Genomic DNA, 56699 nt, shown 5'->3' with positions numbered 1-56699 from the left:
TTCCCGGTCGAGACCGTGTCGGGCGATTTCGCCGTCCCGGGCGCCGCCGAGAAGCTGATCGCAGGCCGCCCCGACGTGATCTTCCATCTCGCCGCGATCGTCTCCGGCGAGGCCGAGCTCGATTTCGACAAGGGCTATCGCATCAATCTCGACGGCACGCGGATGCTGCTCGATGCGATCCGCCTAGCGGGCGGCGGCTACAAGCCGCGCGTGGTGTTCACGTCTTCGATCGCGGTGTTCGGCGCGCCGTTTCCCGATGCGATCGGCGACGAGTTCTTCCATACCCCGCTGCTCAGCTACGGCACCCAGAAGGCGATCGGAGAGTTGCTGCTCGCCGACTATTCCCGCCGCGGCTTCCTCGACGGCATCGGCATCCGCCTGCCGACCATCTGCATCCGGCCCGGCCTGCCCAACAAGGCGGCATCGGGCTTCTTCTCCAACATCCTGCGCGAGCCGCTGGCCGGCAAGGAAGCGGTCCTTCCCGTATCCGAGGACGTCCGCCACTGGCACGCCACGCCGCGCTCGGCCGTCGGCTTCCTGCTCCACGCCGGCACCATGGATCTCGCCACCGTCGGCCCGCGCCGCAACCTGACCATGCCCGGCCTGTCGGCGACGGTCGGCGAGCAGATCGCCGCCTTGAAGCGGGTTGCGGGCGAGAAAGTCGCCGCGCGCATCAGGCGAGAGCCCGATCCCTTCATCGTCGGCATCGTCGGCGGCTGGCCGCGCAATTTCGACGCCAGGCGGTCGCGCGAGCTCGGCTTCACCACCGCCGAGAAGACGTTCGACGATATCATCCGCATTCACATCGAAGACGAGCTCGGCGGCAATTTCGTCGCCTGATCTCCGACTGAGCGGGTCCTGATGATGGCGAGCGTTGCTTGCATCGGTGAATGCATGGTCGAGCTCCGGCAGGCCCAAGGCGGCGCGTCTGCCGGGCAGGGCGGCGGTCTCTACTCACGCGGCTTCGGCGGCGACACCCTCAACACGGCCGTGTATCTGGCCCGGCTGGACGTCAAGGTCGACTATCTCACCGCGCTTGGCGACGATGCCCTGAGCGATGAGATGGTCGCGGCCTGGAATGCGGAAGGCGTCGGCACGCGGCGTGTCGTGCGGCTCGCGGGCAAGCTGCCCGGCCTCTATATGATCCAGACGGATGGCAGGGGCGAGCGCCAGTTCTTCCACTGGCGCGACAGCGCGGCGGCGCGGCAGCTGATGAGCCTGCCGGAGACCGACGAGCTGCTCAACTCGCTGATGAGCTACGACATCGTCTATCTCTCCGCCATCACGCTCTCGATCTACGACGCGGCCGGGCGCGATCGCCTGTTCGGCGCGATCAAGCGCGCGCGCCTGCTCGGCACCCGCTTCGTGTTCGACACCAATTTCCGCGCGCGCGGCTGGCCGGACCGCGATATCGCGCGGGAGGTGTTTGCGACCGCCTTCGCGGCCGCCGACATCGTGCTGACCTCGACCGAGGACCTGCTCGCGCTGCACCCCGGAGAAAGTCAGGACCAGCTGATGGCGCGCATCCCGACCCCGGAGCTGGTGTTCCGTCTGCCCGAGCCGGTGAGCCTGTTGCGCTACCCCGGCGGCGCCAGCGAGGTCCGCGCCGAGCCGATGACCAAGCCCGTGGTCGATACCACCGCCGCCGGCGACAGCTTCGCCGCCGCCTATATCGCGGCCCGGCTCGCCGGCGCCGAGCCGGTCGAGGCGGCCGAGGCCGGACATCGCCTCGCCAGCCTCGTGATCTGCTATCCCGGCGCCATCATTCCGGGCTATGCCATGCCGCCGAAGAAGCGGCACCGGCCGGCGGCCTCCCGCCAGGCCAGCAAGTAAACAGCGACCAAATGAGTCGAGAGCTATGACCACGGCTGCCCAACAGAACCATCTCGTCGCGCTGTTCAAGGCTGCGACAGTCATTCCCGTCCTCACCATCGAGCGCATCCAGGACGCCGTGCCGCTGGCGCGCGCGCTGGTTGCCGGCGGTGTCCGCACGCTGGAGGTGACCTTGCGCACGCCCGTTGCGATCGAGGCGGCGCGCGCGGTGATGAACGAGGTCCCTGAGGCGGTCGTCGGCATCGGCACCATTCTCAATCCGGCCGACTTCAGCCGGGTCGAGAAGCTCGGCGTCGCATTCGGCATCAGCCCGGGCCTGACCCCCGATCTGCTCAAGGCCGCGACCGACAGCTCCTTGCCGTTCGCGCCGGGCATTGCAACGGCGTCCGAGCTGATGATGGCGCTGTCCTACGGTTTCGACGTCGCGAAGTTCTTCCCGGCGGAGCAGGCCGGCGGCATCAAGGGCCTGCGCTCCCTCGGTGGGCCGTTCCCGAACGTGCGGTTTTGCCCGACCGGCGGGGTGGGCGAGGCCAATGCCGCGACCTGGCTGGCCGAATCCAATGTCGTTGCGGTCGGCGGGTCCTGGCTGTGCCCGACAGGGGAGATCCGGGCCGGGAACTGGGCCGGCATAACTGCCATCTGCGAGCGGACCCTCAAGGCGCTGAAAGCCGCGTGAAGTCTTGTCATCCCTGGGCTAAGACTTAGCTCAGGACAAGACCTGCAGGGAGAGACGACCATGACCGCCAGCATCGTCGGATGGGCGCATACGCCGTTCGGCAAGTTCGACACTGAAACCGTCGAAAGCCTCGTCACCCGCGTCGCCAATGAGGCGCTCGCCGATGCCGGCATTTCGGCCTCCGACGTCGACGAGATCGTGCTCGGCCACTTCAACGCCGGCTTCTCGCCCCAGGATTTCACCGCCTCGCTGGTGCTGCAGGCCGACCCCAAGCTGCGCTTCAAGCCGGCGACCCGCGTCGAGAACGCCTGCGCCACGGGATCTGCCGCCGTGCACCAGGGCCTGCGCGCGATTGCCGCAGGGGCTGCCAAGATCGTGTTGGTCGTCGGCGTCGAGCAGATGACGCGCACGCCGGGCCCGGAGATCGGCAAGAACCTGCTCAAGGCGTCCTACCTGCCCGAAGACGGCGACACGGTCGGCGGCTTCGCCGGCGTGTTCGGCAAGATCGCCAGCTCCTATTTCCAGAAATATGGCGACCAGTCCGATGCGCTGGCGCTGATCGCGGCCAAGAACCACAAGAACGGCGTCGCCAATCCCTTCGCCCAGATGCGCAAGGACTTTGGCTTCGACTTCTGCCGCGCCGAGAGCGAGAAGAACCCTTACGTCGCCGGCCCCCTGAAGCGCACCGACTGCTCGCTGGTCTCCGACGGAGCCGCCGCCCTGGTGCTGGCCGATGCCGAGACAGCCAAGGGCATGACCAAGTCGATCGGCTTCCGCGCCACCGCGCATGCCCAGGACTTCCTGCCGATGTCCAAGCGCGACATCCTGCAGTTCGAGGGCTGCACGGTCGCCTGGCAGCGCGCGCTGGAGAAGGCCGGTGTCACGCTGTCCGATCTCTCTTTCGTCGAGACCCATGACTGCTTCACGGTTGCCGAGCTGATCGAGTACGAAGCCATGGGCCTGACGCCGAAGGGGCAGGGTGCCCGTGCCATCAAGGAAGGCTGGACGCTGAAGGACGGCAAGCTGCCGGTCAATCCGTCCGGCGGCCTGAAGGCCAAGGGCCATCCGATCGGCGCCACCGGCGTCTCCATGCATGTGATGACCGCGATGCAGCTCGCAGGCCAGGCGCCCGAGGGCATGCAGCTCAAGAACGCCAAGCTCGGCGGCATCTTCAACATGGGCGGGGCGGCCGTCGCCAACTACGTTTCGGTGCTCGAGCCGCTCAAGTAGGCTCTCGTAGGGTGGGCAAGGGCGCGAAAGCGCCATGCCCACCTTTTTCCTTGCGCTAGATCATGGTGGGCACGCTGCGCTTTGCCCACCCTACGGCTCCTGATTGAAAGACGAGACGCGCATCATGAGCAATGCCTACGAAGACTCTCTCTCCCTCGAAGCACTCAACGATCGTATCGCGATCCTCGAGGACAATATCCGCCAGCTCATCGAGCAGGCCGCTGCCGCTTCCGGCGAGCAGAACGAGTCGCGCATCGCCGACCGCATCAACCAGCAGAACGACGAGCTCGAGCGGCTCCTGAAGATCCGGGAATCCCGTCAGAAGAAATAGCGGCCGATGTCGCTCCGCGGCGCATGCCGCCATACGCCGGCCGCCCTTGCGCGCGCGACGCCACTGCCGTTAGCTGGACCGAAATCGCCGGGCATTTGAGCCCCGCGCAATCGGGAGCGAACGATGGGGCCGCTGAAGGGCGTCAAGGTCATCGACATGACCACCGTGCTGATGGGGCCTTATGCGACCCAGATGCTCGGTGATTACGGTGCCGACGTCATCAAGGTGGAGTCGCTGGATGGCGACGTCACCCGCCTGATCGGCCCGATGCGTCACGCCGGCATGGGTCCGGTGTTCCTCAACACCAACCGCAGCAAGCGCTCGATCTGCCTCGATCTGAAGAAGCCTGCGGGGCGCGAAGCCGTGCTGCGGCTTCTGAAGGACGCCGACGTCTTGGTCTACAACGTCCGCCCGCAGGCCATGGCGCGGCTGCAGCTCGGCTACGACGTCGTCTCCGCCATCAACCCGCGCCTCGTCTATGCCGGCGTGTTCGGCTTCGGCCAGGACGGCCCTTATGCTGCAAAACCCGCTTACGACGACCTGATCCAGGGCGCCACCGCGTTGCCGGCGCTGATGGCGCAGACCGGGGACGGCGTGCCGCGCTATGTGCCGAACGCGCTTGTGGACCGCATCGTTGGCATCACCGCGGTCGGCGCGATCTGCGCCAGCCTCGTGCACCGCGACCGCACCGGCCGCGGCCAGCGCGTCGACATTCCGATGTTCGAGACCATGGCCGGCTTCGTCATGGGCGATCACATGGGCGGGCTGACCTATGAGCCGCCGCTCGACAAGGGCGGCTATGCCCGCCATCTCTCGCGCGACCGCAGGCCGTACAAGACCTCTGACGGCTATCTCAGCGTCATCGTCTACAACGACAAGCAATGGGAGAATTTCTTCAAGGCCACAGGACGCGACGACCTGCGCGCCGATCCCAAATTTGCAACCTTTGCCGGCCGCGCCGCCAATATCGACATCGTCTATGCCGAGCTCGCCCGCATCTTCGAGACGCGTGCCACGGCGGAGTGGATCGATCTGCTGACGAAGGCCGACGTGCCCGTCATGCCGATGCACGATCTCGCCTCTATCCTGCACGACGAGCATCTGGAGGCCACCGGCTTCTTCCCGGTGGTCACTCATCCGACCGAAGGCCCGATCCGCAGCATGAAGGTGACGGCGACCTGGTCGGAGACAGAGGCAGAGCCGGTACGCCTGGCGCCGCGGCTCAACGAGCACGGCGCCGAGATCTTGCGCGAGATCGGATACTCGGCCGACGAGATCGCCGCCATGGTGCGCGACGGCGTTACGCGCGGAGCGCCGGAGTAGGGGGAAGGTATGGCGCGCAATCTCTCATCCGTCATTCCGGGGCGCGACGAAGTCGCGAGCTCTGGTGCGCAGTTGCGCACCTGAGAATCCATAACCACGATCGGGAGTATGGATTCTCAGGTGCGCAACTGCGCACCAGAGCTCGCGCCAAGGGGCGCGCCCCGGAATGACAGAGGAGAAAGCCCGCCATGAGCTTCATCACCGGCGTCGGCCTCACATCTTTCGGTAAGCACGAGGGCTCCTCCTCGCTGGACCTGATGAGCAAGGCCGCCCAACTTGCGCTCGACGATGCCGGCCTCAAGCGTACCGACATCGACGGCATCCTCTGCGGCTATTCCACCGTCTCTCCGCACATCATGCTCGCCACCGTCTTCGCCGAGCATTTTGGCATCCGCCCGTCCTACGCCCACGCCGTGCAGGTCGGTGGCGCCACCGGCCTCGCCATGACCATGCTCGCCCATCATCTCGTGGAAGCAGGCGTCGCAAAACACGTGCTCGTCGTCGCCGGCGAGAACCGGCTCACCGGGCAGAGCCGCGATGCCTCGATCCAGGCGCTGGCGCAGGTTGGTCATCCCGACTACGAGGTGCCGCTGGGACCGACCATCCCGGCCTATTACGGCCTGGTCGCCACGCGCTACATGCACGAATACGGCGTGACCGAAGAAGACCTCGCGGAGTTCGCGGTGCTGATGCGCGGGCACGCCTGCAGCCATCCCGGCGCGCAATTCCACGATCCCATCACGGTCGCCGACGTCATGGCCTCGAAACCGGTGGCGCTGCCGCTCAAGCTGCTCGATTGCTGCCCGGTCTCCGACGGCGGCGCGGCCTTCGTCGTCAGCCGCGAGCGGACGGGGGAAGCGGGCGTGCACATCCGCGGCTGCGCCCAGGCGCACACGCATCAGCATGTCACGGCAGCGCCCGTCCTCAGCGAGCTCGGCGCCGAGATCTCCATCGCCCGCGCGAAGCAGGCCACGGGTCTGGCGATTTCCGACGTGCGCTATGCCGCGATCTACGACAGCTTTACGATCACGCTCGCGATGCTGCTGGAAGACCTCGGGCTCGCCGGCCGCGGCGAGGCGGCCGCGCGCGTGCGCGCCGGCCATTTCGGCCGCGACGGCGCGATGCCGCTGAACACCCATGGCGGCCTGCTCAGTTACGGCCATTGTGGCGTCGGCGGCGCCATGGCGCACCTGGTCGAGGCGCATTTGCAGATGACGGGGCGGGCGGCGACCCGCCAGGTGCGCGATGCCTCGATCGCGCTGCTGCATGGCGACGGCGGCGTGCTGTCGTCTCACGTGAGCATGTTCCTGGAGCGGGTGCGATGAGCGAGCGTCTGGCGGACTGGACCACGGGCGAAGAGGCCATCACCTACCAGACCTGTAGCTCATGCGGGCATGTACAGTATTTCCACCGCGCCTTCTGCGCGGCTTGTGGCGAATCGGACCCGCGCGAGGCGCGCGCCAGCGGCAAGGGCAGGGTGTACGCGACCTCGCTGGTCTGCCGCGCGGCAACGCCGGAAATGCGCGCGCACGTGCCTTACAATATCCTGTTGGTCGATTGCGCCGAGGGTTTTCGCATGATGGCCCATGGCGAGAACGACCTCGCCATCGGCGATTCGGTCGTTGCGTGCTTCAAGCCCTTTGCCGGCAGGCTGGTGCCGTTCTTCGCCAAACAAAAATAGTGGGATTCGTCATTCGAGGGCGGTCATACGACCGAGCCTGGAACGGGTATTCTGGGCTTGGCTTGCTAGGGCCGCGCGTTGCGCGGTCCCGGGAGAGCCACCCCGGAATGACGAAAACTCTTAAAACGCGAACTAACGCCCGTAGAACAAGATGCTGGCGATGACGAGCATCGCCGTCACCGCCAGCATATGCGCGAGCGCTCCCGAGGCCGCCCCCTTGGTGGCTTCCTTCATGCCGTTTTCTCCCTAGACTTGGGCGTGACTCATCGTTGCGCGGTTAGCGCACACGACGGCCAATTGTTTTTACTCGGAACACCCCTTGCGAGTATCCGCCGCGATTTGTCCCCACGCGGCGAATATCGACTGTGTCAGGGTCGATCAGCAATGCGGCGGCAATTTGACTCGATGATGTTGCTCCTGCGTCCACCCGCGAATAGAGTCTGCGGAAACCTGCGCCGGTGGCGACAAGAAGCATCAAAAGATCAGGGAAAACTTCAGGAAAATCATGGCCCGCATTCAGTACAGCGACCCGTCCAAGGCATCCGACCGCACCCGCGAAATCCTCGACAAGAACCGTCATGCCAACATCTTCCGGATGATGGCGCATTCGCCGAGCTACTTTGAGCAATATTGCCGCCTCGGCGGCGCCATCCGCCACAAGGGCGAGCTCGATCCGATCGTGCGCGAGCTTGCGATCACCCGCACCGGCATCCTGTGCGAGGCACCCTATGAGATCGTCGCGCACAAGCGCATCGGCAAGAATGTCGGCGTCACCGACGAGCAGAACGAGGCGCTCGAGAACTGGCAGGCAGCATCCTGCTTCAACGAGGTGCAGCGCGCCGCGCTCGCCTTCACCGACGAGATCGTGAATCTGAAGAAACCGACGGATGCGACCTTCAGGGCGATCGCATCGAAGCTGACGCCAGCCGCGCTGGTCGAGCTCCAGCTCTCGGTCGGCTTCTACATCATGACGTCAAAGTTCCTGGAGACCTTCGAGATCGATCTTCAGCCCGTCACCGAAGTGGTGGGCTGAATCGACGCAAGCGGCGGGGAATGCCGATGACGATCGATGAATATGCGGCCTGGGCCGCAACCATTGCCAAAGTCGAAGAGCATCCGTCCAACGAGCGGCTGTCCTACCTCGGCCTCGGCCTTGCCGGTGAGGCGGGCGAAGTCGCCGAGCACATCAAGAAGCTCTTGCGTGACGATTGGCTCGACAAGGCGGGTCTCGTCGAAGAGCTCGGCGATGTCGTCTACTATTGGGCCTGCCTGTGCGCCGCCACCGGCCAGCAGCCATCGGCGCTGCTCGATGCCAGTGCCGCCAAGATCAAGCGACGTATCAGCGAAGCCGCGAGCCGGTAAGCGTGAGCTGGGAACTCCGGCGTCATGGCCGGGCTTGTCCCGGCCATCCACGTCTTGCCAAGCGGTACGAAGAACGTGGATGCCCGGGACAAGCCCGGGCATGACGACTTCTTGGGGAGCAACGTCGGCGTTCATTACGTCGAGGTCAGAATATCCACCTTGGCGTTGGCGACGATCAGGCGGTCGGCCAGGAGCTGGGCCAGGTTGCGCATGATACATTCGCTGGCGCGGGGGTGCTGCTTGCGGAAGCGCTCGAAATCCTTCAGCGGCACCTCGCATGCCGTCGCGGCCATGTCGGCGAACACGTCGGCGGAGCGGGTCTGCTCCAGCAGCGCCATCTCGCCGAACGCCATGCCGGCGGTGAGCGTCGCCAGCCTGACGCCGTCGGGCAGCGTGACATGCACGGCGCCGCTGCGCAGGAAGTAAAGGGCGTCGGCGGGTTCGCCGGCCGTGAGAATCTTCGCGCCGGATTGATAGGTCCTGATGGTGCAGAGCGAGGCGAGATCGGTCAGCTCTTCCTCGCTCAGCCCGCTCAACAGGGGCTGCTCGGCAAGCTCGGTGGTCTCGTGAAAATCGATCGAGCCGCCGTAGCGATAGACGATCTGGTCTTCGGCCCATTCGATCGCCGTGTCGAGCAAATAGAAGTCGCGGACGTTCTTCAGTTCGGCGGTCCATTCCCGCAAGCTGTTCCATTCCTTGGAGGCGCGCCGGACGCCTGACAGCACGACGGTCACGTTCAGTGCGGCAAGCTCCTCGAACGCTTCGGCCACCAGCCGTGCGCCGGCGCGTGTAGTTGAGGTCACGCGGTGAAGATCGAAGATCACGAATTGCGGCCGCGGTCGTCCGGCAAGCCGGCGCGAGACGTAATCGACCGCCGACAGCGACAGCGTGCCGACCAGCTCGATGATCCGGACCTCCTGCTCGTGGGCCGCCAGGATCTCGCGCTCCTGCGGGCGGCGCACGCGGCGAGAGGGGCTCCTGCCGATATCGTAGTCCGCGATGACGGCGTTGCGCGCGTCGTCGCTGCGGTTGAGCATGTGCAGGTCGTAATGCGAGGACAGCGCCTCGCAGACCTTGATGCCGCGCACGCTGTTGCCGTGCTTGTCGAGCTTTGGTGAATAGCTGCCGAGGCCGAGGCGGGCAGGGAGCGCAGCCAGGATGCCGCCGCCGACGCCGCTCTTGGCGGGGATGCCGATGCGGTAGATCCATTCGCCGGCATAGTCGTACATGCCCGAGGACGTCATCACGGAAAGGGTACGCGAGATCGCGTAAGCGCTCAGCACCTGCTCGCCGGTGACGGGATTGATGCCGCGATTGGCGAGCGTCGCCGCCATCACCGCGATGTCGCGCGCGGTCACCAGCACGGCGCATTGGCGGAAATAGACGTCGAGCACGCCCGCGACATTGTCCGAGATCACCGCGTTGGTCTTGAGCAGATAGCCGATGGCGCGGTTACGGTCGCCGGTCTGGCTTTCGGAAGCATAGACCGCTTCGTCGACAGAGAGATCGCGTCCCGCAAAACGGCTGAGCGCAAGGCGGATCTGCTCGAAAGCGTCGGTACCCTTGCTGTCGTAGATCAGCCCGGTGCAGGCGATCGCGCCGGCATTGACCATCGGATTGAACGGATGGTTCTCGGAATTCAGCCGGATCGAGTTGAAGGGATCGCCGGAGGGCTCGACGCCGATCGCGCCTTCGACCTTGCCGGCGCCGAGCAGGTCCAGCGCCAGCGCGAACACGAAGGGCTTCGACATCGACTGGATGGTGAAGGGCACCCGGCTGTCGCCGACTTCATAGACATGGCCGTCCAGCGTCGCCAGGCTGATGCCGAAATAGGCAGGATCGGCCTTGCTCAGTTGGGGGATGTAGTCGGCCACATGGCCTGACGTTTCAGCCGAAAATTCATTGAGGCATGTGTTCAGAAACCGCAGCAAAGGCGGTTTCGAGCGGGTCCAGGCGGAGGCTAGAGGCGATGTCATCGCCCCTCTTGTGCAACGCAATCAAGGTGCGCGCAACCCGTCCGGCACCATGGCCTGCCGGCGAACTAGCAGCAGGGCGACCAAAACCGTGGGCACGAGGATGGCAAGGCCGAGCAGCGTCACTTGCATCTGCGACAACGGCATGATGCCGCCGCCGGGGGTGGCGACCACGAAGCCGCCGATCACCAGCAGCACGCGGATCGGCCATTCCAGCATCCCGGCGCGGCGCAAGTCGCCGACGAAGGACTGGTAGCCTTGGATGCCGCCGCAGATGAAGAGGATGCCGAAACAGGCAAGTCCCGTGAGTCCAAGCGCCTCCAGATAAGGATTGCTGCCCTGGAGCAGCAGCGCCGGGTTGAGCACGAAGAAGAACGGGATGAAGTAGATGATGCTGCCCACCCACATGCTCTCCCAGCCCGTCTTCATCGCCGGCGCACCGGCGATGCCGGCCGCGGCGAAAGAGGCGATCGCCACCGGCGGGGTGATCGAGGACAGCATGCCCCAGTAGAAGATGAACATGTGCACCGCCATCTTGTTCAGCCCGAGCTTCTCCAGTGCGGGCGCGACCAGGATGGCGAGGAAGATGTAGCAGGAGGTCGTGGTCAGCCCGAGCCCGAGGATCAGGCTGGTGATTGCGCACATGATCAGCAGCAGGAAGGCATCGCCGCCCGCGATGCTGAGCAAATCGTTGGCAAGGCTCGAGATCACACCGGTCAGCGAGAAGGCGCCGATCAACAGGCCGCAGCCGGCGAGGATCGCGATCAGCTCGACGAACGTCTTGCCGTTGAGCTCGAGGAATTGCAACCAGCGCGCGCCGCCCCAATTCTTGCCGGGGAAGAATTCGTTCAGCGCCGCCAGCAGGCACATGCCCCACAGCGCAGCGTTGAGCACGCCATACCAGAACATTGCGGCCGTCGCCGCGATCGAGCCGGCGAGGACGAGCGTGTTTCCGAGCTTCCAGCGCGCCGGACCCGACCATTGGTGCAGGATCACCAGCAGCACGGAGGCATAGAACGGCGCATGGCTCTCGCGCTTGAAGTAGAGCAGCATCACCACGAGCACGACGATCACGAAGAGATAGTACCAGCCCTCCTTGAACGCATCCCAGAACCGCGGCAGCTCGGCGCGCGGCAGGCCCTTCAGCTTGTGGCGGGCGGCATAGGCGTCGACCTGCGCGAACAGGCCGACATAATAGAGGATCGAGGGAATGGTCGCGGCGAGCGCGACGTCGGCATAGCCTGTGTTCATGAACTGCGCCATGACGAAAGCCGTGGCGCCCAGCACCGGTGGCGCCAGCACCGCGCCGGTCGAGGCACAGGCCTCGATCGCGCCGGAATAGGACGGCGTGAAGCCGGTCTTCTTCATCGCGGGGATCGTCATCGTGCCGGCGGTCAGCACGTTGGAGACGATGCTGCCGCCGACGGTGCCGAGCAGGCCGGATGCGAACACACAGACCTTTGCCGCGCCGCCGCGGAAGGTGCCGCACATCGCGAACGCGATATTGATGAAGAATTTTCCGGCGCCCGTCATCATCAGCGCGGTGCCGAACACCAAAAAGCCGATCACGGTGTCGGCGAAGGCCTGAATGGGAATGCCGAGCAGGCTCTCGCCGGAGAGCATGTGATAGGAGGTCGTCTGCTGCAGCGTCGATTGCGTGCCGCGGAACGGCCCGAGCCAGCTCGAATCCGCAAACAGCGGATAGAGCGTGAAGGGCAGCACGCTGAGCAGCAGGCTCCAGCCGCCGGTGCGCCGCAGCGCCTCCATCAGCACGAACCACATCACGAGCCCGGCCGCGATGACGTTGGTGGGCGCGCCGTCGAACTCCCAGCCGAGCTGCGCCGCCTTGCGGATATTGAGCATCAGCCAGATCGCCGAGCCGAAGGTCGCCGCGAACAGCGCAAGGTCATGCCAGGGGATGCGGTCGAGCGGCGCCTTGTCCGACCCCGGAAAGATCAGGAAGGTGAACGGCAGCATCAACGCGATCAACAGATAGAAATATTCGGTGTTGAGCTGGGTGTAGTCGATGAAGAACCGCAGCGAGAATTGCTGGTTCACACACAACAGAATGGTGGCCGCCGTGGCCGCCATCAGCACCCAGCGCCACGCGCCCTTCAGGGTGCGCACGCGCGTGACCTCCGCCTCCTGCAAGTCAGCGGCGGCGCCGAGATGCGGATCTGCGAATTCGACGCGCCTGGCTTCGTCCTGGGGGCCACTGGAGATTGAAGCAGACATGATCGATCCCGGACGTGGGCTGCAAAGTCGCGACTAGGCGAACGATTGTTGGTTGAAGCGGTCGCGCCGCAGGCTCCTCAACCTCTCCCGCGTGCGGGAGAGGTTGGCGCGCAGCGCCGGGTGAGGGCTTTCTCCTCTGGAGGAATCCCACCGTGGAGACACCCTTTCCCCAACCCTCTCTCGCACGCGGGAGAAGGAGCGCACTTCTCGCGGGGCAGCGATCAAGCCCGACAGCATCTCGCTCTATTCCTCGAACCCATTCGGCATGCCGGCTTTCGCCAGCGCCGCGGCGCGGGCCTTCATCCAGCCGTCGAGGAACGCCTTGTCGTCCGACGGCGGATTGGACTTGCCGTATTCGGTCCAGGCTGCGCCGAGCACTTCCTGGCGCTTGATCAGCTGGTTGTTGTGCGCCTCCTGCGCATCGCTCCATTGTCCGGCTTCCTTCAGCGCTTTCACCGCACCGGGATGCACCGGCACCACCCAGTTCTTGGTCTGGCGGTCGGCCGCGAGCCCGCCGGCGCCGGGCGCGGAATCCTTGTAGGCGTCGTAGTTGACGATCATCGCCTTGGTGATGGCGTAGACCTGGTCGGCCGATTGCGAGGCATAGGCGACGAAGATCGGGTAGGGATAATTGCCAAGCTCGACCGGCTTCTCCGGCGAGATGCCGGCGCCGCAGGTGGCAAGCTGCGGGAAGAAGAACGAGCCGACCTTCTGCATCCGCGCCCAGCCTTCCTTGTCCTTGGCGGGCAGCGGCGGCCAGATCAGCCCGCGCGGCGAGGTCTCGGCCTCCTTGGCCGGACCGGTGATGGTGGTGCCGAAGGCGGCATCGACGTCGTTGTTGATCAGGCCCTTCCACATCGCCCCGTAGCTCGCGAACTCGACGGCCTTGACGTCGTTCTTGGTCAGCCCGGCGAAGGCGAGCACCGCGAGCGAGTTCTGGTTCAGCGCAGGCGAGCCGACCACGAAGCCGACGCGCTTGCCCTTGAGGTCCTTCAGCTCCTTCACGCCGGTGTCGGCGGCGACCGCGAGCGAGCCGCAATTGCAGTCGACGGACGAGAGCAGGATCTGCAGCGGCTGCGGCCCCCATTCCTTCGAGCCGAACTCGAACACGCCTTCCTGCGCGAAATAGGTGCCCGATCCCATCGCCGCGGAAGCCGCGCGCTTGGCGCGCAGCGGCGCGAGGCGAGCAACGTCGTTGCCTGCGGGCAGCACACGCACGTCGGTGCCGTATTTGTCCTTCATCATCTTGCCGACGCCGACCGCGATGTTGAAGCCGGCGGTGCCGGTGTCATAGGCGGTGAACGTCAATGTCGCCGGCAGCTTGGTGTCTTCGGCAAACGAATAGCGTGTAGACGCAAAAGAAATGCCCGCCACCAAGGCAGGTGCGAGCACGAGCAGCCCACGAAGCATGTTTCCCTCCAATGATCCTCGCTTTGGCGCGAGGATTTTCGTTCTTTGTTTGAAACAACGTTTTGTTTGAAACCGATCATGTCACCGCGATCAAGCGATGGCAACGCCGCACCGCGCACGCAGGAATGCGACTGACAGATTGTCGCGGAAACGAACGGACAACGTGTTTAACTCGCGACGATCGCGATCGCCTGTCCCTCGGCAACGACGTCGTCGACCTTGACCAGAAGCGATGTGATCGTTCCGTTCGCGGGCGAGGGCACCGGGATCTCCATCTTCATCGCTTCGACCACCACAACGTCATCGCCATCCGCGACGGTTCCTCCAACTTGCACGGGAGTTGCGCAGATGCGTCCCGCGACCTCCGTGACGATCTTAATTTCTGGCATGCCATCGCCTTTTTGTTGTCGTCGCAAAATGCCTGAGGTAGCGTCGTCTGCAAGTGGAATTTAATTCCGCAGAGCGGAACATAACGGTAGGGATCATGGGACGACGTTCGGAGCGGTTGAGCAGGCAAGGTGCGCTCGCTGGTGAAGCCGGTGAGGGTGATGTGATCCAGGTGGTGTCGCGCGCGTTCGACGTGTTGCGATGCTTCGAGGGCCACGAGGCGCGACTCGGCAATCTCGAGATTTCAAATCGCTGCGGTCTGCCGCGCTCGACGGTATCGCGGCTCACGCACACGCTGACCCGCATGGGTCAGCTCGTGTATCTCCCGCGCGATCAGAAGTATCGCATCGGCCCGAGCGCGGTGGCGATGAGCGCATCGATGATGAAGGGCGCGCAGCTGCGCAGCATGATTCGCCAGCGGCTGCAGGAAGTCGCCGAGCAGTTGCCGGGCACGGTCGGATTCGTCGTCCCCGACCGCTTCCATCTCGTCTATCTCCAATTCGCGCGTTCGCCGACCGCGCTCGGCTTGCACGAGGGTACCGGCAGCCGCATCTCGATGGCCTCGACCGCCGCAGGCGCGGCCTACACCGCGGCCCTGGCGCCGGAAGTCGGCGATGCCTTCGTCGCAGACATGGAGCGCGAAGCCCCCGAGGCTGCCAAGATTCTCAAGCCCCGCATCGAGGCCAACCGGCAGATGCTGCGCGAGCGCGGCTATGTCGTGGCCTGCGGCCTCTGGAGCCCGCACATCAACGGCCTCGCGGTGCCGATCTGGTCGCCGCAATACCAGACCTTCGTCGTCATCACGATCGGCCTTCTGTCGGCGATGTATGACGAGCAGCGTCTGCACGACGAAGTCGCGCCGCTGATGCTCCAGCTTGGCCGCTCGCTCGGCAGCCTGATGGAAGGGGCGGAAGGCGACGCCTTCAACAACCGTATCTCGCGTAAGCCGGTCGCCATGGCCGTGCACAACAATAACAAGCCGATCCATTCGGAGGGAGTGAATGAACTGGAAGCCGGAACTCGACGAGCTCGCCCGGCGCGAAGCCTTCGCGCGGGAGATGGGCGGCGTTGACAAGGTCAAGCGACAGCATGACCAGGGCCGGCTGACTGTTCGGGAGCGTATCGACAAGCTGATCGACAAAGGCAGCTTTCACGAGATCGGTGCCGTCTCCGGCATCGGCGAGTACGATTCCAGCGGCGATCTGAAGAAGCTCACGCCGGCCAATTGCGTGTTCGGCCGCGCGCGCGTCGACGGCCGCACGTTGGTCGTGGTCGGTGACGATTTCACCGTGCGCGGCGGCTCGGCGGATGCGTCGATCTCGGCCAAGCCGCTCATGGCGGAGGAGATGGCGCACGATTTCCGCCTGCCCATCGTCCGCATCATCGAGGGCTCCGGCGGCGGCGGCTCGGTCAAGACCATCGAGACCAAGGGCGCGGCCAATCTGCCTGGCGGCATTGGCGGCACGCGCTGGTATCGCTTCACGACGGAGAACCTCTCGCGCGTGCCGGTGGTCGCGCTCGGCCTCGGCTCGGTGGCGGGCTTGGGGGCCGCGCGTCTTGCCGCCAGCCACTATTCCATCATGACCCGGAAGTCCGCGATGTTCGTCGCAGGCCCGCCGGTGGTGAAGGCGCTGGGGCAGGATCTTACCAAGGAGGAGCTCGGCGGCGCCGACATCCAGACCCGCGCCGGCGCGGTCGATCACGCCGTCGACACGGAAGAAGAAGCGTTCGCCTGCGCGCGGCGCTTTCTTTCCTACCTGCCGTCTTCCGTCTACGAGCTGCCGCCGACCTTGCCCTGCACCGACAACCCCGAGCGTGGCAACGAAGCGCTGATGAACGCGGTGCCGCGCAATCGCAAGCAGGTCTACAAGATGCGGCCCATCATCGAGTCCGTCGTCGACAAGGGCTCGTTCTTCGAGGTCGCGAAGAATTTCGGCAAGCCAATCATCGTCGGTCTCGCGCGGCTCGAGGGCCGGGCGGTGCTGCTGCTCGCCAGCGACAGCTTTCACTATGGCGGCTCCTGGACCGCGGATGCCTGCCAGAAGGTGGTGCGCTGGGTCGACTTCGCCGAGACCTTCCACCTGCCGGTGGTCTATCTCATGGACTGCCCGGGCTTCATGATCGGTCTCGATGCCGAGAAGGCGGCCACCATCCGCCACGGCGTGCGCGCCATGGCGGCGGTGAACCAGACCACCGTGCCCTGGTGCACCGTGATCCTGCGCAACGCCTTCGGTGTCGCCGGTGTCGTGCATCAGCCGGCCGACCGCTTCTCGATCCGCTACGCCTGGCCGTCGGCCTATTGGGGCTCGCTCCCGCTCGAAGGCGGCATCGAAGCCGCCTACCGCGCCGACATCGACGCCGCCGAGGACAAGTCGGCCAAGCTGAAGGAGATCGAGGAGCGCCTCAACAAGCTCCGCTCGCCGTTCCGCTCGGCCGAAAAATTCTGGGTCGAGGAGATCATTGATCCCAGGAAGACGCGCTCGCTGTTGTGCGAGTTCGCCCGCCTCGCCGAGCCGCTACGCAAAGTGGGGCCGCCGGAGAACATGACGATCCGGCCGTAGCATTGATCCGAATTGGTTGCGTGCCGCGAGCTTGACGCGCCGATCGAGCATTCGTGCGCTGCGAGTTAATCATCTCCAGCGCTACGTGTAGGCTATGAAATCTTGCAGTTGTTGCGCGCAAGCGCAACCACTTTCAGCCGCTGTTTAGGCCCATTTCAGCCAAACTGTTATTGGTTTCTCGTTGCCCGGGGCAGGGTCTCTCATTTGGAGTCCTGCAATGTTCAAGCGAGTATTTTCTGCGTGCGTCTTCGTTGCCTTGGGTTCTGTCGCTTCGGAAGCGCGCCCTTACCGAACTCATCAAGCTCCTGAATGCAACGTCACCATGCCCTGCGACTTCTCGTTTTCGCAGACGCGACGCGAGCGGGCTTCCAGGCCCTCACTAGCTTCCAGATCTTCGCCGGTTTCCAGCCCCACGCTGCAAGCGTACCGCTCCGCACAACTGACAGTGACTGATGCTGGGGGCACGACCACGCCGGCGACGGTCTCCGGTGCTCACGGCGCTCGCGTCGTCGGCGGCCGTCCGGCCGGTTGCCCTTCCTCGTTCTGCGGCTGCGGCGCGGCTCTGCGCGTGTTCGGCCGCATCGTGCCGGAATTGAATCTTGCGTCCAACTGGCTCCGCTTTCCCAGGACATCACCCGCACCGGGAATGGTTGCTGCGCGACGAGGACACGTTTTCGTCCTTGAGCAGCACCTCGGAGGCGACGTCTGGATGGCCTATGACGCCAACTCGGGCGGGCGCACGACGCGAATCCACGCGCGCTCATTGCGAGGGTATACGGTTGTCAATCCGCGCGGCGGCTCGGTGGCTTGAGGACAGCGGATAGCATTCCAGGAATCGCGGGCGGGTCGCAACATCTTTGCGACCCGCCAACGCTGAACAAATTGTTGGCGCCGGGCTCGCAGTCGATCACAGCCGGAGCACCTTGCCGGGATTCATGATGTTCTCAGGATCGAGCGCGCGTTTGATGGTGCGCATGATGTCGAGCTCGGTCTTGGAGCGGTAGTGGCTGAGCTCGTCGAGCTTGTCGATCCCGATGCCGTGCTCCGCCGAGATCGAGCCGCCCATGGAGGTGACGAGATCGTTCACGGCCCGCGTGATGGCGGCCGTGTATTGGTTCAGCGTCTGCTGGTCCATGCCCTTCGGCCCCATGAACGAAAAGTGCAAATTGCCGTCGCCGATGTGCCCGAGCGGATAGGGCCGGATGGTCGGGAGAATGTCGAGCACGGCCCTGAGGCCCTTGTCGATGAACTCCGGAATCCTGGAGATCGCAACCGACACGTCGAAACTGATCCCCGGTCCTTCGGCGCGGGAGGCCTCCGCCATGGCTTCTCGGATGCGCCACATGTTGCGCGATTGAGCGAATGTGTGCGCGATCGTCGCATCCAGCACGCGGCCGGCTTCGAGTTGATCGGCGAGAAACTGCTCCATCTTGCCGGACATGCCCTCGGTTCCGTCCTGGCGCGGGCGCGCCGACGACCATTCCAGCAGCAGATACCAGGGCGTGTCCGCCTTCAGCGGATCCTGCGTGCCGGGAATGTGGCGCAGGGAAAGGTCAATGGCGGCCCGGCTGAGCAGCTCGCAGGAGCCGACATTGTCCTCGGATGCCGCGTGCGCCTCGGACAGGATTTCCAGCGCCGCGCGGGGATCGCGGACCGCCAGCCACGCCGTGCAGACGTCCTTGGGCGCCGGCCACAGCTTGAGCACGGCCTTGGTGATGACGCCCAGCGTTCCCTCGGCGCCCATGAACAGGTGCTTGAGGTCGTAGCCGGTGTTGTCCTTCTTGAGCGCGCGCAATCCGTCCCAGACCTCGCCGCTCGGCAGAACGACCTCGAGCCCCAGCACGAGATTGCGGGCATTGCCGTAGCGCAGCACCTGCACGCCGCCGGCGTTGGTGGAGAGATTGCCGCCGATCATGCAGGAGCCCTGAGCACCGAGGCTGAGCGGCAGGAAGCGGTCGTGCTGGCTTGCGGTCTCCTGAAGCGTCTGCAACACGCAACCGGCCTCGACCGTCATCGAATAGCCGACGGGATCGACCTCCAGCACGCGGTTCATGCGGCCGAGCGACAGCACGATGCCGGTGTGCGCAGGCCAGGGCGTCGCCCCGCCCATCAGGCCGGTGTTGCCGCCCTGCGGCACGATCGCGACGCCGTGCTCATGGCAGAGCCGGACCACTTTCGAGACCTCCTCGGTGCTCCCGGGACGAACGACGGCGCCGGCGCTGCCGACCAGCAATCCCCGCCAATCCGTCACGAACGGGTGCTTGCCGTGCTCGTCCTCGATCAGGCCCTTCTCGCCGACGATCGCGCGCACCGCATCGCGCATCTCGGCGGTCAAGGGGGCGGTTGGGATGGCGGGTGGGGACGACGGGAAGGCAGCCGGCATTTGTTTCCTCTGGCGCATCTTGGTGTGCACTGCGCACGGTGACGTGCAGAGGGCATTGTCCACGTTTGGCGCGAGGAGTCTAACGGGAATGTGGCCGAGCGCGTCTTGCGGATGGTGACGCCGCCGGGTCCGGCGTCACCATCACGATCGGGTCGTCAGCCGGCTTCAGGCCGTCGCCGGCTGCAGTTTCGGCTGCCGCGACAGCGCCAGCACGATCAAAGCCGCGAACACGCAGAGCGCACCGGCGATGAAGAAGGCGGGCAGGTAGCTCTGGTAGACCGTGCGCGAGAAGCCTGCGCCGAACGCCGCGGTGCCGGCGCCGAGCTGATGGCCGGCGAAGATCCAGCCGAACACCAGATTGGCGCGCTCGGGCCCGAACTTTTGCGCAGTGAGCCGCACCGTCGGCGGCACCGTTGCGATCCAGTCGAGACCATAGAACATTGCGAAGACCGAGAGGCCGTAGAACGAGAAATCGCTGAACGGCAGGAAGATCAGCGAGAGCCCGCGCAGGCCGTAGTACCAGAACAGGAGCCAGCGGTTGTCGTAACGGTCCGACAGCCAGCCCGACATGATCGTGCCGAAGAAATCGAAGATGCCCATCGCGGCGAGCAGGCTCGCCGCCTGCACCTGCGGGATGCCGAAATCGAGGCACATCGGGATCAGGTGCACTTGCACGAGGCCGTTGGTGGAGGCGCCGCAGACGAAGAAGGTCGCGAACAGGATCCAGAACGCCGTCGATGTCGAGGCGTCGCGCAACGTGCCGAGCGCAACGCCCGTAATCGAGCCGTGGCTGACCGGCGGCGCGGGCAGCGGCTCGGTGCCTTCGTCGCCGAACGGCCGCAGCCCGACGTCGCTGGGGCGGTCGCGCATCGCGAGCAGCACCGCCAGGGCGGAAACGCCGAGCATGATGCAGACGAAGCCGAGCGCGAGCCGCCAGCCGAAACGTTCGGTGAGGCTTGCGAGCAGCGGCAGGAACACGAGCTGGCCGGTCGCGACGCTCGCGGTCATGATGCCGACGACGAGGCCGCGCCTTGCCGCGAACCAGCGCGTGGCGATGGTCGCGCCGAGCACCAAGGCCGTCATGCCGGTGCCGATCCCGATCACCACGCCCCAGAGAGCAATGAGCTGCCAGACCTCGGTCATGCCGAGCGAGAGCACGAGCGCCGAGACCACGATCAGCTGGGCGGCCAGCGTGACGTTGCGCAGGCCATAGCGGTTGAGCAGGGCGGCCGCGAACGGCGCCATCAGCCCGAACAGGATGAAGCGGATCGACAACGCGGAGGAAATCTCCGCCGTGCTCCAGCCGAACTCCTTCTGCAGGGGCACGATGAACACGCCGGGCGCGCCCACCGTGCCGGCGCTGATCAGCGCGGCGAGAAATGTCACGCCGACCATCACCCAACCGTAATGGATGTTGCGGCGGGACAGTGCTGCCGCGAGCCAGTTCGAGATCATTGGGCCTCAATTTGGTTGGCGGGCCCCAGAGAGACCCGCATCATCGTTGCAATCTGGCACAGACAAGGAAAGTCTAAAATGCCAGACTTCCCTCAATTTCGGACATTGGCGGTCAGCGGGCCGAGCGTTCCACCGCAATGGCGGTCGCTTCGCCGCCGCCGATGCACAGTGCCGCAATGCCGCGCTTGAGGTTGTTGGCCTCGAGCGCATGCAGCAGCGTCACGATCAGCCGCGCCCCTGTGGCGCCGATCGGGTGGCCCAGCGCGCAGGCGCCGCCGTTGATGTTGAGCTTCTCGCGGGGAATGCCGAGATCGCGCTGCGCCGCCATCGCCACCACGGCGAAGGCCTCGTTGATCTCGAACAGGTCGACATCGGACGCAGCCCAGCCGACCTTGTCGAGCAGCTTGCGAATCGCCGGGATCGGCGCCGTGGTGAACCATTGCGGCTCCTGGCTGTGGGTGGCGTGGCCCTTGATTTCGGCGAGAACGGGCAGGCCGCCCCGATCGGCAAGCGAGCGCTTGGTCAGAACCAGCGCGGCGGCGCCGTCGGCATTGGCGGAGGAGGCGGCCGGCGTGATCGTGCCGTTGGCGCGGAATGCCGGTTTCAATCCGGGGATCTTGGCGGGGTCGACCTTCAGCGGATGCTCGTCGTTGGCGATCACGCGCGGTCCGGCCTTTTCGGTCAGCGTGATCGGCGCGATCTCGGCCTTGAATGCGCCGCCCTCGACGGCCTTGCGGGCGCGGCTCAGCGTCTCCATCGCATAGGCGTCCTGGTCCTTGCGAGTGAACTGGTAAGCCTCCGCCGTGGCCTCGCCGAAATCGCCCATGGACCGGCCGGTCTCGTAGGCGTCCTCCAGGCCGTCCATCATCATGTGGTCGATGATGCGGTCATGGCCGACGCGATAGCCGCCGCGCGCCTTGGCCAGCAGGTAGGGCGCATTGCTCATGCTCTCCATGCCGCCGGAGACGACGATGTCGGCCGAGCCGGCGCGGATGATGTCGTGCGCCAGCATCGTCGCTTTCATGCCGGAACCGCAGACCTTGTTGACGGTGGTGGCACCGGTGGCGTCCGGTAGTCCGGCGCTCCGTGCCGCCTGCCGCGCCGGCGCCTGGCCCTGACCGGCCGGCAGCACGCAGCCCATGAAGACCTCGTCGACCTTCTCGGGCGCAAGCCTGACGCGTTCCAGCGCCGCACCGATCACGTGTGAGCCGAGCTTGTGCGCGGGGAGCGGCGACAATTCGCCCATGAAGCGGCCGAGCGGGGTACGTGCGGCGGAGACGATGACGACGGGATCGGCGGCTTCGGCCATGATGGAGCTCCCTGGCAATATAGGTAAGATGACGGTCATCATATGATGCGGCGCAAAAATTGCAACCGCGGCAGGGATGAGAAAATGTCGTGGGCGGATGAGATTTGATCGTTCGATCGGGGAGGTACCAATCGACCGTACACTGTCATCACCCGCGAAGGCGGGTGATCCAGTATTCCAGAGACGACGCGGTTAGAACCGAGAAGGCGCGGCGTACTGGATGCCCCGCCTTCGCGGGGCATGACACCGGTATCGAAGCGTTTACCGCTTCCGGTTCACAAACGCGCCCATCAACCGCGTTGGCTCATCCGTCAGGAACGACTCGCCGAACACTTTCACGCTCAAATTCACCGACTCGGTCAGCGGCAGCTCTTCCCACTGCCGCAGCAGCGCCTTCTGCGACCGCAGCGCCTCGGGGCCGCATTCGAGCAAGGCCTTCACCAGGTGCTCGATCTCCGCATCCAGCCCGCCCTCCGGCGCGACCTTGTCGATCAGCCCCCAGGCGAGCGCAGTGGCTGCATCTATGTTCTCCGCCGTCATCACCAGCCAGCGCGCGCGGGCCCAGCCGATCAGGCGCGGCAACAGCGCGGCGTGAATCACCGAGGGGATGCCGACGCGCACCTCGGGCATGCCGAAATGGGCGTCGTGCGCGGCGATGCGGAAGTCGCAGGCCGCTGCCACTTCGAGCCCGCCGCCCAGGCACCACCCCGGCATGCGTGCGATGACCGGAGCCGGGAACTGGCGCACCGCCTCGCAGAGATCGCGCAGGCGGCTGATGAAGGCTTCCGCGGATCTCTGGTCGAGCCCGGCCATCTCCTTGATGTCGGCCCCCCCGATCAGGCTCTTCTCGCTCTGGCCGCGCAGCACCACGACGCGAATGCTGCGGTCGGAGCTTAGCTGCTGCAGGCCTTCGCGCACGGCGTCGGTCACCGGCGAGCCGAGAATGTTGAGCGGGCCGGCGTTGCAGATGGCGACGTGAACGACGCCGCGCGCATCGCGCGTCACGCCGCAGTGGTTGTTGAGCATTTCCATCGTGGAGTCTCGAGGTTTCGTGGACATGCGCAAGGTGCGCCGGTCGGGATCACTTCCGGGCCGAAACCCCCGGCTTGTCAAGCGGGCAGGGCAGCGGAGTTGCCAGCGTGAAGTCCGTGGCATAGTATGATGAATATCATCTAAAGAGGCTGCCATGACCGGTAATGATCGACTCGACCTGTTTTCGCCGGAGCAGCGGCGCGAACGCGTGGTGGACTGGCAGGTGCCTGCGCCGGTCGCCACGGTGGCCATGGGTCTGTCGGGCATGGAGGCCATGCTGGGCATCCGTGACGGCCGGCTGCCGCCGCCGCCCTTCGCAAAGCTGATCGGGTTCATCATGGCCGTGGTCGAGCCGGGCCGGATCGTCATGGAACTGGAGCCGCGCCAGGATCTCGAAAACACCATCGGTCTTCTGCATGGTGCGACCGCCGCGGCGCTGCTCGATACGGCCATGGGATGTGCCATCTCGACCCGACTCGAGGCCGGACAAAGCTCGGTGACCCTCGATCTGAAGCTGACCTATCTGCGCCCGCTGTCGGTTCGCTCGGGGCTGATCTCGGCCGAGGGCAAGATCATCAAGCTCGGGCGCCAGACCAGCTATACCGAAGGCTTCGTCCGGGACGGCAAGGGGGCCCTCGCGGTGCACGCAACTGCAACGTTCTCCATGATCGGAAGCAACTTAACATGAATTAATGCACCCATTTCGTCATTTGCATGTTATGAGATGATCTCCGACATCCAATGAGCTCCGCATGCGCTATTCCCGGGAACACAAGCAGGAAACCCACGACCGCATCGTGAAGAAGGCCTCGGTGCGGCTGCGGGAGAAGGGTGCCCATGGCATCGGCGTCGCCGACCTCATGAAGGAGGCGGGCCTGACCCACGGCGGCTTTTACGCGCATTTCGACTCCCGTGAGGCGCTGGTGATCGAAGCCTTTGCCTACGCCATGGACCGTTCGATGGAACACTGGCGCAAGCTCACCGGCGAGGCCTCGCCGGAGAAGCGGCTGGCGCTGATCGCCGAGGCCTATCTCTCGGCGCTGCACCGCGACAATCCCGGCCACGGCTGTTCGATCCCTTCGCTCGGCGCCGAGATCGCTCGTGAGAGCCCGAAGACCAGAAAGGCCTTCGCCGGCAAGCTCGACGAGATGATCGAGCTGATGACCGACTACATTCCGAACGCGCCGCGCAAGGCAGCCCGCAAGCAGGCGATCGCGACGCTGGCGACGATGGCCGGTACCATGCTGCTGGCGCGCATCGCCGGCTCGAGCGAATTGTCCGACGAGGTGCTGAAGGCGGGTCGGGACCACGCGCTCGAGGGAGCGAAGCGTGAGCCGAAGGGGGCGGCGGCGAAGAAGGCGAAGCAGAACTAGGCGAGGTGCCGTAGGGTGGGTTAGCCATGCGATTGCGCGAAGCGCATTCGCTTGGCGTAACCCACCACTGTGTCTGTCCGCGGAGACAGAAGAGGTGGGTTACGCCTTCGGCTAACCCACCCTACGGCAGCGGTGCTACCGCCCTGCAAACAACGCCCGCTCGCGCTCGACAATCTCCGAAATGTAATCCGCCACGGCCCTGATCCGCGCCAGGTCCTTGCTGTCGGCGTGCATCAGCATCCAAAACGTCCGCGTGATCGAAATCTCCTCGGGCAGCACGGCCACGAGCCGCGGATAATCGCTCGCCATGAAATGCGGCAGCACGGCGATGCCGAAGCCTGAGAGCGTGGCGTTGAGCTGCGCGATCAGATTGGCGCTGCGAAAGCGCGCCGAGATCCGCGGCGACACCTGCGGCAGATAATCGAGCTCCGGCGTGAACAAGAGTTCCTCGATATAGCCGACGAAGCGGTGCTGCGTCAGGTCCTGCCGCGAGGCGATTTTTGGGAAGCGGTCGAGATAGGCGGGGGCCGCATAGAGTCCAAGGCGATAGTCGAGCAGCTTGCGCCCGACGATGCGACCTTCCTTCGGCATGGTCAGGCTGATGGCGATATCGGCCTCGCGCTTGGAGAGGCTGAACAGCCGCGCGGTTGCCACAAGTTGCAGATCCAGATCGGGATAGCGGTCCGCGAACGGCGCCAGCCGCGGCGCCAGGAAGGCGGTGCCGAACCCGTCGGGTGCGCCGATCCGCACCGTTCCGGTCAGCCGCGCGACCGAGCCACCGACCTGCTCCTGGTTGGCGACGATGGTGGATTCCATGGCTTCGGCGCTGTCGGCGACGCGTTGGCCGGCCTCGGTGAGGAGGTAGCCGGTCTTGCGCCGGTCAAACAGCTTGGCCGAGAGGTGCTTCTCCAGCCGGTCGACGCGGCGGATCACCGTGGCATGGTCGACCCCCAGCTGTTTTGCCGCAGCCGACACCGAGCCGCCCCGCACGATGGCCAGCACGAAGCGAAAGTCGTCCCAGTCGATGGTACCTTGATCCAGCATTTTCGCACATCTATGGTGCATTATCTCAGACTTGAATCCCAATAAATGCAGGTCGATAGGATTTGTCAAAGCGTTCAAGCTCGACCTCAAGGAGATCATTCCATGCGTTCAGTCGGACATTTCATCGGTGGCAAGGAAGTTAAGGGCACCTCGGGCCGCACTGCCGACGTCTTCGAGCCGATGACCGGCGACGTACAGGCCAAGGTCGCGCTGGCGTCCAAGGCCGAGGTTCGCGCCGCCGTCGAGAACGCGCGCGCCGCGCAGCCGGAATGGGCCGCGACCAACCCGCAGCGCCGCGCCCGCGTCATGTCGAAGTTCGTCGAGCTGGTGCAGCGCGACTACGACAAGCTCGCCGAGCTGCTGGCGCGTGAGCATGGCAAGACCGTGCCGGACGCCAAGGGCGACATTCAGCGCGGCCTCGAAGTCGCGGAATTCGCCTGCGGCATTCCGCATCTGATGAAGGGCGAATACACCGAAGGCGCCGGTCCCGGCATCGACATCTATTCGATGCGCCAGCCGCTCGGCGTCGTTGCCGGCATCACGCCGTTCAACTTCCCGGCGATGATCCCGATGTGGAAGTTCGCCCCCGCGATCGCCTGCGGCAACGCCTTCATCCTGAAGCCGTCGGAGCGCGATCCCGGCGTGCCGATGCTGCTCGCCGAGCTGATGATCGAGGCGGGCCTGCCGGCCGGCATCCTCAATGTCGTCAATGGTGACAAGGAAGCGGTCGACGCCATCCTCGACGATCCCGATATCAAGGCCGTCGGCTTCGTCGGCTCCACGCCGATCGCGCAGTACATCTATGAGCGCGCGGCCCAGACCGGCAAGCGCTGCCAGTGCTTCGGCGGCGCCAAGAACCACGCCATCATCATGCCCGACGCCGACATGGACCAGGCCGTCGACGCGCTGATCGGCGCGGGCTACGGCTCGGCCGGCGAGCGCTGCATGGCCGTCTCCGTCGCGGTGCCCGTCGGCAAATCCACCGCCGACCGCCTGATGGAAAAGCTGATCCCGCGCGTCGAGTCCTTGAAGATCGGCACCTCGATCGATCCGTCGGCCGATTACGGCCCACTCGTCACGCGCGAGGCGGTCGAGAAGGTCAAGGGCTACATCGACATCGGCCTCAAGGAAGGTGCGACCCTCGCCGTCGACGGCCGCGGCTTCAAGATGCAGGGCTACGAGAAGGGTTTCTATCTCGGCGGTTCGCTGTTCGACAACGTCACCAAGGACATGCGGATCTACAAGGAAGAGATCTTCGGCCCGGTGCTCTCGGTCGTGCGCGCGCATGACTACAAGGAAGCGCTGGCGCTGCCGTCCGACCACGACTACGGCAACGGCGTTGCCATCTTCACCCGCGACGGCGATGCCGCGCGCGACTTCGCGGCCAAGGTCAATGTCGGCATGGTCGGCATCAACGTGCCGATCCCGGTGCCGATCGCCTATTACACCTTCGGCGGCTGGAAGAAGTCGGGCTTCGGCGATCTCAACCAGCACGGTCCGGATTCGGTCCGCTTCTACACCAAGACCAAGACGGTGACCTCGCGCTGGCCGTCCGGCGTCAAGGAGGGTGCGGAGTTCTCGATCCCGCTGATGAAGTAAGGCTGTAGCCCAGCCCGTCATTGCGAGCGCAGCGAAGCAATCCAGAATCTTTCCGCAGAGACAATCTGGATTGCTTCGTCGCTCTGCTCCTCGCAATGACGAGGAAGGTGAGGAGCCCAGCATGCAATTCGCTCTGAACGAGGATCAGGTCGTCCTTCGCGACATGGCGCTGGCGTTTGCGGCGGAGAAGATCGCGCCGCATGCGCTACGCTGGGACGAGGAAAAGCATTTCCCCGTCGACGTGATGCGCGAGGCGGCTACGCTCGGCATGGGCGGCATCTACATCCGCGAGGATGTCGGCGGCTCCGCCATGACGCGGTTCGACGCGGCGCTGATCTTCGAGGCGCTGGCGACGGGCTGCCCGACCACCTCGGCCTTCATCTCCATCCACAACATGGCGAGCTGGATGATCGATGCCTTCGGCAGCGACACCCAGCGCCATCAATGGCTGCCAAAGCTCTGCACCATGGAGCTGATCGCGAGCTACTGCCTGACCGAGCCGGGCGCCGGCTCGGACGCGGCAGCGCTGCGCACCCGCGCGGTACGCGACGGCGATCATTACGTCCTCAACGGCCAGAAGCAGTTCATCTCCGGCGCCGGCGGCACCGACGTTCTGGTCGCGATGGTGCGTACCGGCGGCGACGGACCGGGCGGCATCTCGACCCTCGTCATCGACGGCAAGACACCCGGCGTCTCCTTCGGCGCCAATGAGCGCAAGATGGGCTGGAACGCGCAGCCGACTAGGGCGGTGATATTCGAGAACGCCCGCGTGCCGGTTTCCAACCGCCTGAGCGAGGAGGGCACAGGGTTCAAGATCGCGATGGCCGGCCTCGACGGCGGCCGTCTCAACATTACGGCGTGCTCGCTCGGCGGCGCGCAGGCCGCGCTCGACAAGGCACGCGCCTACATGAAGGATCGCAAGGCGTTCGGAAAGCGGCTGGACGAATTCCAGGCATTGCAATTCCGTCTTGCCGACATGGCGATCGAGCTCGAGGCCGCGCGCACCTTCCTGTGGCGTGCTGCGGCGGCGCTCGATCGCAAGGACCCCGATGCCACCATGCTCTGCGCCATGGCGAAACGCTTCGGCACCGATGTCGGGTTCGAGGTCGCCAACCATGCGCTGCAGCTTCACGGCGGCTACGGTTACCTCAGCGAATACGGCATCGAGAAGATCGTGCGCGACTTACGCGTGCACCAGATTCTCGAAGGCACCAATGAAATCATGCGGCTCATCGTGGCGCGCAAATTGATCGAGGGCGCGCGATGACGGCAGCGGAAGAGGGCGATCTCGTCGCCCGCGTCGAGGGCGCCGCCGGCATCATCAGGCTCAACCGCCCCAAGGCGATCAACGCCGTCACGCTGGAGATGTTTCGCGACATCGACAAGGCGCTCGACCGCTTCGAGGCTGATCCTGCCGTTGCCGTGATCCTGCTTGAAGGCGCCGGCGAGCGCGGCCTCTGCGCCGGCGGCGACATCCGCACGCTCTGGGAAAGCTCGAAGGCTGGTGGCGATCTCGGCAAGATCCTGTGGCGGGAGGAGTACATCCTCAATGCCAGGATCAAGAAGTTTCCAAAACCCTATGTTGCCTTCATGGACGGCATTGTCATGGGCGGCGGCGTCGGGCTTTCCGCGCATGCCAGCCACCGCGTCGTCACCGATCGCACGAAGCTCGCGATGCCTGAAGTCGGCCTCGGCTTCTTCCCCGATGTCGGCGGCACCTATCTGCTGTCGCATGCGCCGGGCGAGATCGGCACCTATTTCGGGCTGACCGGCCAGACCATGAACGGGCCGGACGCGATCCATGCGAAGTTTGCCGATTGGGTCGTGCCGGCGGCGAGATTGCCGGAGCTGCGCGAGGCGCTGACGAAGCTGCGCCTTGGTGCGACCGCTGACGATGTCGGCAAGCTCATCAGCGGCTTTGCGACGGGCGAGACTGCGGGGCCGGTCGCCGCCAGGGAGCCGATCATCGATGCGTTGTTCGGCTTCGACCGCATGGAGGACATTTTCGCTGCGCTGAAGCGCGATGGTTCCGAGTTCGCGCTGGCCACGCTGAAGACGCTGAACGAAAAATCGCCGCGCGGCATGGTGGTGACGCTCAAACTGCTGCGGCTTGCGCGCGGATCGAGCCTGGAAGAGTGCCTGGTGCGCGAATACCGCGCCGCACTGGAAGTGTTTCGGAGCGATGATTTTCGCGAAGGCGTGCGCGCCGCCGTGATCGACAAGGATCGCAACCCGACCTGGTCGCCGCGAGCAATCGAGGATGTGACGCCTGAGATGCTGGCGCCCTATCTCGCCGAGATCGGCGCGGACGAATTGAAGTTCAATTAACAACGCTCAAGCGGAGGAAACGACAATGGCCACGATCGCATTCATCGGTCTCGGCAACATGGGCGGCCCGATGGCGGCCAACCTCGTCAAGGCCGGCCACAGGGTGGTGGCGTTCGACCTGGTCGAAGCCTCGCGGAATCAGGCCAGGGCCGATGGCGCCAGCATTGCCGACAGCGCGCCCGCGGCGGTGAAGGGCGCCGATATCGTGGTCACCATGCTCCCCGCAGGCAAGCACGTGCTCGGCGTCTGGAACGAGGTCGTGCCTGTCATGACCAAGGGGACGCTGATCATCGACAGCTCCACCATCGACGTCGAGAGCGCGCGGGCCGCGCATGCGCTCGCCGCCAAGCACGGCGTGCTCTCGGTCGATGCGCCGGTCTCCGGCGGCACGGGCGGCGCCAAGGGCGCGACGCTCACCTTCATGTGCGGCGGCGAGGAGAAGGCATTTGCCGCGGCAAAGCCCGTGCTCGAGAACATGGGCAAGAAGATCGTGCATTGCGGCGGGGCCGGTGCGGGCCAGGCCGCGAAAATCTGCAACAACATGATCCTCGGCATTTCCATGATCGCGGTGAGCGAAGCCTTTGCGCTCGGTGAGAAGCTCGGGCTCTCGCATCAGGCGCTGTTCGACGTCGCCTCGACCTCGTCCGGCCAGTGCTGGTCGCTGACGACCTATTGCCCGGTGCCCGGCCCGGTGCCGACCTCGCCGGCCAACAACGACTACAAACCGGGCTTTGCCTCGGCGCTGATGGTGAAGGACCTCACCCTGGCGCAGGATGCGGCGAAAGCTGCGGGCGCGGCGACGCCGCTCGGCAAGCATGCGCAGGAGATCTATCAGTCTTTCGACGCAGCCGGCCAGGGCGGGGTGGATTTTTCCGGAATTATCAAGCACGTTAGGAGTTTGGCCGGGAAAGCTTGATGACCACATTCCAGGAAGCCCGCGCGTTCCTTCTGCAACACCGCACGGATTACGAAGCAGCGGTCAAGGGTTTCCGCTGGCCTGATCCGGTTCCTTTCAACTGGGCGCTCGACTGGTTCGACGCTGAGCTCGCGGCCAATGCGGACAGCAAGGATCGGCCTGCGCTCTGGATCGTCGACGCCGCCCAGGACAAGCAGACAAAGCTGTCTTTCGCGGCGCTGTCGCGTCGCTCCAACCAGGTCGCGAACTTCCTTCGCGCGCAGGGTTTGAAGCGCGGCGATCATCTCCTGCTGCTGCTCGGCAATGTGGTACCGCTGTGGGAGACGATGCTCGCCGCGATGAAGCTCGGCGTGGTCGTCATTCCCGCCACGACGCTGCTGACCGCCGACGAGCTGCGCGACCGGCTCGATCGCGGCAAGGCGAGGGCGGTGATCGCGGCGCAGGACCAGGTCGCAAAATTCGCGAGCTTGGGCGCCGAGAATGTTGTCCGCATCGTCGTCGGCGCGGCCTCCGACGGTTGGCTTGCATTTGACGAGGCGGCCAAGGCTTCCGAAAGTTTTGCGCCTGATGGTCCGACCCATGCCGACGACCCGATGCTGCTCTATTTCACCTCGGGCACGACAGCAAAACCAAAGCTCGTCCGGCACAGCCAGCGCAGCTATCCCGTCGGCCATCTCTCGACGATGTACTGGATCGGGCTGAAGCCCGGCGACGTCCATCTCAACATCTCTTCGCCCGGCTGGGCCAAGCATGCCTGGAGCTGCTTCTTCGCGCCGTGGAATGCCGGTGCGACCGTGTTCGTGGTCAACCAGCCGCGCTTCGACGCCAAAGCGCTGCTCGCCACCATCGGCCGCTGCGGCGTCACCACGCTGTGCGCGCCGCCGACGGTGTGGCGGCTGTTCATCCAGGAGAACCTGGCTTCCTTCAAGGTGGCTCTTCGCGAAGTCTGCGGCGCCGGCGAGCCGCTCAACCCTGAAGTGATCGACCAGGTGCAGGCCGCTTGGGGCCTCACCATCCGCGACGGCTACGGCCAGACCGAGACCACGGCGCTCGCCGGCAACTCGCCGGGGCAGCCCATCAAGATCGGCTCGATGGGCCGGCCGCTGCCGGGCTATCGCGTGCAGATCAGCGATGCCGACGGCAATCCCGCAAGGGAGGGCGAGGTGACGTTGGTGCTGGACGCTGACCGCCCCGCGGGCCTGATGCAGGGCTATCAGGGTGACGACGGCAAATTGTCGGGGGCCGAAGGCGCGCTCTATCGCAGCGGCGACGTGGTGTTTGCGGATGAGGACGGCTATCTCACCTTCGTCGGCCGCTCCGACGACGTGTTCAAATCCTCGGACTACCGCATCAGCCCGTTCGAGCTGGAGAGCGTGCTGCTCGAGCACGAACTCGTCGCGGAAGCTGCGGTGGTGCCGAGCCCGGACCCGATCCGGCTTGCGATCCCCAAGGCCTTCGTGCTGCTGACCTCGGGCGCGGAGCGGACGCCGGAAACCGCGCTCTCCATCTTCAAGCACCTGCACGCGCGTCTGGCGCCGTTCAAGCGCATCCGCCGCCTCGAAATCGTCACCGAGCTCCCGAAGACGATCTCTGGAAAGATCCGCCGCGTCCAGCTACGACGGCTCGAACGCGACGATGATCGGAGCGATCCCTTGCGCGGCCGGGAATTCCGTGAGGAGGATTTTCCGGAGCTGGCGAAGACACGGAGTGAGACCTAAGTGAACGAAGTCTGGAAGAAGCCGCCTGTAACGCTCGAAGCCTATCAGGCCATGGTCGGCAAGGAGATCGGCGTGTCGTCATGGCATCTGATCGATCAGCCCCGCATCGACACCTATGCCGACGTGATCGAGGATCGCCAGTTCATCCACGTCGATCCGGAACGCGCGAAGAAGGAGACCGCCTTCGGCACCACCATCGCGCACGGCTTTCTCACGATGTCGCTGCTGTCGATCATGTCCTACGAGGTAATGCCTGTCATCGCCGGCACCACGATGGGCGTGAATTACGGCTTCGACAAGCTGCGCTTCATCTCGCCGGTGCGGTCAGGCAAGCGCGTGCGCGGCCGCTTCGTGCTGGCGGAAGCCAAGCTCCGCAAGCCGAACGAATTGCAGTCCCGCACCAACGTCACGGTGGAGATCGAGGGCGAGGACAAGCCGGCACTGGTCGCCGAGTGGCTCGGCCTGATCTATTTCGAATAGGCCCGTGCCGCCGTTGCCGGCCTTGACCCGGCAACCCATCGCTGCTCAAAAGCTGCATAATTCACGCTCGGTGCACCCTCTCCCCCTGCGGGAGAGGGTGGCTTCGCGGAACGCGAAGCCGGGTGAGGGGTATCTCTCCACGAACTCGGCTGCCGAGAGATACCCCTCATCCGGCGCGCGTTGCGCGCCACCTTCTCCCGCAAGGGGAGAAGGAAGAAAGGAAACGCACTCATGGCAATCAGGTTCGACGGACGCGTCGCCATCGTCACCGGCGCGGGCAATGGTCTCGGACGCGCGCATGCGCTGGGGCTGGCGAGCCGCGGCGCCAAGGTCGTCGTCAACGATTTCGGCGCCGCGCGCGACGGCACCGGCGGCTCGCTGTCGCCGGCCGAAGCGGTGGTCGAGGAGATCCGCAAAGCCGGCGGCACCGCGATGGCCGACGGCGCCGACGTCTCCAATTTCGAGCAGGTCACCGCCATGGTCGAGCGCGCCACCAAGGAGTGGGGCAGCGTCGATCTTCTGTGCGCCAATGCCGGCATCCTGCGCGACAAGTCGTTCGGCAAGATGGAGGTCGCCGATTTCCAGAAGGTGCTCGACGTGCATCTCGTCGGCACCTTCTATTGCTGCAAGGCGGCCTGGGCCGGCATGCGTGACCGCAATTACGGTCGCATCGTGCTGACGACGTCATCCTCCGGCCTCTACGGCAATTTCGGCCAGGCCAATTACGGCGCCGCCAAAACCGGCATGGTTGGCCTTATGAACGTGCTCGCCGAGGAAGGTCGCAAGAACGACATCCGCGTCAACATCGTCTCGCCGACGGCGGCGACCCGCATGACCGAAGAGCTGCTGCCGCCGCAGGCGCTGCAGCTGATGAAGCCGAACGCGATCACGCCCGCGGTCGAGTACATGCTGAGCGAGGATGCCCCGACCCGCACCATCATGGGCGCCGGTGCCGGCTCGTTTGCGGTGATCAAGATTTTGGAGAGCGAAGGCATCAACCTGCCGGAGAGCGAGTGGACGCCCGATGCGATTGCCGCGCATTTCGCCGAGATCAGCGACATGTCGAAGGCCAGAGCGCTGCAGGGCGCGTTCGAGCAGACGCAGAAATACGTCGCGCAGGCCGCGGCGCGGGCGGGGATCAAGCTCTGACGGCCGTCGCCGTCATCGGCGCAGGTCCCGCCGGCCTGATGGCGGCGGAGGTGCTGGCGTCAGGAGGCGCGCGCGTCACGGTCTACGACGCGATGCCGTCTGCGGGGCGCAAGTTCCTGATGGCGGGCCGCGGTGGGCTCAATCTCACCCACAGCGAACCGCTGCCGCAGTTCACGGCGCGCTACCGCGAGGCCGCACCGAAGCTGCAAGCGGCGATCGACGCGTTTTCACCCGATGCGCTCCGGGCCTGGTGCGGAGCGCTGGGCGAGCCGACCTTCGTCGGCAGCAGCGGACGCGTGTTTCCCAAGGCCTTCAAGGCTTCGCCCTTGCTGCGCGCCTGGCTGCGGCGGCTCGATGGCGGCGGTGTCGGCTTTGCTTTTCGCCATCGCTGGATCGGCTGGGACGGCGAGGGACGGCTGATCTTTCAGACGCCGAAAGGTGTCTCCGCCATCGAAGCGAACGCCACGCTGCTCGCCCTTGGCGGCGCAAGCTGGCCGCGGCTCGGATCGGATGGAAGCTGGGTCGACATCCTCGCCGCAAGAGGCGTTGCCGTCTCGAAGTTGCGGCCCGCCAATTCCGGCTTCACGGTCGCCTGGTCCGAAGTGTTCCGCGACCGTTTCGAGGGCCAGCCGCTCAAGGGCGTGGCGCTGACGATCGGCGCACACACGGTGCGCGGAGAAGCCATGATCACCCGCAGCGGAATCGAAGGCGGCGCGATCTATGCGCTCTCGTCAGAGCTGCGCGAGGCGGTGCTGAGTCTCGGGCAGGCGACGCTGATGATCGCGTTGCGGCCCGACCTCGACGCCGCGGCGCTGACCACGCGGCTGTCGGGCGTGCGCGGCAAGCAATCGCTGGCGAACTTCCTGCGCAAGGCCGCGCAATTGTCGCCGGCCGGCATCGGCCTGATGCAGGAAGCGGCCATCGCCTCTGGCCGGCCGCTGGCCGCGTTCTCGCCGGCCGAGCTGGCGCAGCTGGTCAACGCCATTGCGCTTCAGCTCACCGGCGTGGCTCCGATCGATCGGGCGATCTCGACGGCGGGCGGGATCACCTTCGACGAGCTCGACGCACACTTCATGCTGCGTAAGCTGCCCGGAGTGTTCGCCGCCGGCGAGATGCTCGATTGGGAAGCACCGACCGGCGGGTATCTGCTGCAGGCTTCGTTTGCGACCGGGGCCGCAGCGGGCAGGGGTGTGCTGGAGTGGCTCAGTCGCTAACCGCCGTCATTGCGAGCGCAGCGAAGCAATCCAGAATCCCTCCTCGGGCGTAGTCTGGATTGCTTCGTCGCAAGAGCTCCTCGCAATGACGGCCGTGGGAACGGCGCGAACCCTACCGCAGCTTCCCCCGCGCCGCGACCGGCAGCGTGCCGATGATCTCCTCGCCGCGGACCATTACGACCTCGTCCATCATGTTGACGACGACGCAGACGTGGTTCGGTACGATGCGGACGACGTCGCCGACATTCGGCCTTGTGTTGCTGCGGGAGAGATCGAGGAAGCCGTGCTCCTCGGCGAACTTGGCGATCTTCGCCTCGGGATGCTCCAGGATCAGGCCGTGACCGTCGAGCCCGCCGGTATCCGTGGTCAGCGTCTTCGAGCCGGCGTCCAAAATACCGCGCTCGGGCGCGGCGCGGCTCACCACCGTCGAATAGATGTGCAGCGCGCAATCGTCCCACGTGGCCGAGCCGGCCGCGACCTGCATGCGGTCGTTATAGATGTAGGTGCCGAAGCGATGCTCGGTGCCGCCTTTGAGCTTGCCAATGTTGACGAGGTTCGGCGTGCCGCCGGTCGAGACGATTTTTGCATCGAGCCCGTGCGCGCGCACGCCGGCCAGCGCCTCGTCGTAGAATTTCTGCGCGTCAGCCCAGCCGGTCTCGGTCGGGTAGAGCATGAAGCCGGCAAACTCCAATCCCTTGGACGCGGCGATCTCGCGCGCCAGCGCGATCGCCTCCGCGGGCGTCTCGACGCCCGCGCGCTTGCGCCCCGTGTCGCATTCGACCACGACCGAGAGCGGACGGCCCGAGGCCGCGGCGGCCTTCGGCAAGCCCGCGACGACTGTCGAGTTATCGGCCGCCACCGTCATCTTGGTCTTGGCATTTAGCGCGCCGAGCCGCGCCATCTTCTCTTCGCCCAAGAGATTGTAGCTGATCAGGATGTCGTCGATGCCGGCATTGGCCATGATCTCGGCCTCGCCGATCTTCTGGCAGGTGATGCCTTTCGCTCCAGCCGCGACCTGCATCTTGGCGATGGTCGGGTTCTTGTGCGTCTTGATGTGCGGACGATTGGCGATGCCGGCATCGTCGCAGGCTTTCTGGATCCGCGCGATATTGCGCTCGACCCTGTCCATGTCGATGACGGCGCAGGGCGTGCCGTATTCGCGGGCGATTTTGGCGGCGAGAGTTGTTGTCATAAGTTATGCCTGTTCAATCTCTTCACGGAGCATTTCGAGTTCGAGCCAGCGCTCTTCAGCGGCCGACAGTTCTTCATGCGCCTTGGCGATGGCGGCCGAGGTGTCGTCGAATTTTTTGCGATCCTTCGCATAGAGATTGGGATCGTCCAGCACGCGCTGCAATTTTGCAATATCGGCGTGCAACGTTTCCATCTTCTTCGGCAGCGTTTCCAGCGCGTGCTTCTCGTTGAAGCTCAGCTTCCGCTTGGGCGCCGACGCGGCCGGAGCAGCGGCGCGCTCCTCTTTCTTCTCCACTGGCGCTTGCGCCTTCGCCGTCTCGCGTTTGAGGTCTGCGCCGCGCTGCGCCAGCATGTCGCTGTAGCCGCCGGCATATTCGATCCATTTGCCGTTACCCTCGGGCGCGATCACGGAGGTGACGACGCGGTCGAGGAAGTCGCGGTCGTGGCTGATCAGGATGACAGTGCCCTCGTAGTCGCCCAGCATCTCCTCGAGCACGTCGAGCGTTTCGAGATCGAGATCGTTGGTCGGCTCGTCCAGCACCAAGAGGTTTGACGGCTTTGCCAGCGCGCGCGCCAGCATCAGGCGGCCACGCTCGCCGCCGGAGAGTACTTCCACGGGCGTGCCACGCTGCTCCTGGCCGAACAGGAAGTCCTTCATGTAGCCGACGACGTGCTTCGGCTTGCCGCCGACCATGATCTGATCGCCGCGGCCGCCGGTGAGGGCTTCTGCCAGCGTCGATTTGGGATCGAGGCTTTCGCGGTGCTGATCGAGCGTGGCCGTTTCCAGATTGGCACCCAGCCGTACGATGCCGGAATCGGGTTGCCCGCCGCCCGTGAGCAGATTGACCAGGGTGGTCTTGCCGGCGCCGTTCGGCCCGATGATGCCGAGCCGGTCGCCGCGCTGGATCCGGGTCGAGAAATTTTCGACGATCTTGCGCTCGCCGTAAGCTTTGGAGATGCCCTTGGCTTCGATCACCAGCTTGCCGGACTGCTCGGCCTCGCTAGCTGCGAGATTGGCGTTTCCAGCGGTGCCGCGGTAGTTGCGGCGCTGGGCTCGCAACGCATGCAGATTGGCAAGGCGTTTGACGTTGCGCTTGCGGCGGCCGGAGACGCCGTGGCGCAGCCAGTGCTCCTCGTCGACGATCTTGCGGTCGAGCTTGTGCTGGTCGCGTTCTTCCTCCGCCAGTACCTCGTCGCGCCAGCTCTCGAACGAGGCAAAGCCGCGGTCGATCTGCTTGATCTTGCCGCGGTCGAGCCAGGCGGTGGAGCGCGACAGATTGGTGAGGAAGCGGCGGTCATGGCTGATGATGACGAGCGCACTGCGGCGGCTGTCGAGCTCCTGTTCCAGCCATTCGATGGTGGCGAGATCGAGATGGTTGGTCGGCTCGTCCAGCAGCAGAATGTCGGGCGAGGGCGCCAGCACAAAGGCGAGCGCCGCGCGGCGCGCCTCGCCGCCGGAGAGGTTGTGCGGGTTCTCCTCGCCGGTGAGGCCGAGCTGCTCCAGGAGATAACGCGCCTGGTGCTGGTCGTCGCCGGGCGCGAGCCCGGATTCGACATAGGCGAGCGTGGTCTTGTGCGCGCCGAAGTCAGGCTCCTGCGGCAGGTAGCGCACCGTTGCGCCCGGCTGCACGAAGCGCGTGCCGGAGTCGGGCTCGACCAGGCCGGCCGCGATCTTCAGCAGCGTCGACTTGCCGGAGCCGTTGCGGCCGATCAGGCAGACCCGTTCGGATGGCGCGACATTGAGCTCGACCCCTGACAGCAGCGGCGTGCCGCCGAAGGTCAGCCGGATGTCTTTGAGTTGGATCAGCGGCGGCGCCATCGTCAGCCCTGACTCGTTGCGGCCGCATCAGTGCGACGCCGCGCGATCCGCCGCAGCGTCTGGTCGAGCGCGGACAGGAAGGCCGAGCGGTCGCGCGGCGCGAACGAGCGCGGGCCGCCGGTGACTTCGCCGGCCGAGCGCAGATCCGTCATCAGATTGCGCACCGCCAGCGTCATCCCGATCGACTCTTCGGTGAACGGCTTTCCGTTTGGTGCGATTACGTCGGCGCCCGCCTTCACACAGCGGCTCGCCAGCGGGATGTCCGAGGTCACGACCACATCGCCAGGCCTGGCGCGCTCGGCGATCCAGTCGTCGGCCGCATCCATGCCGCTACCTGCGGCAATGCGCTCGATCAGGGGATCCTGCGGCACGCGGATGAAATTGCCCGCGACCACGCTCACGGGCACGCCATGCCGGATCGCGACGCGGTAGATCTCGTCCTTCACAGGGCAGGCGTCGGCGTCGACATAGATGCGGGTGGGGGTGTCGGTCATTCCGCGCGTGGTACCCCATTCGGGCCGCAAAGGCGAGGGGATTGACCCTGGTTCCTCAGGCCCTACCATCGCTCCTGAAACAATAAGAATATGGGAAAGCCAAGCCATGCCGAACCGGCTCGAAACCTACCGCGTCGAGGCCTACAACACCGCCAAGCAATCCGAAAACAAGATGCACGACGACAATAACGCGCGCCGCTTCGGCTTTTCCGGCGGGCTGGTCCCGGGCGTCGACGTCTTCGCTTACATGATGCACGTGCCGATCGCGCGCTGGGGCCGCGATTTCCTTTCCCGTGGGCTGGTCGAGGCGCGCTTCATCAAGCCGGTCTATGACGGCGAGACTGCCGACGTCGACGCGACCGAGCACAACGGCCTGCTGACCATCGAGGTGTTCAGCCGCACCGAGCTGTGCGCCACGGGGACGGCGTCGCTGCCGGCGGAGGCGCCCGCGGTGTCGCTGAGCGACTATGTTGAAGTCCCCGCTGTCGCCGAGCGCAAGCCGGTCAGTCCTGCGACGTTCGAGCTGGGCAAGTGGCTGGGCACGACGCCGCGCCGCTGGGCCGGGCAGGACGCGGCCGACTATCTCACGGATGTCAGGGAGAAGGATCCGATCTTCGCGCGCGAGAGCCTCGGCCATCCCGGCCTGATCCAGCGGGTCATGAACCGCGTCCTCGTCGACAACACCATTCTGGGCCCCTGGATCCACGTCGGCAGCCGCATGCAGCTGCTGTCCGCCGCGCGCGCCGGTGAAGAGATCACGGCGCGGGCCAAGGTCACCGCGAACTACGAGAAGAAGGGCCACCGCTTCGTCGAGCTCGACGCGCTGGTCGTCGCCAACGGCACGATGCCGCTCGCCCACTGCCTGCACACCGCAATCTACCAGCCGCGCGAGCAGGCGGCGGCGTAGCGGAGGCAAGCCTGTCACCACAAACGCGGTGTCATGCCCCGGCTTGACCGGGGCATCCAGTACGCCGCGGCCCATCCGTGAATCACGATTGCCTCGGAGTACTGGATCGCCCGATCAAGTCGGGCGATGACAGCTGTGCGTGTGGACGCGGCGAATGACCTTCCGCGATAGAGCCTCTTACGCCGCCTTGGCCTTCGCCTCCTGGATCGCGCGCCACACCCGCTCCGGGGTCAGCGGCATGTCGATGTGCTTGATGCCGTAATCCGACAGCGCATCGAGCACCGCGTTCACCACCGTCGAGAGACTGCCGGCGCAGCCTGCTTCGCCGCAGCCCTTGCTGCCGAGCGGATTGGTGGTGGCGGGCACCGGATGATCGCCGACCGTCATGTTGGGGACGTCCTCGGCACGCGGCAGGGCGTAGTCCATCAGCGAGCCCGTGATCGGCTGGCCGCTCTCGTCGTAGCGGATGTGCTCCATCAGCGCCTGGCCGATGCCCTGGACCACGCCGCCATGGAGCTGGCCCGCGACCAGCATCGGGTTGATCACCGTGCCGAAATCGTTGACCGCGCTGTAGCGCACGATCTGCACCACGCCGGTGTCCGGGTCGATCTCGACCTCGGCGACGTGGCAGCCGTTCGGGAACGCCGAGGCGACCGGTTCGCTGGTGTGATCGACGTCGAGCGTATCAGGCACGCCCTCCGGCACCTTGCCGTCGTGCAGCTTCTTCGCGAGCTCCATGATGTCGATGCTGCGATCGGTGCCGGCGATCGTAAAGCTGCCGTCGGCGAACTCGATATCGGCCTCGGACGCTTCCAGCATATGCGCGGCGGCGCGCTTGCCCTTCTCGATGACGAGCTTTGCGGCCCCCACGATGGCTTGGCCGGTCGCAGTGATCGAGCGCGAGCCGCCGGTGCCGTTGCCGGTGTGGACGATGTCGCTGTCGCCCTGCACGAGCTTCACGCTCTCGAAGGGGACGCCGAGCTGCTCGGACAGCACCTGCGCGAACGGCGTGGCATGGCCCTGGCCGTAATCGAGCGTGCCGGTGATGAGCTGCACGGTGCCGTCAGCATCGAACACGATCTTGCCGAGCTCGGGGCTCGGCGGCGCCGTGACCTCGAGATAGGAGCCGACCGCGATGCCGCGCAGCTTGCCGGCCTTCTTGCTCTCCTTCTTGCGCTTGGCGAAGTTCTCGTGGTCGGAGATTTCGAGCGCCTTGTTGAACACGGCCTGGAAGTCGCCGCTGTCATAGGTGACGCCGGAGGAGGCCGCGAACGGGATCTGGTTCGGCTTGATGAAGTTGCGCTTGCGCAAGGTCAGCCGGTTGATGCCCATCTCGTCGGCGGCGCGGTCGATCAACCGCTCCATGTAATAGTTCGCCTCGGGCCGGCCGGCACCGCGATAGGCGCCCATCAGCGTGGTGTTGGTGAGCACCGTCTTGATGTCGACCGCCATCAACGGCGTGCGATAGACGCTGGAGAAGTTCTTGCCGGTGTTGAGCGAAAGCGGGCCCGGCGCGACGCCGGTGATGTAGGCGCCGAGATTGCCGTAGCCGGACAGCTTTGCCGCGAGGAAGTGGCCCTCTGCATCGAGCGCGAGCTCGGCATGGATCTTCTGCGCGCGGCCATGGCTGTCGGAGAGGAAGCTGGTGGAGCGCTCGTCCAGCCACTTCACCGGCCGCCCCAGTGCCTTCGCCGCGTACAGGATGCACATGTACTCGGGATAGTTGATGTTCTTCATGCCGAAGGAGCCGCCGACATTGGCGGTGAGAATGCGCACCTTCTCGTTCGGCACCTTCAGGTTCTTGGCGAGGTTGGCGCGGTTGCCGGCAACGCCCTGGGTCGGCACCTGAAGCGTGTAACGCTCGGTCTTCTTGTCGTAGGAGGCAAGCCCCACGCGCGGCTCCATCGAGACCACGGCGACGCGGGTGTTCTCGATGTCGAGCCTGGTCACATGAGCGGCGCTGGCGAAGGCCGCGTTGACCTTGTCCATGTCGCCATAGTGGTAGTCGAGCGCGACGTTGTTCGGGATGTGGTCATAGAGCTGCGGCGCGCCGGGCTTGGCGGCTTCCTCGGGATCCGTCACCGCCGGCAGCGGCTCGATGTCGAGCTCGACCGCCTCGGCCGCGTCGCGCGCCTGGGCCAGCGTCTCCGCCACCACGAAGGCGACGGGGTCGCCGACGAAGCGGACCTTGTCGGTCGCCAGCGGCTGGCGGTTGGTCTGGAGCAGGGGCGAGCCGTCACGGCTCTTCAGCGGCAGGCCGCAGGTGAAGGGGCCATAGCCGGCGGCATCGAGGTCCTTGCCGGTCCACACCCCCAGCACGCCCGGCATCGCCTTGGCGGCATCGAGGCCAATGCCACGGATCATGCCATGGGCATGGGTGGAACGGACGACCACGGCATAGGCCTGGCCGGGCAGGTTGAAATCGTCGGTGTAGCGGCCCTTGCCGCGCACCAGGGTGTCGTCCTCCTTGCGGCGGACCGGTTGCCCGACGCCATATTTTTGCAGTGCAATAGCGTTCTCGAGCGTGGACGATTTGGTGTGTTCTTGCATGGAATTGACCTGAAAAGCCGGCATTTGCGCATTTTCGCGGCAGCGGAGCACCGGACTCCCTTGAGATAACCCACCACCCCCGTTCACGACAACGCACGATTGGGCATGGTCCCATGTGATGCGTTGTTGCGCAGGCCTGCCGCGCTGCTAATGTTTCAGGCGAATAATCAATTCCAGACCGGCCCGACCGGCCGCGGAAAGACAGTTTGTATGAATGACCACACGCGGCTCCGCGACGGCCATGTTAGCCAACATGGGCCGCACGGTGAGCTGAATGGGTCGATGGCGGCGGTGGCGTTGGCCACCGATCCGGCCGTCGGCGCGCAAGCGCCGGGAACCGGCGTCTATGCGGCGCTGGACCTCGGCACCAACAATTGCAGGCTGCTGATCGCCTGTCCGACCCAGGACGGCTTTCGCGTGGTCGATTCCTTCTCGCGCATCATCCGGCTCGGGGAGGGCGTCTCGGCGACAGGTTGCATCAGCGACGCCGCGATCGAGCGTGCCATCGCCGCGCTCAGCATCTGCCGGGACAAGATCAACTTACGGAAGGCGCGGCGGCTGCGGCTGATCGCGACCGAAGCCTGCCGCGCGGCTTCGAACGCGGAAGGTTTTCGCAGCCGCGTTGCGGCCGAGACCGGCATCGAGCTCGAGGTGATCGACCGCGAGACCGAGGCCACGCTCGCCGTGCTCGGCTGCTCGCCGCTGGTCGACCCCAGGGGGCGCGGCGCGATCCTGTTCGACATCGGCGGCGGCTCGACCGAGCTGGTGCGGATCGAGCGCGACCCGGAAAACCCGGAGCCGCGCATAAAAGCCTGGATGTCGATCCCCTATGGCGTGGTCACGCTCGCCGAGCAGTTCGGCGGACGCGACGTCACGCCGGAGATCTACGCCGCGATGGAGCAGGAGGTCGCAAGCCACGTCGCGCCGTTTGCGGAAGAGCACGGCCGCGATCTCGCCGACATGCATCTGCTCGGCACGTCGGGCACGGTGACGACGCTGGCCGGGATCCATCTCAATCTGGCGCGCTATGACCGACGCCGCATCGATAGCATCTGGATGAACGATGCCGATATCACCGCGACCATCAACAAGCTGCTCGGCATGAGCTACGAGGAGCGCGCGAACAACAGCTGCATCAGCGTCGAGCGTGCCGATCTCGTGCTCGCCGGCTGTGCCATTCTCGATGCTATCCGCCGCGCCTTTCCGCTGCCGCGCCTGCGCGTCGCCGACCGGGGCCTGCGCGAAGGCATGCTGGTCGAGATGATGCGCGAGGACGGTGCGCTCAGGAGCTGGTGAGTATGGCCAAGGACACGACCGGCCGCTTGCACGTCCAGGTCAAGACCGGCGGCAAGCGCAAATTGTCGTCGAAGCTGTGGCTGGAGCGGCAGCTCAACGATCCCTATGTCGCGAAAGCCAAGGCTGCGGGCTATCGCTCGCGTGCCGCGTTCAAGCTCTTGGAGATGGACGACAAGTTCCGGCTCTTGAAGCCGGGCATGGCCGTGGTCGATCTCGGCGCGGCACCCGGTGGCTGGAGCCAGATCGCGGCCAAGCGCGTCGGCTCGACGGAAGGCAAGGGCAAGGTCGTCGCCATCGATCTGTTGGAGATGCCGGAGATTCCCGGCGTCGATTTCGCGCAGCTCGACTTCATGGACAACGACGCGCCCGAGAAGCTCACCGCGATGCTCGGCGGCAAGGCCGACGTTGTGATGTCCGACATGGCCGCCAACACCACCGGCCACCGCAAGACCGACCAGCTGCGCATCGTCGGCCTGGTCGAGACCGCCGCGGCGTTTGCCTGCGACGTGCTCAAACCCGGCGGCGCGTTTCTGGCCAAGACGTTCCAGAGCGGCGCCGATGCCGATCTGCTCGCCCAGCTCAAGCGCGACTTTGCCACCGTGCGTCACGTCAAGCCCGCCGCGAGCCGGCAGGATTCCTCGGAGCGCTACGTGCTCGCGACGGGATTTCGGGGCGGGGGAACGGCGTAGCCTCGCACCCCGTCATTGCGAGGAGCTCTTGCGACGAAGCAATCCAGGCTGTCTCCGCAGAGGCATTCTGGATTGCTTCGCTGCGCTCGCAATGACGAAAGACTACCCCAGCCGCTGATCCCGCACGTCCTGCGTATCCTCGGACGCTGCCTTGACCGCCGCCTTCTCCGCACCCTTGCCCGCGCCCTTGCGGCTCGCGATCTCCACCGCCTTGCGGCCGGAAATTTCGTGGCCGGCATCCGCGGGCATCTGCCAGAAGAACCAGCTCGAGGCCGCCGAGGTCAGCGCCACCACCACGAAGGCGGGCGCGAACACCGTGGCGTCGATCTCGCTGATATGGTGGAACCACATCGTCGTTTCCACGCAGGCCGCGCCGACGGCGACGCCGGCGGAGACCGCGAGCTGCTGGTTGACGCTGACGAGGGTGGTGGCGCGGCTCATTTGCGCGGTCTCGACGTCGGCATAGGCGACCGTGTTGATCGCGGTGAACTCCAGCGAGCGGAAGAAGCCGCCGACCACCAGGATGACCATGATGATGAGCAGCGGCGTCGTCACCGTGAACAGCGCGCAGACGGCGAGAAAGAACGCGCTGATGATCGCGTTCACCGTCATCAGGTTGCGGAAGCCGAAGGTGCGGATGATGCGCGCGGCCAGCGTCTTCATGCCCATGGCCCCGAGCGAGGAAGCAAAGGTGACGAGGCCGGAATGGAACGGCGACAGGCCGAAGCCGATCTGCATCAGGAGCGGCAGCAGGAACGGCAGCGCGCCGATGCCAAGCCGGAACAGGAAGCCGCCGAACACGGCTGCGCGCAGTGTCGGCAGCCTCAGGAGCGAGAAGTCCAGCACCGGCGATCCGGTCCGCCGCGCGTGGATGACGTAGAGGGTCATCGAGATCGCACCGCCCACGACCAGCGCGGCCACCGTGCTCCATGGCAGCAGGTTGAGCCCGGCGACTGAAAGGCCAAAGGCGATCCCGGCAAGGCCGATGCCGGCGAGCACCATGCCGTAGAGATCGAACGGCTCCTGCGCCTCGCTCTTGATGGGATCGATGAAGCGCAGCGCCATGAAGATGCCGAGCAGGCCGATCGGGATGTTGATCAGGAAGATCCAGTGCCAGGACGCGTACGTCGTGATGAAGCCGCCGAGCGGCGGGCCGATCACGGGGCCGATCAGGGCAGGGACCGTCACCCAGGCCATGGCGTTGACCAGCGCGCTCTTGTCGACCGAGCGCAGCAGCACGAGGCGTCCGACCGGCGTCATCATCGCACCGCCCATGCCTTGCAGGATGCGCGCGAATACGAAATCGGTGACCGAGGTCGAGAGCGCGCAGCCGACCGAGCCGACCATGAACACGCCGACCGCGATCGCGAATACCATCCGCGCGCCGAACCGGTCGGCGGTCCAGCCGCTCGCCGGGATGAACACCGCGAGCGACAGCAGGTAAGATGTGATCGCGAGCTTCAGCGTCAGCGGGCTGGTGCCGATGTCCGCCGCGATCGCCGGCAGCGAGGTGGCGATCACGGTCGAATCCATGTTCTCCATGAACAGAGCCGTGGCCACGATCAGCGGAATGACGCGTTGCTTGTCGACCATGAAATTCATGAAAGCTGAAGGAGGGGCGGAGTTGCGGCTTATCACCGCTGCCGGGCGGGGACCATTGCGGATCCACGCATGGCACCTAAGTCCCGCGTAACAACGGTGTGACCCTCTCTGTCATTCCGGGGCGCGCCCCTTGGCGCGAGCCCGGAATCTATTGGGCCACAGCGTTGCTGCGCGATGGATTCCGGGTTCGCGACTTCGTCGCGCCCCGGAATGACGCCGGAGGGGACGGCGGACGGAGCCGACCCCGCTGAATCGGCCCAAAAAAGCCTGTGCATGGCTGGCCAGCGGCCCGAATTGCTTTGATTCGTCACGCGACCGTGCTATCGACCCGCGTCAACCCCACCGATGGGCTCCGATTCTCAAGGCGTTGCCGCAAGGGACGCCGAGGGCGGCGCTCATCCATGAGCATTTGCGGCAAGGCCGCAGGAAGGAGTTGGCAGATGGCCACGGTGCAACTTCAGGGCATCCGCGAAGCCTTTACGTTTGACGACGTGCTGTTGAAGCCGGGCCTGTCGGACGTCATGCCGGGCGAGGTCGACATCCGCTCCCGCGTCACCCGCGCCATCCCGCTCAACATCCCGATCATGGCCTCGGCCATGGACACCGTCACCGAGGCCCGCATGGCGATCGCCATGGCGCAGGCCGGCGGCCTCGGCGTCATCCACCGCAATTTCGATCCCGAAGGGCAGGCCGCCCAGGTGCGGCAGGTCAAGCGCTACGAGTCCGGCATGGTGGTGAACCCGCTCACCATCAGCCCCGACGCCACGCTCGACGATGCGCTCAAGCTGATGAGCGATCACGGCATCTCCGGCATTCCCGTCGTCACCGGCGCCGGCAAGAACACGCCCGGCAAGCTGGTCGGTATCCTCACCAACCGCGACGTGCGCTTTGCCACCGACCGCCGGCAAAAAGTCTCCGAGCTGATGACGCATGAAGGGCTCGTCACGGTCCGTGAGAATGTCAGCCAGGACGAGGCGCGGCGGATGCTGCACCAGCACCGCATCGAGAAGCTGCTGGTGGTCGACGATCAATATCGCTGCGTCGGTCTCATCACCGTGAAGGACATGGAGAAGGCGGTCGCCCATCCGCTCGCCTGCAAGGATGGGCAGGGCCGCCTTCGCGTCGCTGCCGCCACCACGGTCGGCGACACCGGCTTCGAGCGCACCGAGCGGCTGATCGATGCCGGCGTCGACCTCGTCGTCGTCGACACCGCGCACGGTCATTCCCGTCACGTGCTGCAGGCGGTGAACCGCATCAAGCGCCTGTCCAATTCGGTGCAGGTCGTCGCCGGCAACGTCGCCACCACGGAAGGCGCGCAGGCGCTGATCGACGCGGGCGCGGATTGCATCAAGGTCGGCATCGGCCCGGGCTCGATCTGCACCACGCGCATCGTCGCCGGCGTCGGCGTGCCCCAGCTCACCGCGATCATGGATGCGGTCGACGCGGCGAAGAAGGCCGACGTCCCCGTCATCGCCGACGGCGGCATCAAATATTCCGGCGACCTTGCGAAAGCACTCGCGGCCGGCGCCGACATCGCCATGGTCGGCTCGCTGCTGGCCGGCACCGACGAGACGCCCGGCGAAGTGTTCCTGTGGCAGGGCCGCTCCTACAAGGCCTATCGCGGCATGGGCTCGGTCGGCGCGATGGCGCGGGGATCGGCCGACCGCTACTTCCAGCAGGACATCAAGGATACGCTCAAGCTCGTGCCTGAAGGCATCGAGGGCCAGGTGCCCTACAAGGGCCCGGTCGGCAACGTCATGCACCAGCTCGCCGGCGGCTTGCGCGCCGCGATGGGCTATGTCGGCGCGCGCGACATGAAGGAGCTGCACGACAAGGCCCAGTTCGTCCGCATCACCGGCGCGGGCCTGCGCGAAAGCCACGTCCACGACGTCACCATCACGCGCGAGAGCCCGAATTATCCGGGCGGGGGTTAGTCACTCGCTCGTGCCAAATGACGGTGTCATGCCCCGCGAAGGCGGGGCATCCAGTACGCCGCGGCCCTTCCACTCAATCACAACCGCCTTGGAGTACTGGATCGTCCGCCTTCGCGGACGATGACAGCGAGTGTGTGGTTGGCACCTGCCACAAGCTCGTCATTGCGAGCCAACGGGTCCGCGCGAAGCGCGGCCCGATGACAGGCTCCGCGAAGCAATCCAGTCCTTTTGTGTTGACGCGGCTGGATTGCTTCGCTTCGCTTGCAATGACAGAAAAGTGGAGGAAGCCATGGCCCAAGCCAAACGCATCGTTCTCGCCGCGCGTCCCGTCGGCGAACCCAAGCCGTCTGATTTTCACCTGGAGGAATTCGCCGTGCCGACGCCAGGGCAGGGAGAAGTCCTGCTGCGCACGATCTGGCTGTCGCTCGATCCCTATATGCGCGGGCGCATGAGCGAGGGGCCGTCCTACGCAGCTCCGGTGCCGGTCGGCGGCGTGATGGAAGGCGAGGCGGTCAGCGAGGTCGCGGCTTCCAACAATCCCGATTTCACGGTCGGCGAGATCGTGCGGGCCCGCACCGGCTGGCAGTCGCACGCGATCTCGAACGGCAAGGGCCTGATCAAGGTCGATCCCAAGCTCGGTCCGATCTCGACCTCGATCGGCGTGCTCGGCATGCCCGGCATGACCGCCTATACGGGCCTGCTCGACATCGGCAAGCCGCAGCCGGGCGAGACCGTCGTCGTTGCTGGTGCGTCCGGCGCGGTCGGCTCGGCGGTGGGGCAGATCGCGAAGCTCAAGGGCGCCCGTGCGGTCGGCATCGCTGGCGGCAAGGACAAGTGCGACTACGTGGTGAAGGAGCTCGGCTTCGATGCCTGCATCGATCACCGCGACCCCGATCTCGCCGCCAGGCTGAAGGACGCCTGCCCTGGGGGTATCGACGTCTATTTCGAAAATGTCGGCGGTGCCGTGTTCGAGGCGGTGTTCCCGCTGCTCAATCCGTTCGCGCGCGTTCCGGTCTGCGGCCTGATCGCCCATTACAACGACACCGAGGCCAAGCCGCCGAAATGGGCCGCGTCCCTGATGCGCGCAACCCTCACCAAGCGGCTGACCTTCCGCGGCTTCATCGTGTCAGACTTCGCCGCCCGCCATGGCGACTTCCTGCGCGACATGTCCGCCTGGGTTCGCGACGGCAAGGTCAAGTACAAGGAGTTCGTCACCGAGGGCCTGGAGAGTGCCCCCGGCGCCTTCATGGGCCTGCTGAAGGGGGCCAATTTCGGCAAGCAGCTGGTCCGGGTCGGGCCGGACAAGGCCTAGCGCGACAGGGAATGGGACTCACGTGGCCCCGCGGCCACACCCCGCGTGGGGATAGTTAAGAAAGAGTCACCAAATGGTCACACCTGCCCGCAAAAGCCGCAGGTGTGACCGCCTGTTCATTGACGGCCGGAGGAAGGCATTGAATCATCGCGCATATTTTAGGTGCTGCGATGTTAGAGATTGGTATTTTCTGCGTAATCCTCCTGGCCGCCGGCTATTGGGCGACCATGTTCATCATGGGCCGTCGCGACGACGTCATCCATGGCAAGTTCGTTCACGCCGAGGATGAGGGCGATTTCATGCCGGCCGCAAGGCCTGCTCCACCGCCATTCCCGAAGCGCCCGGTGAAAGCTGCGCAGCCCGCCTCTGTTCAGCCGGTCGGCACCGCGGCCAAGCCGGTGAACAGCGCCGCGCTGCAATCGCTGCTCGCTGCCATCCAGCAGGATCTCAAGAGCGTCGCGTAAGCCGCAACGCTCAGACGCTGCCGCGCTCGACCAGGAACAGATCGACCGCGAGCCGCTGCTCGGCGCGCGGCGTGCCTGAGAGCCGCGCCAAAAGCAGTTCGCCCGCGAGACGTCCCACGGCCGCCGCATCGAACGAGATGGTCGTGAGGCCGGGCGTGATCTGATCGGCGACGTCGTTGTCACCAAAGCCGAGCACGGCCAGATCGCGCGGCACCGACAGGCCGCGGGCGCGAGCCTCGATCAGCGCACCGGTCGCGAGCAGGTCGTTGGCGCAGAACACGGTGTCGACGTCGCCGCTGCGCTCGAGCAGGGCGGTGAAGGCGGCACGGCCGTCGACCAGCCCCGTCACCTCTCCAACGAGGATTTCGTGAACGATCGTGAGGCCGAGCTGTGCGGCGGCGGCGCGAAAGCCGTCGCGGCGGAGCGCGCCACGGCCGCTGCTGCGGCCGATGAAGGCGACGCGGCGATGTCCTGCCTGCGCCAGCCGGCGCGCCGCCATGGCGCCGGCATCCGCATTGGGCAGGCCGACCAGCATGTCGATGGGATCGCGCGGAAACGCCCAGGTCTCGATCACGGGAATGCCGAGCTCGGCCAGCGCCGTGCGGTTCTCCTCGAGCTCGATGACGCCGGTGAACATCACCGCCGCGGGGCGGATGCCGCGTAGCGACTGGACCATCGCGACCTCCTTGGCATAGGAGTAGGAGGTCTGGCCGACCAGCACCTCAAAACCCTCCGGCTCGAGCGTCGCGGCAAAGCTGCGCACCGCAAGGCCGAACTGCTGGCTGAGGATGTTGGAGACGAAGGCGACGACCACGTTCGAGCGGCCCGAGCGCAGCGCGCGGGCATGCGGGTTGGAAGCATAGCCCGTCGCCTCGATCACCTCGAGGATTCGCTCGCGGGTCTTGCGATTGACTTTCTCGGGGTGGCGCAGCACCCGCGACACCGTGATCGGCGCGACGCCGGCGCGCTCGGCGACTTCCTCGATGCGCGGCGGCCGTCCGGTCGCATTGCTGCGGCCGGGCGGCGCCGGAATGCGCACGACGTCGTCATAGCTCGGCTTGGCCGGATCGGTCATCGAATCCCTGAAGAGACGTCAGGTTAGAGCATCATGAGATCAGATCGTACTGCAACCGCATTGGCACTGCGCTCCCTCCCCCGCTTGCGGGGGAGGGTTGGGGAGAGGGTGTCTCCACGTCGGGATCGTCCAAGGTTACGGACGAAATCCCCAAGAGGAGAAAGCTCTCACCCGGATCGCTTTCGCGATCCGACCTCTCCCGCAAGCGGGAGAGGTGCAATGAGCATGCGGCCGAAGCTCACCGTCCCAAAACTTCCTCACACTTCAAGGCGCGGCCGACCTGCACCAGGCAGTCGCCGCTCTGGCTGTCGGTGTGCAGGCGCTGCGAGATCACGATGCCGTCGGCGGGGAAGCGCAGCACCTCTTCGGCAAGCTCGGGGCGCTCGAAGTCGTGATACCAGCCAGCGATGTCGCCCGCCTTCACGCGCGCACCGACGGTGACAGCGGGCTCGAACCAGCCACGGCGCGTCGCGAACACGGCCTGGGCATGGCTCTGCAGGGCCAGCAGTTCGGTCGCGCGCTCGACCGGCGCATGCGGCCCGAGCACGGGCGCCTGGACGAGGCCGAGCGCGAGCAGCAGCCGGTCGACCGCGCGCGCGGTGAACGCCATGGTCTGCGGCGTGACAGTGCCGCCGCCGCCGAATTCACCGGAGAGCCCGATCGCGCCGGCGCGCGCGGCCGCCGCCATCGAGGTCGGCGCCGTGGCGCCGTTCTCGGCGACAAAGGCGAAGGGCATCCCGAGCCCTTTCATCAGGCGCAGCGCGTGGCCGAACATTTCTGGCGGTCCCTGCCGCTCGATCAGCGCGCAGGGCACGTGCGCCATCGACGTGCCGCCGGAGTGGATGTCGAAGACGACGTCGTGGCGCGGAAACAGCTCGTGCTCGAGGAAATGCGCCAGGCGGAAGGTCGGCGTGCCCGCGGCATCGCCCGGGAAGGCGCGGTTGAGATTGCCCTCGTCGAGCGGCGAGCGGCGCCGTGCCGCCATCACGGCGGGCCAATTGGCGAAGGGCAGGATGGTGATCTCGCCCTTGATGGCGCGCGCATCGAGCCGGCGATACAGCCGCGTCAGCGTGATCTCGCCCTCATATTCGTCGCCGTGATTGCCGGCCATCAGGAGCAGCTTCGGTCCGGCGCCGTTCTTGATCCGGAAGATCGGGATCTTGAGCTGATAGTAAGGGGAGCGATCGATCGAGAAGGGAATGCCGAGATGGCCGGACCATTTCTGGTCCTTCTCGAAATCGATCTCGTGAAACAGTCCGGTATGCATGGCTTGCCTCGAGGCCGCGTCGCGCCGACGCCGGCCGAAGTTTGAAGAAGAGCGGCTTCGTTACAGCAACGCCACCGCGGTCATCTCGACGCGCAGATCGGGATCGGCGAGACGGGCTTCGACGCAGGCGCGCGCCGGCGGATTGGCCGGATCGATCCAGGAATCATAAACCGAGTTCATGGTGTCGAAGTCGGTGATATGCGGCAGGAAGACGTTGACCGCGATCAGCTTGGAGCGGTCGGAGCCGGCCTCCTTGAGCAGCGCGTCGATCTTGGCGAGCACCTGCTCCGTCTGCGACACGATGCCGGCCTTGCGGTCATCCGCAACCTGGCCTGCGATGTGCACCATGCCGCCGGCGGCGACGGCCTGGCTCATGCGCGATCCCACGACGTAACGTTTGATCATCTCAATTCTCCTCGTAAAGGTGGGCTCTCACATAATGCGAGAGCCCGTCCAAAACTCACAGCGTCGGCAACGACTGCTCTTCCTTGAACCATTTCAGCTGAAGTGCGCCGAGCTTGCCGTTGAGCTTGTTGAAGAAGATGTCGGTGTTGATCCAGTTGAGCAGGTTCTGCTCGCCCTGGCGGACGCCGACATGGGCCGGCGACTGGCGGATCAGGAATTTCAGCTCGACCTCCTTGGTCGGGTTCTGGTCCTGCACCTTCAGTGCGATGGCGCTGTTCTCCGCGAACGTGTCGGCCTGTCCGGCGAGATAGGCCGCAATCGCAGCCGGAGTGTCCTCGAAGCGCACCAGCTTCACCTTCGGCGCGTTGTCGGTGAGCCAGACGTCGAGCGTCGTACCTTTGGCGACGGCTACCGTGCGGCCCTCCAGATTGTCGGGCTTCTTGCCGGTGGCGGAGGGGAGCGACTTGGCGCCATAAACGCCGAGATTCACCACCGCATAGGGCTGCGAGAACATCACCTGCTGGGCGCGCTCCGGCGTGGCGCCGAGACCGGCGATCAAAATGTCGAGCTTGTCCGAGAGCAGGCTCGGGATGCGCGCGGCACCCGTCACCGGCACCAGTTCGAGCTTCACGCCCATGTCGGCGGCGATCAGTTTTGCAAGATCGGCATCGAGGCCGGCGATCTCGCCCTTGTCGTCCTTGAAGCCCCACGGCGCGGCATCAGTGAGAATGCCGACGCGAATCTTGCCGGCGCCGAGCACGTCCTGGAGCTTGTCGGCCTTGGCAAGGCCGGGTGCGGCGAGGACGGCGAGGGCCGCCGCTGCAATGGTGAAGAGGGACTTCAACTTTCTCATGACTCTCTCCTTGAAGGGGACGGTTTTCACTTGGCAGATGCGATGAAGCTTGCGAGCTCGGGTGTCTCAGGACTGGCGAACAGTTTTGCCGGTGGGCCCTGTTCCCAGACGCGGCCCTGATGCATGAAGACGATGCGGTCGGCGACGTTGCGGGCAAAGCCCATCTCGTGGGTGACCAGGATCATGGTCATGCCCTGTTCCGCCATCGCTTCCATGACCTTCAGGACTTCGCCGACGAGCTCGGGGTCGAGCGCCGAGGTCACTTCGTCGAACAGCATGAGGTGGGGCGCCATGGCGAGACAGCGGGCGATGGCGACGCGCTGCTGCTGGCCGCCGGAGAGTTGCTCGGGCCAGGCGTCGATCTTGTCGGCGAGCCCGACGCGGGTCAGCACGTCCTCGGCCAAGGCCCGCGCTTTCGTCCTCTCGATGCGGCCGGTGAGCAGCGGAGCGAGCGTGATGTTGCGCTCGACCTTCAGATGCGGAAACAAATTGAAGGCTTGGAACACGATGCCGACGCGCTGACGGAATTTCTTCAGGTCTGGCATTTTGGCGTGAACCTTCTGGCCCTCGACCCGGATCTCGCCGGAATCGACGCTCTCCAGCGCGTTGATGCAGCGGAGCAGCGTCGACTTGCCCGAGCCGGAGCGGCCGATGATGGTGACGATCTCGCCTTCCTCGACCTCGAGCGAGACGCCCTTGAGCACCTCGACCTTGCCGAATGTCTTGCGCACGTCGCGGATTTCAACGAGAGCCATCGAGGCGGGCCTCCAGGGAGCGGGACCAGAGCGTGAGCGGCAGGCACAGCGCGAAATAGATCGCGGCGACCAGGGCGTAGGTGAGCAGCGGCTGGAACGTCGCCGCGCTCACCACCTGTCCGGCGCGGGCGAGCTCGACGAAGCCGAGGATCGAGGCGAGCGAGGTGCCCTTGATGAGCTGCACCAGGAAGCCGACGGTCGGCGGCAGCGACAGCCGCAGCGCCTGCGGCGCGATGATGTGGCGGAATTGCTGCCAGGCGGAGAGGCCGAGACAGGCGCCGGCCTCCCATTGCGCCTGCTTTACGGCCTCCAGGCCACCGCGCCAGATCTCGCCGAGGAAGGCGGCGGTGTAGAGCGTGTAGGCGACGGTCACGGCGATGAGCGCCGGCACCTGGATGCCGAGGAAGACCGGCATGCCGAAATAGAAGAAGAACAACAGTCCGAGCAGCGGCACGCTCTGGATCACCTGGATGCACGCCGCCATCGCCCAGCGCAGCCCTGCGAACCGGCTGATGCGGCCGAGCGCAAGCCCGAGCGCCAGTGGCGCACCGAAGAGAAGCGCGAGCACGACGAGGGTGACGGTCCAGCGCAGCGCCGCGAACAGCGAGACGAAATCGATGAGGGAGAAGGATCGCATCGCTTCGCCCCTCAGCGCCGCCGCGGCCAGCGGAAGGCCGCCAGGCCGATCACGGCGAACAGCGCCTTGAACGCCATCGCCATCGCGAAATAGGCCGCGCAGATCACGGCATAGACCTCGAAGCTGCGATAGGTACGGCTCTCGATGAAGCCGGCGACGTGGAACAGCTCATCCGTGGCGACCTGCGAAGCGAGCGAGGTGCCGAGCAGCAAAAGCACGAACTGGCTGGTCACGGCGGGATAAGCATTGCGCAGCGCCGGCGGCAGGATGATGTGGCGAAACACCTGCCAGCCCGACAACCCCAAGCACTGGCCGGCCTCGACCTGGCTGCGCGGAATGGAATCGAGACCGGCGCGGATGATCTCGACGGAATAAGCGCCGAAATAGAGTGACAGCGCGACGGCCGCGGCCTCGAAGGCGGGCAGCTTCAGGCCGAAGTTCGGCAGCACGAAGAACACGATGAAGATCTGGATCAGCGACGGCGTGTTGCGGAACAGCTCGATGTAACCGCGCACCAGCCAGCGCAGCGACGTGATCCGCCCCTTCAGCGCGACCGCGCCGGCGATGCCGATCACGAGCCCGGCGAGCGCCGAGATCACCGTCAGCTCCAGCGTGACGATGGCGCCGTCGATGAGCTGGTTCTGATAGCGCCAGAGCGGCAGGAAGTTCATCGCGCCGCTCTCAGCCGAACTGGGTGGGGAGGGCGCGCGCCACGACGCCGTCGGCATCGAGGCCGAAGATCACGCGCCAGCGGTCGAGGCAGGTGCAGGGATGCGAGATGCCGAAGGCGATGATGTCGCCGACCGCAAGCGCAGCTTCGGATGCGACCGAGAGGAACGCGTGCTGGTCGTTGAGGCGGGTCACCGCGAGCGCCGCGGCAAGGCCTTGCTGCTCGACTCCGTCCCGGAACACGCGCAACGGCACGGGCAGTCCCTGGTCGAAGGAGGCATCGCGCATGCCGAAGCCGGCGATCGCAAGTCCGTCTTCGGGCCGCGACAGCACCTCGGCCCAGAGCGTCAGCGTGGGCCGAAAGCTCTCCACGGCCGAGTGGTGCAGGCCTTCGATGAGGAGGCCGCCGCGCCGGTCGACTTCCGCGAAAGCGCGCGCATAGATGCCGTGATCGGCGAAGAACAGTGCGCCCGAGCGCAGGATCACACTGGCGTTGCCGTCGGCCTGAGCCGCGGGCGCAAGCGTCCGCGCGACGACATCGAAATAGGCCGAGCCGCCGGCACTCAGGATCAACGGCCGCTTCGGGGCGGCCGCGCGCACCAACGCAAATGTCTCGATGGTGCGCTCCAGCAGCACCGCGATGGCGCGCATCGTCTCGTCGGTATCGGACGTTGCAGCGGCGCCTTCGTAAGTGGCGACGCCGCCGAGCACGAGCCGGTCGGCGGCGAGCACGGCTGCGATCGTTGCCTCGACCGCGGCGCGGTCGCGCGCGCCGGTGCGGCCGGCGCCGAGTTCGACCAGCACCGATAATTCACTGCGTCCCGCGATCCGCGCGGCCCCGGCGAGAGCTGCCACCGCAGCCGGTGAATCCGCAAAAGCGTGAAATTCGACGTCGGGATAGGCGCTGAGCAGCGTGCCAAGGCGGCGGCCGGCGGCAAGCCCGCCGATCTCGTTGGCCAGCAGCAGGCGTCGCTCGCCGCTCGCGAGCAGCACGGCGGCCTGCTGGACGTTGGCAACCGTCGTGCCCCAGGCGCCGGCGGCGCGCAGCGAGCGGGCGAGCTCCGGCGACATCGGCGTCTTGGCGTGGGGCGCGACGGCAACGCCTGAACTCGCGCACCATTTCAGGAAGAGATCGCGGTTGGCCGCGAAGGCGGCTTCATCCAGGGTGAGGACGGGCAGGGCGAGATCGCCGTGCGCAGGCGACCAGCCCTGGTTGCCGATGTCCGCAGTGGCAACGCCATCGACCATGGGAATGCCCCGCACGGTCGCCGAAAGGCGTTGGTTCTCCCACCGGGACAAGAACTGCATCATCGCTCCCTCAGCGGCCCTCGACCGCTGCCAGGAAACGATACGGCCATATGACAACGTTGTCATTAGAGGATTTTAGCCAATCTGAGGCCAAATTCGATGCAATGAGGTATCAAGGTAAGGTACGCTGCCCCTGGAGTAGGCTAATGCTCGCCGCCCATCTGGATGAGCAGCTCCTCGATGTCGACATCGACCTGGCCGGCGGCCCTAACGTGACGGACCTCCAGACTGTCGGGCTGGAAGCGGTATTCGACGAGGCCGACTTCCTTGATCGCGATCCGGTCCTGGCGCTGATCGTTGATGACGAAACCCGCTGAAGGCGCCCAGACGTGGCGTGTATGGCGAAAGGTGAAGTCGCGGCGCTGGTGCACGTGGCCGCTGGCGACAAGACGCAGGTCGACATTGCCGAACAACTCGATCAGCCGCGCCCGCGCTGGCTGCGGCACGTAGCGGATCGACGTCTCCGGCGT

Annotated in this window: 51 protein-coding genes (2 of these 51 running past the window's edge); 28 read left to right on the top strand and 23 right to left on the bottom strand. The window is 65.7% G+C overall.

From position 1 onward, the window contains the following. The 10 genes from denD to ACNJYD_RS22460 all read left to right on the top strand — a co-directional run. A protein-coding gene (gene denD, locus ACNJYD_RS22505; RefSeq protein WP_439363328.1) for a D-erythronate dehydrogenase crosses the window boundary here: on the top strand, nt 1-840 show its 3' portion. The gene continues 147 nt to the left of window position 1, outside the view; the window shows 840 of its 987 coding nt (coding positions 148-987); its start codon lies beyond the left edge, outside the window; the stop codon is at nt 838-840. A 24-nt stretch (nt 841-864) separates the two neighbouring features. Then, nucleotides 865-1833 carry a sugar kinase gene (locus ACNJYD_RS22500; protein WP_439363327.1) on the top strand — a complete coding sequence of 323 codons (969 nt, stop codon included), beginning with the start codon at nt 865-867 and terminating at the stop codon, nt 1831-1833. 25 nt (nt 1834-1858) lie between these two features. After that, nucleotides 1859-2509 carry a bifunctional 4-hydroxy-2-oxoglutarate aldolase/2-dehydro-3-deoxy-phosphogluconate aldolase gene (gene eda / locus ACNJYD_RS22495; RefSeq protein ID WP_260383323.1) on the top strand — a complete coding sequence of 217 codons (651 nt, stop codon included), beginning with the start codon at nt 1859-1861 and terminating at the stop codon, nt 2507-2509. 60 nt (nt 2510-2569) lie between these two features. After that, nucleotides 2570-3739 carry an acetyl-CoA acetyltransferase gene (locus ACNJYD_RS22490; protein ID WP_172786327.1) on the top strand — a complete coding sequence of 390 codons (1170 nt, stop codon included), beginning with the start codon at nt 2570-2572 and terminating at the stop codon, nt 3737-3739. A gap of 124 nt (nt 3740-3863) precedes the next feature. Continuing rightward, nucleotides 3864-4070, top strand: a complete 207-nt coding sequence (locus ACNJYD_RS22485; RefSeq protein ID WP_018645722.1) for a hypothetical protein — start codon at nt 3864-3866, stop codon at nt 4068-4070. A gap of 123 nt (nt 4071-4193) precedes the next feature. Then, complete coding sequence (locus tag ACNJYD_RS22480; RefSeq protein ID WP_439363326.1) at nt 4194-5393, top strand: CaiB/BaiF CoA transferase family protein; 1200 nt, start codon at nt 4194-4196, stop codon at nt 5391-5393. A 188-nt stretch (nt 5394-5581) separates the two neighbouring features. Further along, nucleotides 5582-6718, top strand: coding sequence for a thiolase family protein (locus ACNJYD_RS22475; protein WP_439363325.1), 1137 nt, complete (start codon nt 5582-5584; stop codon nt 6716-6718). Next, nucleotides 6715-7074, top strand: a complete 360-nt coding sequence (locus ACNJYD_RS22470; protein ID WP_439363324.1) for a Zn-ribbon domain-containing OB-fold protein — start codon at nt 6715-6717, stop codon at nt 7072-7074. Before ACNJYD_RS22475 ends, ACNJYD_RS22470 begins: the two co-directional genes overlap by 4 nt. 505 nt (nt 7075-7579) lie before the next feature. After that, complete coding sequence (locus ACNJYD_RS22465; protein ID WP_172786332.1) at nt 7580-8107, top strand: carboxymuconolactone decarboxylase family protein; 528 nt, start codon at nt 7580-7582, stop codon at nt 8105-8107. A 26-nt stretch (nt 8108-8133) separates the two neighbouring features. Beyond that, nucleotides 8134-8436, top strand: coding sequence for a nucleoside triphosphate pyrophosphohydrolase family protein (locus tag ACNJYD_RS22460; protein ID WP_172786333.1), 303 nt, complete (start codon nt 8134-8136; stop codon nt 8434-8436). A gap of 134 nt (nt 8437-8570) precedes the next feature. On the opposite strand, the gene glsA is transcribed toward ACNJYD_RS22460, so the two are convergent. The 4 genes from glsA to ACNJYD_RS22440 all read right to left on the bottom strand — a co-directional run bounded on the left by glsA (nt 8571) and on the right by ACNJYD_RS22440 (nt 14443). Continuing rightward, on the bottom strand, nt 8571-10412 hold the full coding sequence (gene glsA / locus ACNJYD_RS22455; RefSeq protein WP_439363323.1) for a glutaminase A: 1842 nt from the start codon (nt 10410-10412) through the stop codon (nt 8571-8573). A gap of 21 nt (nt 10413-10433) precedes the next feature. Then, a complete protein-coding gene (locus ACNJYD_RS22450; RefSeq protein WP_439363322.1) occupies nt 10434-12644 on the bottom strand; it encodes a TRAP transporter permease in 2211 nt (736 codons plus the stop codon). Nucleotides 12645-12887: 243 nt separating this feature from the next. Continuing rightward, on the bottom strand, nt 12888-14054 hold the full coding sequence (locus ACNJYD_RS22445; protein WP_212257450.1) for a TAXI family TRAP transporter solute-binding subunit: 1167 nt from the start codon (nt 14052-14054) through the stop codon (nt 12888-12890). Between the two features lie 167 nt (nt 14055-14221). Beyond that, nucleotides 14222-14443: a biotin/lipoyl-containing protein gene (locus ACNJYD_RS22440; RefSeq protein ID WP_036001120.1), complete on the bottom strand. Its 222-nt coding sequence runs from the start codon at nt 14441-14443 to the stop codon at nt 14222-14224. 95 nt (nt 14444-14538) lie between these two features. Here ACNJYD_RS22440 and ACNJYD_RS22435 point away from each other — a divergent pair, with 95 nt between their 5' ends. Continuing rightward, entirely contained in the window at nt 14539-15513 is a 975-nt protein-coding gene (locus ACNJYD_RS22435; protein WP_172786337.1) for an IclR family transcriptional regulator, read from the top strand. After that, nucleotides 15443-17002 (top strand): acyl-CoA carboxylase subunit beta, encoded by a 1560-nt coding sequence (locus ACNJYD_RS22430; RefSeq protein ID WP_212257451.1) that lies wholly within the window; start codon nt 15443-15445, stop codon nt 17000-17002. Before ACNJYD_RS22435 ends, ACNJYD_RS22430 begins: the two co-directional genes overlap by 71 nt. 907 nt (nt 17003-17909) lie before the next feature. Here ACNJYD_RS22430 and ACNJYD_RS22425 read toward each other — a convergent pair. The 4 genes from ACNJYD_RS22425 to ACNJYD_RS22410 form a co-directional block, all read right to left on the bottom strand. Beyond that, nucleotides 17910-19385 (bottom strand): FAD-binding oxidoreductase, encoded by a 1476-nt coding sequence (locus ACNJYD_RS22425; RefSeq protein ID WP_212257452.1) that lies wholly within the window; start codon nt 19383-19385, stop codon nt 17910-17912. Nucleotides 19386-19550: 165 nt separating this feature from the next. Continuing rightward, entirely contained in the window at nt 19551-20840 is a 1290-nt protein-coding gene (locus ACNJYD_RS22420) for an MFS transporter (RefSeq protein ID WP_212257453.1), read from the bottom strand. Nucleotides 20841-20952: 112 nt separating this feature from the next. After that, a complete protein-coding gene (locus ACNJYD_RS22415; protein WP_212257454.1) occupies nt 20953-22149 on the bottom strand; it encodes an acetyl-CoA C-acyltransferase in 1197 nt (398 codons plus the stop codon). 261 nt (nt 22150-22410) lie between these two features. Next, nucleotides 22411-23181 (bottom strand): enoyl-CoA hydratase, encoded by a 771-nt coding sequence (locus ACNJYD_RS22410; protein ID WP_212257455.1) that lies wholly within the window; start codon nt 23179-23181, stop codon nt 22411-22413. 154 nt (nt 23182-23335) lie between these two features. Between ACNJYD_RS22410 and ACNJYD_RS22405 the strand changes: the two genes are divergently transcribed. Further along, complete coding sequence (locus tag ACNJYD_RS22405) at nt 23336-23869, top strand: PaaI family thioesterase (RefSeq protein ID WP_212257456.1); 534 nt, start codon at nt 23336-23338, stop codon at nt 23867-23869. Between the two features lie 64 nt (nt 23870-23933). Continuing rightward, nucleotides 23934-24554, top strand: coding sequence for a TetR/AcrR family transcriptional regulator (locus ACNJYD_RS22400; RefSeq protein ID WP_172786345.1), 621 nt, complete (start codon nt 23934-23936; stop codon nt 24552-24554). A gap of 135 nt (nt 24555-24689) precedes the next feature. Here the strand turns inward: ACNJYD_RS22400 and ACNJYD_RS22395 are convergent, their stop codons facing one another. Then, the gene (locus tag ACNJYD_RS22395) at nt 24690-25598 is read right to left on the bottom strand and encodes a LysR family transcriptional regulator (protein WP_212257457.1); all 909 of its coding nucleotides are present in this window, start codon (nt 25596-25598) and stop codon (nt 24690-24692) included. Nucleotides 25599-25700: 102 nt separating this feature from the next. Between ACNJYD_RS22395 and ACNJYD_RS22390 the strand changes: the two genes are divergently transcribed. From ACNJYD_RS22390 to ACNJYD_RS22355, 8 genes are all read left to right on the top strand, one after another. Beyond that, nucleotides 25701-27197, top strand: a complete 1497-nt coding sequence (locus ACNJYD_RS22390) for a CoA-acylating methylmalonate-semialdehyde dehydrogenase (protein WP_172786347.1) — start codon at nt 25701-25703, stop codon at nt 27195-27197. Nucleotides 27198-27318: 121 nt separating this feature from the next. Further along, nucleotides 27319-28464 carry an isobutyryl-CoA dehydrogenase gene (locus ACNJYD_RS22385; RefSeq protein WP_439363321.1) on the top strand — a complete coding sequence of 382 codons (1146 nt, stop codon included), beginning with the start codon at nt 27319-27321 and terminating at the stop codon, nt 28462-28464. After that, nucleotides 28461-29525 carry an enoyl-CoA hydratase/isomerase family protein gene (locus ACNJYD_RS22380; RefSeq protein WP_439363320.1) on the top strand — a complete coding sequence of 355 codons (1065 nt, stop codon included), beginning with the start codon at nt 28461-28463 and terminating at the stop codon, nt 29523-29525. The genes ACNJYD_RS22385 and ACNJYD_RS22380 overlap by 4 nt, the downstream gene beginning before the upstream one ends. 25 nt (nt 29526-29550) lie before the next feature. Beyond that, the gene (mmsB, locus tag ACNJYD_RS22375; protein ID WP_439363319.1) at nt 29551-30441 is read left to right on the top strand and encodes a 3-hydroxyisobutyrate dehydrogenase; all 891 of its coding nucleotides are present in this window, start codon (nt 29551-29553) and stop codon (nt 30439-30441) included. Then, nucleotides 30441-32159 (top strand): AMP-binding protein, encoded by a 1719-nt coding sequence (locus ACNJYD_RS22370; RefSeq protein ID WP_439363318.1) that lies wholly within the window; start codon nt 30441-30443, stop codon nt 32157-32159. The genes mmsB and ACNJYD_RS22370 overlap by 1 nt, the downstream gene beginning before the upstream one ends. Beyond that, nucleotides 32160-32639, top strand: coding sequence for a MaoC family dehydratase (locus tag ACNJYD_RS22365; protein ID WP_172786352.1), 480 nt, complete (start codon nt 32160-32162; stop codon nt 32637-32639). Between the two features lie 231 nt (nt 32640-32870). Next, nucleotides 32871-33788 carry an SDR family NAD(P)-dependent oxidoreductase gene (locus ACNJYD_RS22360; protein WP_439363317.1) on the top strand — a complete coding sequence of 306 codons (918 nt, stop codon included), beginning with the start codon at nt 32871-32873 and terminating at the stop codon, nt 33786-33788. A gap of 38 nt (nt 33789-33826) precedes the next feature. Continuing rightward, nucleotides 33827-35002 (top strand): NAD(P)/FAD-dependent oxidoreductase, encoded by a 1176-nt coding sequence (locus ACNJYD_RS22355; protein WP_439363316.1) that lies wholly within the window; start codon nt 33827-33829, stop codon nt 35000-35002. A gap of 112 nt (nt 35003-35114) precedes the next feature. On the opposite strand, the gene ACNJYD_RS22350 is transcribed toward ACNJYD_RS22355, so the two are convergent. From ACNJYD_RS22350 to ACNJYD_RS22340, 3 genes are read right to left on the bottom strand one after another with little or no spacing between them, the layout of a single operon-like run. Then, nucleotides 35115-36194: a D-TA family PLP-dependent enzyme gene (locus ACNJYD_RS22350; protein ID WP_439363315.1), complete on the bottom strand. Its 1080-nt coding sequence runs from the start codon at nt 36192-36194 to the stop codon at nt 35115-35117. 3 nt (nt 36195-36197) lie between these two features. Continuing rightward, nucleotides 36198-38012: an ABC-F family ATP-binding cassette domain-containing protein gene (locus tag ACNJYD_RS22345; protein ID WP_439363314.1), complete on the bottom strand. Its 1815-nt coding sequence runs from the start codon at nt 38010-38012 to the stop codon at nt 36198-36200. Between the two features lie 2 nt (nt 38013-38014). Beyond that, nucleotides 38015-38506 carry a YaiI/YqxD family protein gene (locus ACNJYD_RS22340; RefSeq protein ID WP_172786356.1) on the bottom strand — a complete coding sequence of 164 codons (492 nt, stop codon included), beginning with the start codon at nt 38504-38506 and terminating at the stop codon, nt 38015-38017. A gap of 106 nt (nt 38507-38612) precedes the next feature. Here ACNJYD_RS22340 and ACNJYD_RS22335 point away from each other — a divergent pair, with 106 nt between their 5' ends. Further along, nucleotides 38613-39413 carry a hypothetical protein gene (locus tag ACNJYD_RS22335; RefSeq protein WP_439363313.1) on the top strand — a complete coding sequence of 267 codons (801 nt, stop codon included), beginning with the start codon at nt 38613-38615 and terminating at the stop codon, nt 39411-39413. 177 nt (nt 39414-39590) lie between these two features. Here ACNJYD_RS22335 and ACNJYD_RS22330 read toward each other — a convergent pair whose 3' ends face one another. Continuing rightward, nucleotides 39591-41963, bottom strand: a complete 2373-nt coding sequence (locus ACNJYD_RS22330; protein WP_212257468.1) for a xanthine dehydrogenase family protein molybdopterin-binding subunit — start codon at nt 41961-41963, stop codon at nt 39591-39593. A 210-nt stretch (nt 41964-42173) separates the two neighbouring features. Here ACNJYD_RS22330 and ACNJYD_RS22325 point away from each other — a divergent pair, with 210 nt between their 5' ends. Together ACNJYD_RS22325 and ACNJYD_RS22320 are read left to right on the top strand one after the other, a co-directional pair. Continuing rightward, nucleotides 42174-43259, top strand: coding sequence for a Ppx/GppA phosphatase family protein (locus ACNJYD_RS22325; RefSeq protein ID WP_172786359.1), 1086 nt, complete (start codon nt 42174-42176; stop codon nt 43257-43259). Between the two features lie 2 nt (nt 43260-43261). Next, a complete protein-coding gene (locus tag ACNJYD_RS22320) occupies nt 43262-43948 on the top strand; it encodes an RlmE family RNA methyltransferase (RefSeq protein WP_172786360.1) in 687 nt (228 codons plus the stop codon). Between the two features lie 102 nt (nt 43949-44050). Here the strand turns inward: ACNJYD_RS22320 and ACNJYD_RS22315 are convergent, their stop codons facing one another. Continuing rightward, a complete protein-coding gene (locus ACNJYD_RS22315; RefSeq protein ID WP_212257616.1) occupies nt 44051-45541 on the bottom strand; it encodes a DHA2 family efflux MFS transporter permease subunit in 1491 nt (496 codons plus the stop codon). 449 nt (nt 45542-45990) lie between these two features. Between ACNJYD_RS22315 and guaB the strand changes: the two genes are divergently transcribed. The 3 genes from guaB to ACNJYD_RS22300 all read left to right on the top strand — a co-directional run bounded on the left by guaB (nt 45991) and on the right by ACNJYD_RS22300 (nt 49260). Then, on the top strand, nt 45991-47484 hold the full coding sequence (gene guaB / locus ACNJYD_RS22310; protein WP_172786362.1) for an IMP dehydrogenase: 1494 nt from the start codon (nt 45991-45993) through the stop codon (nt 47482-47484). Between the two features lie 289 nt (nt 47485-47773). After that, on the top strand, nt 47774-48796 hold the full coding sequence (locus ACNJYD_RS22305; protein WP_212257469.1) for an NADP-dependent oxidoreductase: 1023 nt from the start codon (nt 47774-47776) through the stop codon (nt 48794-48796). A 170-nt stretch (nt 48797-48966) separates the two neighbouring features. Beyond that, entirely contained in the window at nt 48967-49260 is a 294-nt protein-coding gene (locus tag ACNJYD_RS22300; protein WP_212257470.1) for a hypothetical protein, read from the top strand. Between the two features lie 10 nt (nt 49261-49270). Here the strand turns inward: ACNJYD_RS22300 and ACNJYD_RS22295 are convergent, their stop codons facing one another. The 9 genes from ACNJYD_RS22295 to ACNJYD_RS22255 all read right to left on the bottom strand — a co-directional run. Next, a complete protein-coding gene (locus ACNJYD_RS22295; protein WP_212257471.1) occupies nt 49271-50335 on the bottom strand; it encodes a LacI family DNA-binding transcriptional regulator in 1065 nt (354 codons plus the stop codon). Between the two features lie 238 nt (nt 50336-50573). Beyond that, nucleotides 50574-51602, bottom strand: coding sequence for a succinylglutamate desuccinylase/aspartoacylase family protein (locus ACNJYD_RS22290; protein ID WP_212257472.1), 1029 nt, complete (start codon nt 51600-51602; stop codon nt 50574-50576). A gap of 60 nt (nt 51603-51662) precedes the next feature. Continuing rightward, nucleotides 51663-52007 carry a RidA family protein gene (locus tag ACNJYD_RS22285; protein WP_212257473.1) on the bottom strand — a complete coding sequence of 115 codons (345 nt, stop codon included), beginning with the start codon at nt 52005-52007 and terminating at the stop codon, nt 51663-51665. 55 nt (nt 52008-52062) lie between these two features. Further along, nucleotides 52063-52860 (bottom strand): transporter substrate-binding domain-containing protein, encoded by a 798-nt coding sequence (locus ACNJYD_RS22280; protein WP_212257474.1) that lies wholly within the window; start codon nt 52858-52860, stop codon nt 52063-52065. A 26-nt stretch (nt 52861-52886) separates the two neighbouring features. Next, nucleotides 52887-53615, bottom strand: coding sequence for an amino acid ABC transporter ATP-binding protein (locus ACNJYD_RS22275; RefSeq protein ID WP_212257475.1), 729 nt, complete (start codon nt 53613-53615; stop codon nt 52887-52889). Further along, a complete protein-coding gene (locus ACNJYD_RS22270; protein ID WP_212257476.1) occupies nt 53602-54252 on the bottom strand; it encodes an amino acid ABC transporter permease in 651 nt (216 codons plus the stop codon). The genes ACNJYD_RS22275 and ACNJYD_RS22270 overlap by 14 nt, the downstream gene beginning before the upstream one ends. 11 nt (nt 54253-54263) lie before the next feature. Beyond that, complete coding sequence (locus ACNJYD_RS22265; protein WP_212257477.1) at nt 54264-54923, bottom strand: amino acid ABC transporter permease; 660 nt, start codon at nt 54921-54923, stop codon at nt 54264-54266. 10 nt (nt 54924-54933) lie between these two features. Beyond that, nucleotides 54934-56229: an alanine racemase gene (locus ACNJYD_RS22260; protein WP_439363312.1), complete on the bottom strand. Its 1296-nt coding sequence runs from the start codon at nt 56227-56229 to the stop codon at nt 54934-54936. Nucleotides 56230-56372: 143 nt separating this feature from the next. After that, a protein-coding gene (locus tag ACNJYD_RS22255) for a metallophosphoesterase family protein (protein ID WP_172786373.1) crosses the window boundary here: on the bottom strand, nt 56373-56699 show its 3' portion. It continues 516 nt past the right edge of the window; only the last 327 of its 843 coding nucleotides appear in the window; its start codon lies beyond the right edge, outside the window — the gene reads right to left on this strand; the stop codon is at nt 56373-56375.

The organism is Bradyrhizobium sp. SPXBL-02 (genome assembly GCF_051853065.1).
Classification (GTDB): Bacteria; Pseudomonadota; Alphaproteobacteria; order Rhizobiales; family Xanthobacteraceae; genus Bradyrhizobium.
This window is presented reverse-complemented; position numbering and strand designations above follow the sequence as displayed.

Bases quoted from the DNA above. Each gene is read 5' to 3' on its own strand.
- ACNJYD_RS22475 (WP_439363325.1), top strand. From the start codon at position 5,582: ATGAGCTTCATCACCGGCGTCGGCCTCACATCTTTCGGTAAGCACGAG.
- ACNJYD_RS22320 (WP_172786360.1), top strand. From the start codon at position 43,262: ATGGCCAAGGACACGACCGGCCGCTTGCACGTCCAGGTCAAGACCGGC.
- ACNJYD_RS22345 (WP_439363314.1), bottom strand. From the start codon at position 38,012: ATGGCGCCGCCGCTGATCCAACTCAAAGACATCCGGCTGACCTTCGGC.
- ACNJYD_RS22410 (WP_212257455.1), bottom strand. From the start codon at position 23,181: ATGGAAATGCTCAACAACCACTGCGGCGTGACGCGCGATGCGCGCGGC.
- eda (WP_260383323.1), top strand. From the start codon at position 1,859: ATGACCACGGCTGCCCAACAGAACCATCTCGTCGCGCTGTTCAAGGCT.
- ACNJYD_RS22445 (WP_212257450.1), bottom strand. From the start codon at position 14,054: ATGCTTCGTGGGCTGCTCGTGCTCGCACCTGCCTTGGTGGCGGGCATT.
- ACNJYD_RS22280 (WP_212257474.1), bottom strand. From the start codon at position 52,860: ATGAGAAAGTTGAAGTCCCTCTTCACCATTGCAGCGGCGGCCCTCGCC.
- ACNJYD_RS22325 (WP_172786359.1), top strand. From the start codon at position 42,174: ATGAATGACCACACGCGGCTCCGCGACGGCCATGTTAGCCAACATGGG.
- ACNJYD_RS22415 (WP_212257454.1), bottom strand. From the start codon at position 22,149: ATGGCCGAAGCCGCCGATCCCGTCGTCATCGTCTCCGCCGCACGTACC.
- ACNJYD_RS22340 (WP_172786356.1), bottom strand. From the start codon at position 38,506: ATGACCGACACCCCCACCCGCATCTATGTCGACGCCGACGCCTGCCCT.
- ACNJYD_RS22350 (WP_439363315.1), bottom strand. From the start codon at position 36,194: ATGACAACAACTCTCGCCGCCAAAATCGCCCGCGAATACGGCACGCCC.
- ACNJYD_RS22305 (WP_212257469.1), top strand. From the start codon at position 47,774: ATGGCCCAAGCCAAACGCATCGTTCTCGCCGCGCGTCCCGTCGGCGAA.
- ACNJYD_RS22425 (WP_212257452.1), bottom strand. From the start codon at position 19,385: ATGCCGGCTGCCTTCCCGTCGTCCCCACCCGCCATCCCAACCGCCCCC.
- ACNJYD_RS22385 (WP_439363321.1), top strand. From the start codon at position 27,319: ATGCAATTCGCTCTGAACGAGGATCAGGTCGTCCTTCGCGACATGGCG.
- ACNJYD_RS22260 (WP_439363312.1), bottom strand. From the start codon at position 56,229: ATGCAGTTCTTGTCCCGGTGGGAGAACCAACGCCTTTCGGCGACCGTG.
- ACNJYD_RS22380 (WP_439363320.1), top strand. From the start codon at position 28,461: ATGACGGCAGCGGAAGAGGGCGATCTCGTCGCCCGCGTCGAGGGCGCC.
- ACNJYD_RS22360 (WP_439363317.1), top strand. From the start codon at position 32,871: ATGGCAATCAGGTTCGACGGACGCGTCGCCATCGTCACCGGCGCGGGC.
- ACNJYD_RS22390 (WP_172786347.1), top strand. From the start codon at position 25,701: ATGCGTTCAGTCGGACATTTCATCGGTGGCAAGGAAGTTAAGGGCACC.
- ACNJYD_RS22465 (WP_172786332.1), top strand. From the start codon at position 7,580: ATGGCCCGCATTCAGTACAGCGACCCGTCCAAGGCATCCGACCGCACC.
- ACNJYD_RS22405 (WP_212257456.1), top strand. From the start codon at position 23,336: ATGACCGGTAATGATCGACTCGACCTGTTTTCGCCGGAGCAGCGGCGC.
- ACNJYD_RS22315 (WP_212257616.1), bottom strand. From the start codon at position 45,541: ATGGTCGACAAGCAACGCGTCATTCCGCTGATCGTGGCCACGGCTCTG.
- ACNJYD_RS22500 (WP_439363327.1), top strand. From the start codon at position 865: ATGGCGAGCGTTGCTTGCATCGGTGAATGCATGGTCGAGCTCCGGCAG.
- ACNJYD_RS22450 (WP_439363322.1), bottom strand. From the start codon at position 12,644: ATGTCTGCTTCAATCTCCAGTGGCCCCCAGGACGAAGCCAGGCGCGTC.
- ACNJYD_RS22460 (WP_172786333.1), top strand. From the start codon at position 8,134: ATGACGATCGATGAATATGCGGCCTGGGCCGCAACCATTGCCAAAGTC.
- ACNJYD_RS22335 (WP_439363313.1), top strand. From the start codon at position 38,613: ATGCCGAACCGGCTCGAAACCTACCGCGTCGAGGCCTACAACACCGCC.
- ACNJYD_RS22420 (WP_212257453.1), bottom strand. From the start codon at position 20,840: ATGATCTCGAACTGGCTCGCGGCAGCACTGTCCCGCCGCAACATCCAT.
- mmsB (WP_439363319.1), top strand. From the start codon at position 29,551: ATGGCCACGATCGCATTCATCGGTCTCGGCAACATGGGCGGCCCGATG.
- ACNJYD_RS22330 (WP_212257468.1), bottom strand. From the start codon at position 41,963: ATGCAAGAACACACCAAATCGTCCACGCTCGAGAACGCTATTGCACTG.
- ACNJYD_RS22435 (WP_172786337.1), top strand. From the start codon at position 14,539: ATGGGACGACGTTCGGAGCGGTTGAGCAGGCAAGGTGCGCTCGCTGGT.
- ACNJYD_RS22395 (WP_212257457.1), bottom strand. From the start codon at position 25,598: ATGCTGGATCAAGGTACCATCGACTGGGACGACTTTCGCTTCGTGCTG.
- ACNJYD_RS22400 (WP_172786345.1), top strand. From the start codon at position 23,934: ATGCGCTATTCCCGGGAACACAAGCAGGAAACCCACGACCGCATCGTG.
- ACNJYD_RS22285 (WP_212257473.1), bottom strand. From the start codon at position 52,007: ATGATCAAACGTTACGTCGTGGGATCGCGCATGAGCCAGGCCGTCGCC.
- guaB (WP_172786362.1), top strand. From the start codon at position 45,991: ATGGCCACGGTGCAACTTCAGGGCATCCGCGAAGCCTTTACGTTTGAC.
- ACNJYD_RS22370 (WP_439363318.1), top strand. From the start codon at position 30,441: ATGACCACATTCCAGGAAGCCCGCGCGTTCCTTCTGCAACACCGCACG.
- ACNJYD_RS22275 (WP_212257475.1), bottom strand. From the start codon at position 53,615: ATGGCTCTCGTTGAAATCCGCGACGTGCGCAAGACATTCGGCAAGGTC.
- ACNJYD_RS22270 (WP_212257476.1), bottom strand. From the start codon at position 54,252: ATGCGATCCTTCTCCCTCATCGATTTCGTCTCGCTGTTCGCGGCGCTG.
- ACNJYD_RS22480 (WP_439363326.1), top strand. From the start codon at position 4,194: ATGGGGCCGCTGAAGGGCGTCAAGGTCATCGACATGACCACCGTGCTG.
- ACNJYD_RS22355 (WP_439363316.1), top strand. From the start codon at position 33,827: ATGGCGGCGGAGGTGCTGGCGTCAGGAGGCGCGCGCGTCACGGTCTAC.
- ACNJYD_RS22290 (WP_212257472.1), bottom strand. From the start codon at position 51,602: ATGCATACCGGACTGTTTCACGAGATCGATTTCGAGAAGGACCAGAAA.
- ACNJYD_RS22265 (WP_212257477.1), bottom strand. From the start codon at position 54,923: ATGAACTTCCTGCCGCTCTGGCGCTATCAGAACCAGCTCATCGACGGC.
- ACNJYD_RS22295 (WP_212257471.1), bottom strand. From the start codon at position 50,335: ATGACCGATCCGGCCAAGCCGAGCTATGACGACGTCGTGCGCATTCCG.
- ACNJYD_RS22485 (WP_018645722.1), top strand. From the start codon at position 3,864: ATGAGCAATGCCTACGAAGACTCTCTCTCCCTCGAAGCACTCAACGAT.
- ACNJYD_RS22470 (WP_439363324.1), top strand. From the start codon at position 6,715: ATGAGCGAGCGTCTGGCGGACTGGACCACGGGCGAAGAGGCCATCACC.
- ACNJYD_RS22430 (WP_212257451.1), top strand. From the start codon at position 15,443: ATGAACTGGAAGCCGGAACTCGACGAGCTCGCCCGGCGCGAAGCCTTC.
- glsA (WP_439363323.1), bottom strand. From the start codon at position 10,412: ATGACATCGCCTCTAGCCTCCGCCTGGACCCGCTCGAAACCGCCTTTG.
- ACNJYD_RS22490 (WP_172786327.1), top strand. From the start codon at position 2,570: ATGACCGCCAGCATCGTCGGATGGGCGCATACGCCGTTCGGCAAGTTC.
- ACNJYD_RS22300 (WP_212257470.1), top strand. From the start codon at position 48,967: ATGTTAGAGATTGGTATTTTCTGCGTAATCCTCCTGGCCGCCGGCTAT.
- ACNJYD_RS22440 (WP_036001120.1), bottom strand. From the start codon at position 14,443: ATGCCAGAAATTAAGATCGTCACGGAGGTCGCGGGACGCATCTGCGCA.